54 protein-coding genes (1 of these 54 running past the window's edge) are annotated in these 57,671 nt (G+C 33.6%); 48 read left to right on the forward strand and 6 right to left on the reverse strand.

The features are described 5' to 3' along the window. The 4 genes from VFM92_RS11380 to VFM92_RS11395 all read left to right on the forward strand — a co-directional run. On the forward strand, positions 1 to 125 hold a 125-nt coding region (locus tag VFM92_RS11380; RefSeq protein ID WP_414675566.1), incomplete at its 5' end, for a transposase. Beyond that, entirely contained in the window at positions 122 to 1,171 is a 1,050-nt protein-coding gene (locus VFM92_RS11385) for an MFS transporter (protein WP_325122348.1), read from the forward strand. The genes VFM92_RS11380 and VFM92_RS11385, both read left to right, overlap by 4 nt. 156 nt (positions 1,172 to 1,327) lie before the next feature. After that, a complete protein-coding gene (locus VFM92_RS11390; protein ID WP_325122349.1) occupies positions 1,328 to 4,351 on the forward strand; it encodes an amidohydrolase family protein in 3,024 nt (1,007 codons plus the stop codon). A gap of 6 nt (positions 4,352 to 4,357) precedes the next feature. Further along, complete coding sequence (locus VFM92_RS11395) at positions 4,358 to 5,662, forward strand: amidohydrolase family protein (RefSeq protein ID WP_325122350.1); 1,305 nt, start codon at positions 4,358 to 4,360, stop codon at positions 5,660 to 5,662. A gap of 58 nt (positions 5,663 to 5,720) precedes the next feature. Here VFM92_RS11395 and VFM92_RS11400 read toward each other — a convergent pair whose 3' ends face one another. Next, positions 5,721 to 6,053: a thioredoxin family protein gene (locus VFM92_RS11400; protein ID WP_325122351.1), complete on the reverse strand. Its 333-nt coding sequence runs from the start codon at positions 6,051 to 6,053 to the stop codon at positions 5,721 to 5,723. A gap of 535 nt (positions 6,054 to 6,588) precedes the next feature. On the opposite strand from VFM92_RS11400, the gene VFM92_RS11405 reads away from it, so the two are divergent. The 27 genes from VFM92_RS11405 to VFM92_RS11535 all read left to right on the forward strand — a co-directional run bounded on the left by VFM92_RS11405 (position 6,589) and on the right by VFM92_RS11535 (position 34,217). Continuing rightward, positions 6,589 to 7,512 (forward strand): polysaccharide biosynthesis/export family protein, encoded by a 924-nt coding sequence (locus VFM92_RS11405; protein ID WP_325122352.1) that lies wholly within the window; start codon positions 6,589 to 6,591, stop codon positions 7,510 to 7,512. A gap of 4 nt (positions 7,513 to 7,516) precedes the next feature. Further along, on the forward strand, positions 7,517 to 9,916 hold the full coding sequence (locus VFM92_RS11410; RefSeq protein ID WP_325122353.1) for an exopolysaccharide transport family protein: 2,400 nt from the start codon (positions 7,517 to 7,519) through the stop codon (positions 9,914 to 9,916). 613 nt (positions 9,917 to 10,529) lie between these two features. Next, on the forward strand, positions 10,530 to 11,057 hold the full coding sequence (locus VFM92_RS11415) for an ArsR family transcriptional regulator (protein ID WP_325122354.1): 528 nt from the start codon (positions 10,530 to 10,532) through the stop codon (positions 11,055 to 11,057). 474 nt (positions 11,058 to 11,531) lie between these two features. After that, a complete protein-coding gene (locus tag VFM92_RS11420) occupies positions 11,532 to 11,777 on the forward strand; it encodes an AbrB/MazE/SpoVT family DNA-binding domain-containing protein (protein ID WP_325122355.1) in 246 nt (81 codons plus the stop codon). Further along, positions 11,768 to 12,091 carry a type II toxin-antitoxin system PemK/MazF family toxin gene (locus tag VFM92_RS11425; RefSeq protein ID WP_325122356.1) on the forward strand — a complete coding sequence of 108 codons (324 nt, stop codon included), beginning with the start codon at positions 11,768 to 11,770 and terminating at the stop codon, positions 12,089 to 12,091. Before VFM92_RS11420 ends, VFM92_RS11425 begins: the two co-directional genes overlap by 10 nt. A gap of 566 nt (positions 12,092 to 12,657) precedes the next feature. Then, complete coding sequence (locus VFM92_RS11430) at positions 12,658 to 12,858, forward strand: hypothetical protein (RefSeq protein ID WP_325122357.1); 201 nt, start codon at positions 12,658 to 12,660, stop codon at positions 12,856 to 12,858. Between the two features lie 32 nt (positions 12,859 to 12,890). Then, complete coding sequence (gene vap15 / locus VFM92_RS11435; RefSeq protein ID WP_325122358.1) at positions 12,891 to 13,109, forward strand: type II toxin-antitoxin system VapB15 family antitoxin; 219 nt, start codon at positions 12,891 to 12,893, stop codon at positions 13,107 to 13,109. A 1,073-nt stretch (positions 13,110 to 14,182) separates the two neighbouring features. Further along, the gene (locus VFM92_RS11440) at positions 14,183 to 15,046 is read left to right on the forward strand and encodes a virulence RhuM family protein (RefSeq protein WP_325122359.1); all 864 of its coding nucleotides are present in this window, start codon (positions 14,183 to 14,185) and stop codon (positions 15,044 to 15,046) included. A 361-nt stretch (positions 15,047 to 15,407) separates the two neighbouring features. Next, positions 15,408 to 16,463 carry an NAD-dependent epimerase gene (locus VFM92_RS11445; RefSeq protein WP_325122360.1) on the forward strand — a complete coding sequence of 352 codons (1,056 nt, stop codon included), beginning with the start codon at positions 15,408 to 15,410 and terminating at the stop codon, positions 16,461 to 16,463. Between the two features lie 130 nt (positions 16,464 to 16,593). Further along, positions 16,594 to 18,036, forward strand: coding sequence for an MBOAT family O-acyltransferase (locus VFM92_RS11450; protein ID WP_325122361.1), 1,443 nt, complete (start codon positions 16,594 to 16,596; stop codon positions 18,034 to 18,036). Continuing rightward, the gene (locus tag VFM92_RS11455) at positions 18,036 to 18,890 is read left to right on the forward strand and encodes a hypothetical protein (RefSeq protein WP_325122362.1); all 855 of its coding nucleotides are present in this window, start codon (positions 18,036 to 18,038) and stop codon (positions 18,888 to 18,890) included. The genes VFM92_RS11450 and VFM92_RS11455 overlap by 1 nt, the downstream gene beginning before the upstream one ends. Before the next feature lie 41 nt (positions 18,891 to 18,931). After that, the gene (locus tag VFM92_RS11460; RefSeq protein ID WP_325122363.1) at positions 18,932 to 20,371 is read left to right on the forward strand and encodes an MBOAT family O-acyltransferase; all 1,440 of its coding nucleotides are present in this window, start codon (positions 18,932 to 18,934) and stop codon (positions 20,369 to 20,371) included. Then, the gene (locus tag VFM92_RS11465; protein WP_325122364.1) at positions 20,371 to 21,312 is read left to right on the forward strand and encodes a hypothetical protein; all 942 of its coding nucleotides are present in this window, start codon (positions 20,371 to 20,373) and stop codon (positions 21,310 to 21,312) included. The genes VFM92_RS11460 and VFM92_RS11465 overlap by 1 nt, the downstream gene beginning before the upstream one ends. After that, the gene (locus tag VFM92_RS11470) at positions 21,309 to 22,748 is read left to right on the forward strand and encodes a lipopolysaccharide biosynthesis protein (RefSeq protein WP_325122365.1); all 1,440 of its coding nucleotides are present in this window, start codon (positions 21,309 to 21,311) and stop codon (positions 22,746 to 22,748) included. The genes VFM92_RS11465 and VFM92_RS11470 overlap by 4 nt, the downstream gene beginning before the upstream one ends. Beyond that, positions 22,745 to 23,443, forward strand: coding sequence for a sulfotransferase (locus VFM92_RS11475; RefSeq protein WP_325122366.1), 699 nt, complete (start codon positions 22,745 to 22,747; stop codon positions 23,441 to 23,443). Before VFM92_RS11470 ends, VFM92_RS11475 begins: the two co-directional genes overlap by 4 nt. After that, on the forward strand, positions 23,440 to 24,522 hold the full coding sequence (locus VFM92_RS11480; RefSeq protein ID WP_325122367.1) for a DegT/DnrJ/EryC1/StrS family aminotransferase: 1,083 nt from the start codon (positions 23,440 to 23,442) through the stop codon (positions 24,520 to 24,522). The genes VFM92_RS11475 and VFM92_RS11480 overlap by 4 nt, the downstream gene beginning before the upstream one ends. 1 nt (position 24,523) lies before the next feature. Continuing rightward, positions 24,524 to 25,090, forward strand: coding sequence for an acyltransferase (locus tag VFM92_RS11485; protein ID WP_325122368.1), 567 nt, complete (start codon positions 24,524 to 24,526; stop codon positions 25,088 to 25,090). Continuing rightward, entirely contained in the window at positions 25,080 to 25,865 is a 786-nt protein-coding gene (locus tag VFM92_RS11490) for a glycosyltransferase (protein WP_325122369.1), read from the forward strand. Before VFM92_RS11485 ends, VFM92_RS11490 begins: the two co-directional genes overlap by 11 nt. Then, positions 25,862 to 26,956 (forward strand): glycosyltransferase family 4 protein, encoded by a 1,095-nt coding sequence (locus tag VFM92_RS11495; protein ID WP_325122370.1) that lies wholly within the window; start codon positions 25,862 to 25,864, stop codon positions 26,954 to 26,956. Before VFM92_RS11490 ends, VFM92_RS11495 begins: the two co-directional genes overlap by 4 nt. Further along, on the forward strand, positions 26,949 to 27,860 hold the full coding sequence (locus VFM92_RS11500; protein WP_325122371.1) for a glycosyltransferase family 2 protein: 912 nt from the start codon (positions 26,949 to 26,951) through the stop codon (positions 27,858 to 27,860). The genes VFM92_RS11495 and VFM92_RS11500 overlap by 8 nt, the downstream gene beginning before the upstream one ends. A gap of 1 nt (position 27,861) precedes the next feature. Then, on the forward strand, positions 27,862 to 28,701 hold the full coding sequence (locus VFM92_RS11505) for a glycosyltransferase (RefSeq protein ID WP_325122372.1): 840 nt from the start codon (positions 27,862 to 27,864) through the stop codon (positions 28,699 to 28,701). A gap of 145 nt (positions 28,702 to 28,846) precedes the next feature. After that, positions 28,847 to 29,644 carry a sulfotransferase domain-containing protein gene (locus VFM92_RS11510; protein WP_325122373.1) on the forward strand — a complete coding sequence of 266 codons (798 nt, stop codon included), beginning with the start codon at positions 28,847 to 28,849 and terminating at the stop codon, positions 29,642 to 29,644. Next, complete coding sequence (locus VFM92_RS11515) at positions 29,634 to 30,788, forward strand: glycosyltransferase family 4 protein (RefSeq protein WP_325122374.1); 1,155 nt, start codon at positions 29,634 to 29,636, stop codon at positions 30,786 to 30,788. Before VFM92_RS11510 ends, VFM92_RS11515 begins: the two co-directional genes overlap by 11 nt. Before the next feature lie 261 nt (positions 30,789 to 31,049). After that, the gene (locus tag VFM92_RS11520) at positions 31,050 to 31,403 is read left to right on the forward strand and encodes a type II toxin-antitoxin system RelE/ParE family toxin (RefSeq protein ID WP_325122375.1); all 354 of its coding nucleotides are present in this window, start codon (positions 31,050 to 31,052) and stop codon (positions 31,401 to 31,403) included. After that, positions 31,400 to 31,699 carry a helix-turn-helix transcriptional regulator gene (locus VFM92_RS11525; protein WP_325122376.1) on the forward strand — a complete coding sequence of 100 codons (300 nt, stop codon included), beginning with the start codon at positions 31,400 to 31,402 and terminating at the stop codon, positions 31,697 to 31,699. Before VFM92_RS11520 ends, VFM92_RS11525 begins: the two co-directional genes overlap by 4 nt. Before the next feature lie 153 nt (positions 31,700 to 31,852). Next, positions 31,853 to 32,974, forward strand: a complete 1,122-nt coding sequence (locus VFM92_RS11530; RefSeq protein WP_325122377.1) for a glycosyltransferase — start codon at positions 31,853 to 31,855, stop codon at positions 32,972 to 32,974. A gap of 295 nt (positions 32,975 to 33,269) precedes the next feature. Further along, on the forward strand, positions 33,270 to 34,217 hold the full coding sequence (locus VFM92_RS11535; RefSeq protein ID WP_325122378.1) for an NAD-dependent epimerase/dehydratase family protein: 948 nt from the start codon (positions 33,270 to 33,272) through the stop codon (positions 34,215 to 34,217). A gap of 272 nt (positions 34,218 to 34,489) precedes the next feature. Here VFM92_RS11535 and VFM92_RS11540 read toward each other — a convergent pair whose 3' ends face one another. Further along, complete coding sequence (locus tag VFM92_RS11540; RefSeq protein WP_325122379.1) at positions 34,490 to 35,593, reverse strand: hypothetical protein; 1,104 nt, start codon at positions 35,591 to 35,593, stop codon at positions 34,490 to 34,492. On the opposite strand from VFM92_RS11540, the gene VFM92_RS11545 reads away from it, so the two are divergent. The 6 genes from VFM92_RS11545 (at position 35,570) to VFM92_RS11570 (ending at position 39,387) form a co-directional block, all read left to right on the forward strand. Continuing rightward, complete coding sequence (locus VFM92_RS11545; protein WP_325122380.1) at positions 35,570 to 35,764, forward strand: hypothetical protein; 195 nt, start codon at positions 35,570 to 35,572, stop codon at positions 35,762 to 35,764. The genes VFM92_RS11540 and VFM92_RS11545 overlap by 24 nt on opposite strands. A 467-nt stretch (positions 35,765 to 36,231) precedes the next feature. Beyond that, positions 36,232 to 36,441, forward strand: a complete 210-nt coding sequence (locus tag VFM92_RS11550; RefSeq protein ID WP_325122381.1) for a hypothetical protein — start codon at positions 36,232 to 36,234, stop codon at positions 36,439 to 36,441. After that, entirely contained in the window at positions 36,438 to 36,581 is a 144-nt protein-coding gene (locus VFM92_RS11555) for a hypothetical protein (RefSeq protein ID WP_325122382.1), read from the forward strand. Before VFM92_RS11550 ends, VFM92_RS11555 begins: the two co-directional genes overlap by 4 nt. A gap of 139 nt (positions 36,582 to 36,720) precedes the next feature. After that, entirely contained in the window at positions 36,721 to 36,990 is a 270-nt protein-coding gene (locus tag VFM92_RS11560; RefSeq protein ID WP_325122383.1) for a type II toxin-antitoxin system Phd/YefM family antitoxin, read from the forward strand. After that, on the forward strand, positions 36,990 to 37,268 hold the full coding sequence (locus VFM92_RS11565) for a Txe/YoeB family addiction module toxin (RefSeq protein WP_325122384.1): 279 nt from the start codon (positions 36,990 to 36,992) through the stop codon (positions 37,266 to 37,268). The genes VFM92_RS11560 and VFM92_RS11565 overlap by 1 nt, the downstream gene beginning before the upstream one ends. Before the next feature lie 883 nt (positions 37,269 to 38,151). Next, complete coding sequence (locus VFM92_RS11570; RefSeq protein WP_325122385.1) at positions 38,152 to 39,387, forward strand: glycosyltransferase family 4 protein; 1,236 nt, start codon at positions 38,152 to 38,154, stop codon at positions 39,385 to 39,387. A 50-nt stretch (positions 39,388 to 39,437) separates the two neighbouring features. Here VFM92_RS11570 and VFM92_RS11575 read toward each other — a convergent pair whose 3' ends face one another. Continuing rightward, positions 39,438 to 39,815 carry a GxxExxY protein gene (locus VFM92_RS11575; protein ID WP_325122386.1) on the reverse strand — a complete coding sequence of 126 codons (378 nt, stop codon included), beginning with the start codon at positions 39,813 to 39,815 and terminating at the stop codon, positions 39,438 to 39,440. A gap of 158 nt (positions 39,816 to 39,973) precedes the next feature. Between VFM92_RS11575 and VFM92_RS11580 the strand changes: the two genes are divergently transcribed. Both VFM92_RS11580 and VFM92_RS11585 read left to right on the forward strand, forming a co-directional pair. Then, a complete protein-coding gene (locus tag VFM92_RS11580; protein ID WP_325122387.1) occupies positions 39,974 to 40,921 on the forward strand; it encodes a GNAT family N-acetyltransferase in 948 nt (315 codons plus the stop codon). A gap of 236 nt (positions 40,922 to 41,157) precedes the next feature. After that, the gene (locus tag VFM92_RS11585; protein ID WP_325122388.1) at positions 41,158 to 42,150 is read left to right on the forward strand and encodes a polysaccharide deacetylase family protein; all 993 of its coding nucleotides are present in this window, start codon (positions 41,158 to 41,160) and stop codon (positions 42,148 to 42,150) included. A gap of 101 nt (positions 42,151 to 42,251) precedes the next feature. Here the strand turns inward: VFM92_RS11585 and VFM92_RS11590 are convergent, their stop codons facing one another. Further along, the gene (locus VFM92_RS11590; RefSeq protein WP_325122389.1) at positions 42,252 to 43,178 is read right to left on the reverse strand and encodes a hypothetical protein; all 927 of its coding nucleotides are present in this window, start codon (positions 43,176 to 43,178) and stop codon (positions 42,252 to 42,254) included. 420 nt (positions 43,179 to 43,598) lie between these two features. Between VFM92_RS11590 and VFM92_RS11595 the strand changes: the two genes are divergently transcribed. The 3 genes from VFM92_RS11595 (at position 43,599) to VFM92_RS11605 (ending at position 45,495) form a co-directional block, all read left to right on the forward strand. Then, on the forward strand, positions 43,599 to 43,883 hold the full coding sequence (locus VFM92_RS11595; protein WP_325122390.1) for a hypothetical protein: 285 nt from the start codon (positions 43,599 to 43,601) through the stop codon (positions 43,881 to 43,883). After that, positions 43,883 to 44,284 carry a PIN domain-containing protein gene (locus tag VFM92_RS11600; protein ID WP_325122391.1) on the forward strand — a complete coding sequence of 134 codons (402 nt, stop codon included), beginning with the start codon at positions 43,883 to 43,885 and terminating at the stop codon, positions 44,282 to 44,284. Before VFM92_RS11595 ends, VFM92_RS11600 begins: the two co-directional genes overlap by 1 nt. Positions 44,285 to 44,355: 71 nt before the next feature. Continuing rightward, the gene (locus VFM92_RS11605) at positions 44,356 to 45,495 is read left to right on the forward strand and encodes a glycosyltransferase family 4 protein (protein ID WP_325122392.1); all 1,140 of its coding nucleotides are present in this window, start codon (positions 44,356 to 44,358) and stop codon (positions 45,493 to 45,495) included. A gap of 123 nt (positions 45,496 to 45,618) precedes the next feature. Here the strand turns inward: VFM92_RS11605 and VFM92_RS11610 are convergent, their stop codons facing one another. Both VFM92_RS11610 and VFM92_RS11615 read right to left on the reverse strand, forming a co-directional pair. Further along, positions 45,619 to 48,501: a response regulator gene (locus VFM92_RS11610; RefSeq protein WP_325122393.1), complete on the reverse strand. Its 2,883-nt coding sequence runs from the start codon at positions 48,499 to 48,501 to the stop codon at positions 45,619 to 45,621. Continuing rightward, positions 48,464 to 49,519, reverse strand: a complete 1,056-nt coding sequence (locus tag VFM92_RS11615; protein WP_325122394.1) for a PAS domain-containing protein — start codon at positions 49,517 to 49,519, stop codon at positions 48,464 to 48,466. Before VFM92_RS11615 ends, VFM92_RS11610 begins: the two co-directional genes overlap by 38 nt. Before the next feature lie 181 nt (positions 49,520 to 49,700). On the opposite strand from VFM92_RS11615, the gene VFM92_RS11620 reads away from it, so the two are divergent. The 6 genes from VFM92_RS11620 to VFM92_RS11645 form a co-directional block, all read left to right on the forward strand. Further along, positions 49,701 to 50,384 (forward strand): response regulator transcription factor, encoded by a 684-nt coding sequence (locus VFM92_RS11620; protein WP_325122395.1) that lies wholly within the window; start codon positions 49,701 to 49,703, stop codon positions 50,382 to 50,384. Next, entirely contained in the window at positions 50,381 to 51,634 is a 1,254-nt protein-coding gene (locus VFM92_RS11625; protein ID WP_325122396.1) for a HAMP domain-containing sensor histidine kinase, read from the forward strand. Before VFM92_RS11620 ends, VFM92_RS11625 begins: the two co-directional genes overlap by 4 nt. A 171-nt stretch (positions 51,635 to 51,805) precedes the next feature. Next, positions 51,806 to 54,268 carry a TonB-dependent receptor domain-containing protein gene (locus VFM92_RS11630; protein ID WP_325122397.1) on the forward strand — a complete coding sequence of 821 codons (2,463 nt, stop codon included), beginning with the start codon at positions 51,806 to 51,808 and terminating at the stop codon, positions 54,266 to 54,268. A 197-nt stretch (positions 54,269 to 54,465) separates the two neighbouring features. Continuing rightward, complete coding sequence (rpe, locus tag VFM92_RS11635; RefSeq protein WP_325122398.1) at positions 54,466 to 55,125, forward strand: ribulose-phosphate 3-epimerase; 660 nt, start codon at positions 54,466 to 54,468, stop codon at positions 55,123 to 55,125. A 14-nt stretch (positions 55,126 to 55,139) separates the two neighbouring features. Further along, entirely contained in the window at positions 55,140 to 57,488 is a 2,349-nt protein-coding gene (locus VFM92_RS11640; RefSeq protein WP_325122399.1) for a TonB-dependent receptor, read from the forward strand. A 5-nt stretch (positions 57,489 to 57,493) separates the two neighbouring features. Next, positions 57,494 to 57,671, forward strand: partial view of a hypothetical protein gene (locus tag VFM92_RS11645; RefSeq protein WP_325122400.1) — the start only. 311 nt of this gene lie beyond the right edge of the window; only the first 178 of its 489 coding nucleotides appear in the window; its start codon is at positions 57,494 to 57,496; its stop codon lies beyond the right edge, outside the window.

Raw genomic sequence — 57,671 nt, forward strand, 5'->3', positions numbered from 1 at the left:
AAAGAAGAAGCACCAATGCAGCAGCTGAATCATTCAATGCCAAGATAAAAGCTTTTCGCTCCCAATTCAGAGGTGTGAAAAACGTATCCTTTTTCCTTTACAGACTCTCTAAAATATATGCTTGAAAAATACTTCTCCCCAAATTTTCAGATTGATCCCCTATTTAGGAGCATTCTCATGTATTGGATTATTCTTTTTTACTGGTGAGAATGTGGAGTGGGCTATAATTTGTTCTGTTTTAGCAAGTATCGGCTATACGGGTAGTTTAGTATTTTATAATGCTTTCTTACCTATTATTGCCACACCCGATAAGCACGATATGATTAGTGCCAAAGGGTTTTCTTTAGGTTATGTAGGAAGTATTATTTTATTGATTATCAATTTAATTTGTATTTCAAACCCGCAGTGGTTTGGCTTGGAAAGCACTGCATTAATTGCCCGATTTTCATTTCTAACTGTCGGAGTATGGTGGATAGGCTTTGCTCAAATTACTTTTCGGACTTTAAAAGAAGTTCAAATTCCTATCAAGTATTCTAATTCTATAATAATTAATGGTTATAGGGAGATTTTGAAAGTTTTTAAAGAGGTGAAAAGCCAACCTATTTTAAAATATTTCCTTGCTTCATTTTTTTTCTACAGTATGGGTGTTCAAACCGTGATGTACATGGCTGCCTCCTTTGGAAGTAAGGAATTGAATCTCCCGGGAGATAAATTGATTATTACTATTATTATCATTAATGCAGTTGCCATAATTGGTTCCTATGCATTTGCATTCATTTCAAAAAAACGAAGCAATAAATCGTCATTGTTGTACATGCTTGCCATTTGGGTAGGTATCTGTATTTATGCTTATTTTGTTTATACCGATTATCAATTTTACATTTTAGCATTTGTGGTAGGATTAGTAATGGGTGGAATTCAAGCCATGTCAAGAAGTACTTATTCTAAATTAATGCCTCAAGAAACTAAAGACCAAGCCTCGTATTTTAGTTTTTTTGATGTAACGGAGAAATTAGCGGTTGTAATCGGTACTTTTTCCTATGGTTTTATTGAACAATGGACAGGAAGTATGCGCAACAGTACTATCGCTTTAGGCCTGTTTTTCGCTGTAGGAATTGGATTTTTATTAATGGTAAGAATCCCTTCGGGATTAAATACTAGTAATTATTAAATCATGAATGCATTTTATTTATTAAAAATAGTGTTCTATCATAATTTCCATTCCACTGATATCATTTAAAAACCAATAAAATAATAGATTCATTAATTTTTATTTAATCATATAAAAAGCACTATTTTCATTTTTTAAACAAAATCATAAATGATAATGAGAAAATTACTACTAGCGTGTTTTTGCTTGCTGGTATTTTCAGCTAATGCACAAGAAACCTTTACGGTAAATGGTGTTAAAGATGAAAGACCAGGTCTGCATGCCTTCACAAATGCAACATTGCATATTGATTATCAAACTACTATTGAAAATGCCACATTGGTAATTCGAAAAGGAGAGGTAATCGCATCAGGAAAGGATGTTACCATACCTGATGGTGCAATAATCCATGATTTGAATGGAAAACATATATACCCTTCCTTTATTGAATTATCCACAAATATTGGAATGCCCAAAGCTGAAGTTGGCAGAAATCCAGGACCACAATTAGGCCCAACTAAAGATGGTGCTTATAATAAAAATGATGCTATCAGAGCTTATTTTCAAGCACACGAAGCTTATGAAAATAATAATTCAGAAGCGGATAAAATGCGTAAAGCTGGGTTTGGTGTAGTGTTAACTCATAATCAAGATGGATTGGTGAGAGGAACAGGAACTGTAGTAGCTTTACACAATGGACCTGAAAATGAGATCATGTTAAAAGAATCTGCATCGCAGCACTTTTCATTTGATAAAGGTTCGTCTACCCAAGATAACCCTTCTTCTTTAATGGGTGCAATTGCCTTAATCAAACAAACTTATTTAGATGCCGACTGGTATGCTAATCAGTCGGAAATGGTAGATATTTCGTTAGGGGCATTTAATAATAACAAAAGCTATCCTCAGTTTTTTGAAGCAGGTGGTGATAAATTGTATGTATTAAGGGCAGATGCATTGGGTGATCAATATGGAGTTCAATACATCATCAAAGGAAATGGAGATGAATATCAGAGATTGGATGAAATCAAAGCGACAAATGCACAATTAATCCTTCCGGTAAATTATCCAAAAGCTTATGACGTAGAAGATCCTTTCGATGCTATGAATGTTAGCCTTGAGGATATGAAACATTGGGAAATGGCACCTTATAATTTGAAAATGGTAGGTGATAAAGGAATTATGTACGCGATCACTTCTGATGGATTGAAAGATATATCCAAGCTTTCTGACATGATTTCTCAGTCAATTGATGCAGGACTTTCAGAAGAGCAGGCTTTAAAAGCATTAACATACACTCCAGCGCAATACATTAAAATGGGCGATAAGCTGGGAAGTTTAAATAATGGTAAAATAGCTAATTTTATCATTACTGATGGCAGTCCGGTGAAAAAGCATACTAAAATTTATGAAAACTGGGTTCAAGGAAATCCATATAAATATGCAGATTATACGCTTCCAGTATTGGTAGGAAACTATAACTTAACAGTTGGGGAGGATGAATATACGCTGGAAGTAAAGGGAGAGCAAGGAAAAGAAAAATTCAAAATTGTTGTGAATGATTCTACTTCTTATGATGTGAAATCTGAAATATCAAAAAAACTTATCAACCTATCATTTAATGATGAGAGTAAAGATAAAGTTGGAAAAATTAGATTGTCAGGTTGGTTGAAAGATGAAGGGTTAAGTGGAAATGCTAAAATGCCAGATGGAAGTTGGGTAAAATGGAATGCAACGCTTAATGATAAAAAGTTAACTGAAGACGCAAAAGAAGAGAAAAAAGAGGAAGAGAAAGAGGATGAAAAGGAAGATATTGGGTCTTTAATTTATCCTTTTGTGGCTCATGGAAATAAAGAAAAGCCAAAAGCCGAAACAATTTTGATTAAAAATGCCACTGTTTGGACCAATGAGGCTGATGGCATTTTAGAAAACACAGATGTTTTATTGGAAGATGGGAAAATTGCGAAAATAGGTAAGAATCTTTCAGCTTCTGGTGCCAGAGAGATTGACGGAACCGGAAAGCACTTAACGCCTGGAATTATAGACGAACATTCCCATATTGCCATTAGTAGAGGTGTGAACGAAGGTTCTGAATCAGTTACAGCGGAAGTTAATATTGAAGATGTGGTGGATTCAGAGGATATAAATATCTATCGTCAGCTTTCTGGTGGTGTAGTGGCTTCTCAGTTATTGCACGGTTCTGCTAATCCAATTGGTGGACGTTCTGCTATTATCAAATTGAAATGGGGATACAGTCCTGAAGAAATGAAAATTTCTTGGGCAGATAAATTCATAAAATTTGCACTAGGTGAAAATGTAAAACAATCAAACTGGGGAGATAGAAATACAGTTCGTTTTCCGCAAACCAGAATGGGAGTGGAGCAAGTATTTGAGGATGCTTTCACTAGAGCAAGAGCATATGAAGCAGAATGGAAAAAATATAATGGTTTATCCAAAAGAGATAAAGCAAATACTGCAGCTCCAAGAAAAGATTTAGAATTAGAAACATTGGTGGAAATATTGAATAGCGAAAGGTTTATTTCCTGCCATTCTTATGTTCAATCAGAAATCAATATGCTGATGAAAGTAGCCGAGCGTTATGGATTTAGAATCAATACATTCACACACATTTTGGAAGGTTATAAATTAGCTGACAAAATGAAAGAGCATGGTGTAGGTGGTTCTACTTTCTCTGATTGGTGGGCCTATAAATTTGAAGTAAATGATGCTATTCCTTATAATGCTGCTTTGATGCATGGAGAGGGCGTAGTGACTGCTATTAATTCAGATGATGCTGAAATGGGAAGAAGATTAAATCAAGAAGCAGGGAAAACCATTAAATATGGTGGGGTTCCTGTGGAAGAAGCGTTAAAAATGGTAACGCTTAATCCGGCTAAACTTCTCCACTTAGACGATAGAATGGGTAGCATTAAAGTCGGTAAAGATGCAGATGTAGTGCTTTGGAGTGATGAGCCATTATCTATTTATGCAAAAGCGGAAAAAACTATTATCGAAGGAGCTGTATTTTTCGATAGAGATAAGCAAGAAGAAAAGTTAGAGGCAATTCAAGCAGAAAGAGCTCGACTAGTTGCCAAATTGCAAGGAGAAAAATCAAAAGGTAAATCTACTCAAGAAGCAATGCCAAAGTCACAGATTATCTACCACTGTGAAACAGAAATTCAAAATTATTCAACTTTAAAATAAGCTGAAATGAAAATATATAAATATTTAGGAATAATAGCACTGAGTTTATTCAGCTTGGCAGCCATAGCTCAGGTGCCTGCACCAGGGGAAGCACAAACAAAACCCATTGCTATCATGAATGCTTATGCGCATTTGGGAAATGGAGAAGTGATAGAAAATTCAGTCATTACTTTTGAAGATGGAATCATCACAAATGTAGGGGATGCCACTACGGTTCGGCTGGATTTAACAAACTATAAAGTTATCCAAGCGGAAGGAATGCATGTTTACCCAGGTTTGGTGGCAAGTAATACCATAATTGGTTTGGAAGAAATTGCTGCGGTAAGAGCTACTCGAGATCAAGATGAAACAGGGGAGTTCAATCCTAATGTTAGAGCTTTGATTGCTTACAATTCAGACTCGGAAATCATTCCAACAACTCGTTTTAATGGCGTGCTTTATGCGCAAACTACTCCTAGAGGTGGTAGAATTTCAGGAAGTAGCTCCGTAATGGATTTAGATGCCTGGAACTGGGAAGATGCCGTTTTGAGAAATGATGAAGGTATACACCTGAACTGGCCTTCAAAATTGAGCTATCCTAGATGGTGGTTAGGAGAAACGGAATGGAGAGAGAATGATGATTATGACGAGGAATATGAGGAAGTGAAGTACTTCTTCAGAGATGCATCCTCTTATAATGAGATAGCTGATCCTGAAACGCCTAATTTGAAATTGGAGGCTATGAAAGGATTGTTCGATGGTTCAAAAAGCCTTTACATTCATACCGATAGAGCAAAAGAAATAGTAGAATCTATTCAGTTTGCTCAGGATATGGGGGTTAAGAAAATCGTTTTAGTAGGTGGTGACGAAGCATATTATGTAAAAGACTTCCTAAAAGAAAACGAAATCCCTGTTGTGGTGGAAGAAACCTTAAGATTGCCAAGTAGAACTTCAGACCCAGTGGATTTACCTTACCAACTGCCTAATTTATTACACAAAGCAGGCATTAAAGTGGCTATCGGTCAATGGGGAGAAGTAATGCAAGTTAGAAACCTGCCGTTTAGTGCAGGAACTGCTGCTGCTTATGGTTTAGGGAAAGAAGAAGCATTGAGAATGGTGACCTTGAATCCTGCTGAAATAATGGGAGTAGGTGATAAAATTGGAAGTTTAGAAAAAGGTAAAATTGCTTCCATCGTTGTTTCACAGGGAGATATTTTGGATATGAAGGGAAATCAACCAAAGTATGTTTTTATTGAAGGCAGACAGGTGACTTTAGAAGCGCACCAACAAAGATTATATGAAAAGTTTAAAGAGAAATTTGAACAAGATTAACGATAAATAAATTTTGAGAATACTAAAAAAACCGGCTTTAAGCCGGTTTTTTTTTTCATTAATTTAATGCTGTTGTAGTAGCTTGAATATTATCAATTAGTTCTTGCACTTCCTTTCGATCAGCAGAGGAAATTTTTTCTTTTAATTGACCATTTTCATAACTGGCGAAAAAAGGTAAGCTATAAACCCCAGCCGACATCCTTGCTTTTGGATTATCAGGTGCATTAATTTCTAAAAACTTAACATTTTCGGCAGCTTCTTCAGCCATTTTTTGAAATTCAGGATCGAAAGCTTTGCAAACGCCACACCAGTCAGCATAAAATTTTACCACCACTCTTTCATTACTTTTTAATTTGTCTTCTAGACTTATGTCTGTTACTTTTTCAATCATGTTTAAAAAATGTTTTGTGTTTAAAGAGGTAGTTACAATTGCCAGCCAGATTTGTTTTACATTTATTTGAAGGAAGAATAAGGGTGATGTAAGAAAATGAGTAGATAGTTGGTTTCATTTAATAGGTATCGTTTCATCTTTTCTTCATAATCAAAAATCAGTCTACGGATTTGAAGTATTCATCGGGAAAAATATGAGATGTTGATATTTTTACTTTTACTAACATCAGCAATTATTAATTTTCAAATAATCTTTTGGGTGTATGATATTAAAGCTCTTTGTACATTCGAAGTATTGAATAAAATTAATTCCGTGCTTATATCGATCATAAATTAGTTAGCTTTTTTCAATATGCTTAATCGAACTTTGTTTATTTTTCAATATACTTTTTACGCTATACATGGTACTGTATACTATAACCTAAGACTTAAAAATTATCACTCTTCATAAATCCTTAATTAACCATTTCTTAATTCGCGATTAAAATTGTATTTCGTAATTAAAAATCATTAGTTTTGTTATTTGAATAAATAAAATGTTGATTAGAAATTTACTATATATCATAATAATCGGACTATTTTTTGTGAGTTGTGTTTCCAACAAAGACATAGTCTATTTACAACATCCGAATGATCCAGAAAAAGGTGAAGTAATGGATTCTGATAGTATTATCCGTACTTACGAGACTTATAATAAAGCCTACAAACTACAACCGCAAGATATCATTTCCCTTAGAATAGCTAGTCTTACGCCAACTGAATTCGATTTTGTAAAAAAATATGAAGAACAATTAGGTCTAATTCGTAAATTGAATCAATATAATCAAGGGAATGTAAGTGGCGGTGGTCAAAATATGCGTTTGCAAGGCGGTGGTGGTATAGGTGGTGAAGAAGATGCTGGTCTGGCCCCTATAATGCTAGACCGTCAACAAACAGGATTTGTGTTAGACAGACAAGGCTATTTGGAATTACCAGAAATTGGGAGAGTAAAGCTGGCTGGCTTAAGTTTGCCAGAAGCTGAGGATCTGATTCGAGAAAAATTAATTAATTATTTTGAAACTCCAGTTATTAGAATTCAACTACTAAGTTTTCATTTCACCATTTTAGGTGAAGTAAATAATGAAGGAAGATATACTTCTTTTGACCCTGAAACCAATATTATAGATGCTATCAGTTTAGCTCAAAATTTAACTGATTTTGCCGACCGTTCACGATTGAAAGTGGTTCGATTTGAAGAAGGTCAAGCAAAAGTATATTATATCAATACGCTGCGTGAAGATATGTTGGCTCAAAAGGGGTTTTACTTACAGCCTAATGACCTCATAGTGGTTCCACCGCTCAGAGCAAGGCAATCAAGACGATACATTTTACCTGCTACAAGTACTATTTTTGGAGTGACGGCTTCTGCTGTATCCCTTGTTTTAATTATCTTAAATTTTACCAGCAATAATCAGCAATAATTAAATGAATGGATTTGACTTTCAGGAAGAGGCGATAAAAGAAGAAAAGCCTATAGATTTTCTTAAATACCTCGGAAAAATTCTTAGAAGATGGCCTTACATTATTCTGTTTTTTGCTATTTCAACTACGCTGGGAATTCTTTATAATCGATATGCCAATCCAGTTTATTCCATTCAAGGGCAGTTTATTACTAAAAAATTCACCGAAAATAAATCAATTATCCCTGGTTTAGTGGATGCAGGCTACTTTTTGGGTGGGACACAAGAGGTATATGAAGAAATTCCTCTTTTGAAATCAAATGATAAGATTGAAGAAACCATAAATCGCCTAAATTTCAGAGTGAGCTATTTTGCAGAAGGCTATATAAAAACTACAGAGCAAAAAAGTGGTAATGGCTTTCAATTAGAAATGGATTCCTTATCTGGTTCTCATATCCCATACGGGTTAAAAATATTTGTTAATAAACAAAAAGACGAAGGTTTTGAATTTAATGTAGAAGGCCCTACACAATGGGAAGATTTATTAGAAGATAAAGATTTTAATTATAATCAGCCATATAAAATAAAGGACTGGCAATTCGAAATTACTGGAGGTAACGGTTCGGCTTCCATGGATCAAAACAAATACTTTTTTATCATCAATAGAAAGGAAAGCTTGGTAAGTGAATACAAAAGAAGATTAAATATATCGTGGAAGCAGCAAGGATCAGCTATTCTAAATATGTCCATGGAAAGTGTTATTCCAGAAAAAGACATTGAATTTATGAAGACTTACTACGAGGTAGTGGAAGAGCTTGGTTTAAAAGAGAAAAATCAGAATTTAGAAAATACCATCAATTTTATTGATGAACAGATGGCTATGATTTCAGATTCGCTTATTCGTTTTCAAGAAAAAATTGATCGACTGCAATTAGAAAACAGAGAATTAACATTAGGAAGTCAAACCATATTTGTTAGGTTGAATGAGTTAGACGAACAAAAAGCAGAGGTACTATTACAGGAACGCTATTACAATTATTTAAAATCATATATCAATAAGGAGCACGCCACAGGTGTATTTGCACCTAGTTTGATAGGATTAGATGCACCATTATTAGATGATTTAGTAAATGAATACATCCAACAGAAGCAAGAGGATAAAGTCCACAGAAATTCTCATAACTTTAAAAACCCGCTCGTTAATCGTGAAGATAGCATGAGAAAAAGGTTGGAGAAAAACATTTTTGAAGCCTTAAGAAGTTATAAGCAAGTTAATGAAGAAAGATTATCTAAAATTAATCAAAAGAGTAACTTTCTTTTAAGTTCAATGAATGAATTGCAAGGTGAAATGAGAGAACTTAATCAGTTTCAACGATTATACGAGTTAAATCAAAGTTTATTTGATCTGTTTTTAAGGAGAAAAACGGAAGCAGCAATTTCCAAAGCCTCGGCCACATCCGATTACCAATTAATTGAGGCACCTAGTTATTCCAATAATCCGGTAAGACCAAATTCGGAGCAGAATTTATTAATAGCCATGGCTATAGGTTTTTTATTGCCGGTTGCCTTTTTCTTTATTAAAGATTTTACGAATCCACGTATTATGGATAGAGATGATTTGGACCGAAATTCGGATATGCCTCTTCTGGGAAATATTGCCCATAAGATAGTAGATACCAATACCATTGTAAAAGATAAGCCCAAATCCTTAGTTGCCGAATCATTTAGGGCGGTTAGAGCTAATTTGAAATACTTGCAGGGTAAAGATAAAAAGCAAGCCAAAACGTTCATGGTAACCTCCTCTGTAAGTGGTGAAGGAAAAACCTTTTGTTCTTTGAATTTAGCTTATACCTTAGCTGCTTCTGGAAGAAAAACGCTGTTAATTGGTGCTGATATGCGTAAACCTAACCTTACAGACTTTATTGAAGCTTATCCTGATAGAGGGTTAAGTGAATTTTTAGCAGGATATGCAGAAAAAGATGAGGTAGTTATTAAAGGGGAAACCAAAAATCTATGGTTTGTAGGTGCTGGGGCTGTGCCTCCTAATCCTTCTGAGCTCATGGCAGGTGATAAAATGAGTGACTTTATGAAGGCATTGAGGGATGAATATGATGCCATTGTAATAGATACTTCCCCTATTGGGTTAGTAGCCGATGCTATGGAACTATTACCTTATGTTGATCATACGCTTTTGATAGTGAGACAAGGCATTAGTATGAAGCAAGCGTTGGCCATGGTCAATAACCTCTATAATGAAGGGAAAATAAAACCAATGTCGGTTATTTTCAATGATATCCAATTACGTAAAAAAGGCTATGGTTATTATGGTGGCTATATCTACGGTATGGGATATGGTGGCTACGGTTATGGCTATTATGATGAAGATAGAATGAAGAAAAAGAAGTTTTTTGGGAAAAAGAGTTAATTACGGATAACGAATTTTGAAATTACGAATTAGTTAGCTAGAACCGTCATTGCGAGGCACGAAGCAATCTAAAGTTTGTTAATTCCAACCGAAGATTGCTTCAGTCGTGCCTCCCTCGCAATCACGTTTTGAGCTAGCTCCATGCTGCGTGAATTTGTGTAAGTCTTAGCGCAACTTCGTGGTTAACCCTTTTCAGCTTTAGTTGTATTATCTTTTGTATTCTTTTGTCTCTATTATGGTTGGTATTAATAATCAGCTTTTGTTGATATCCTCAGTGTAATCTTAGAGTAATTAAGTCCTTAAATCATTTAAGCTTTAGCTGATCATTCCACTTTGCAATTATATTTTTTATTTCTTTATTGCAAATCAAATATTAATCTCATAATTTTATAATTGAGTAGTAATTCTACTCATTTTGCTAGCTCTAAATAAAGGCATTTGCTAGGTTCCTTAATGGGACTGAGAGGGCGAAGCTGTTTGCAGAACCTAGATAATAGACCCAAGAATCTAGACCAAATAAATCTAGATTCTAGACTCTAGGTTCTTGAATCTTATTTCCAGACTATATTAAAGAATACTTTAAGACAACCATTTTAAAAGTAGATACCTAGTAGTGCTCGACACCCTCATCACCTCAAAAACAAGAATAAAACTTCTACTGAAATTCTTCTTGAATTCGCAGACGAAAAGCTATTTGCGATCTTTGGAGGGGGAGTTTGGAGAAAGTACGAATGCTATTCGCCTGGAGCTTAATAAATTTGAGCAGGCTGGAATGCTGAAAGCAGATGTTGAAGGCAATAAAAAGGTTTACCAAGCCAATACCAAGCATCCTTTATTCGATGATATCCATAATATTATCCGAAAATATATAGGCATTGATCGGATAATCGAACAGATTATAGGTAAAGTAGGAGCACTGGAAAAAGTCTATTTGATAGGGGAGTACGCCAAAGGAGTGGACAGTGGCATCATTGATTTTTTATTGGTAGGCAATCATTTTAATTATGATTATATAGCCAATATGACAGCTATAGCCGAAAAGAAAATTGATCGGAAAATCAGGTTTTTATATATGAACCCGGAGGAGTTTATGGGGCAGGTGCCAACTGCTGAGGCAGGACTTTTACTTTGGGAAAATTAAAGCCCCCTAACCCTCAAAGGGGGAATGGGTGAGTGCGAAATTCATGCTGTAATGCAAAATAAAAGACTAGGAAATTAGTTAATAATTAGAGAATTAGTAATTTCCGTTAGACTGAACAAAATTAATTAAAATCGTTCGTTACAGTGAACGATTTTGCAACAGCTATCCATATTAAAAATTGATTAAGGAATTTAATCATTTCCTTAGCGTAAAACTTAGCGTCTTCTGACTTGCAGTGCGGGATAAGGTCGCGAGAGTTTTAAAGCCTTCGGCTATCTTTTGTGTTCTTTTGTTTCTGTTGTGGTAAAGAAATAATGAGCTTTAGCTGATATAATCTTAGTGAACTTAGTGAATGCCTTCCTGCATCTTTGTGGTTAAACTAAATCAGCTTTAGCTTTAAAAACCTTTTTCAGATTAGACTTCTTTTTGTATAATAAAGTAGTAACTTTGTAATTACAATAAAACAAAAGAATTATGGAAGTTTCAGTTGTAAAGATTGGCAATTCTAAAGGAATCAGGTTTAGTAAGACTATTTTAGAAAAATATAATATTAGAGATAAGGTTGATCTGATTTTAGAAAAAGGACAGATTATTATAAAACCGCTCTCAAAACCTCGGAAAGGATGGGAAGAAGCATTTAAGGAAATGTCCGAGAATAAAGATGACAGTTTGCTGTTTACTGATGTTTTTGAAGATGAAGATCTGAACGAATGGAAATAAATCAGTATGAAATCGTTTTGGTCAACTTGAATCCTACAATCGGAAGCGAAATCCAGAATACCAGACCTTGCGTTGTGATTTCTCCGAATGAGATGAATAAATACCTGAGAACCATAGTGATTGCTCCCATGACTACAAGTTCAAAAAATTATCCCACACGAGTGGAAATAAAACATGACAACAAAATGGGTTGGATTGTGCTCGATCAGATCAGAACTATTGATAAACAAAGAATCCTTAAATCTTTAGGAAGACTATCAAAACCCGAGATAAAAGAAGTTAAAAGTATTATAAAAGAAACATTTGTTGATTAACTATATTGAACCGCAAAGAAAAATAATTACGAATTACGAATTTTGGAATTACGAATAGAGTATAATTAGTAATTAATAATGAGAGAATTAGTAATTGTGTAGCCTAAGGCTGTATTGAACCACGAAGACACAAACAAAAATAATTTCGAATTAGGAATTTTATAATTACGAATAGAGTTTAATTAGTAATTAATAATTAGAGAATTAGTAATTGTGCAGCCAAAGTCTGTATTGAAGCACGAAGACACCAAGACACAACTTGTCACCATTCATCGGGAAAGAAAAGCCCCCTAACCCCCAAAGGGGGGATCTGGGCATTTAAGTTTTTCTGCATGTCGGGAGGCTGGAATCTAGCTTATGCTGTTTACTTATAACTTAAGACCTATAACTTACTGCTTAAAACTTCTACCAATTCAGAACTTTTCCAAGCTAATCCAGCTTCTAACTATAGAAATTAAGTATATTCAATTATGGAAAAGTGATTAAATAACACTCAATTAGAAATGAGTATAAATTTTAGAATTCTCAATTTACAAAAAGAGAATTAATAAAATTTATTGAATTCCATGTGGCAATTTAAAGTAAAATATACATATGAAATACTTAAGATGTTTCGCTATGATTTACCACAAGAGCAATGGGATGAAATTAGGGAAATGATTGCTAAATATTTCGCAGATAAAGTCACTAAAGAAGTAGACGCATTTTGGGACGAAAAGGGATGGAGTGAGGAAACAATGAAGGAGGGGGCTAATGGGAATTTATAATTAGTAATTTTGTAATTAATAATTTAAGCAATATGAAAAGTCCACTGCAAATAGATCTTACTTTCGATCAAATATTGTCTTTAGTGAAGCAATTGCCAAAGAAACAAAAAATTAAGCTATCTAAGGAATTAGAAAAAGAAGCAATTGATTCCAAACTGACTCGCTTACTTGAAACATTCAAGACCGATGAACTCGATTTAAAAACAATTGATGAGGAAGTTGAGATTGTAAGAAAATTAATTAGTAATTAATAATTAGCAAATTAATAATTAGTCGGCTTCATCCGTCATTCCTGCGGAGGCAGGAATCTAGCTTGCGAATAGCCAACCAGAGATTGTTTAACACTTAAGGCATCAGCCTGAGTCGGATAAATTCGCAATATCTTCCCCCAACATATCGGGGACGTTTTTTGCCAACTAAAGATAACTTTCTCTTAGACTTGATTGATTTTTCTAAAGCAGATTATTTGGTTACTGGCGATAAAGATTTATTAGAACATAATCCCTTTAAATCAGCTAGAATTCTATCACCAAGTGATTTTGAAAAAATACTTAAAGTCTAAATCATAAATTTTACTTTGCGTCAACTTTGCGCCTCCGCGGCTCTGCGAGAAAATTAAACAGCTTTAGCTGTCTTTTGTGTCTTTATGACTTTTTGGTTAAATAAACAGCCTTCCCGATGAATACGGGACAGGTTGGGTGTAAATCAAAATAAATACTCATTACTGAAACATGCTTTTTAATTCCTTCGAATTTGCTTTGAAAGCCTAAGGCTTTTTGAACCGCTAAGACGCCAAGTCGCAAAGGAATTTTTATATCTAAACCAAGTAGTATTAAAACCCGATAACCTGTCAACCTAAAAACTTGACAACATTATTAACCTAAAACTTATTACTTAAAACTTACAACCTAAAACCCAAAGCTTAAAATCAAGTCTACAATTTTCTAGATACTTGATACTAGTTACCAGCTACTAAGTACTAGCTACTCGTTACTGAAACATGCTTTTCAACTCCTTTTCCTGCCACTCAGCTTTCCCGCTCAATACGGGATAAATCGGCTGTACTGGTTTGAAAGCCTAACTTTGGGGGAACCACAAAGACACGAAGGCACAAAGTGAATATTATTAAAGCCAAAGGCTTTTGGGCGACTCTCGCTGAGACGCAGAACCTGTCCCGTATCGATAGCATCGGGAGGCCTCGCAAAGGAAAAAATAAAAATTTAACGTTGCGTAAAATACTGACGATAAATGTCAGCATCAATGACTTTGCGCCTTCAGATAGTGCGAAACATATAGTGACAACTAAAAAAGCCTGTAAATTCACATGACAGATTATCTTAATTCAATGGTACAAGAAGAAAAAGCCACTTATTATGTGAATAATGAGATGGCAACAACTATCAAAGTACGTATTGATGAAGATACCGTGTGGCTTACTCAAGCTCAGATGGTGGATTTATTTGAGACAACTAAACAAAATATTAGCCTTCATATAAGTAATATATTTAAAGAGGGTGAATTGGATAAATCTTCAGTTGTCAAGGAATCCTTGACAACTGCTAAGGATGGAAAAAGATATAAATCAGCCTTATATAATCTCGATGTAATTATATCTGTTGGATACAGAGTGAAATCAAAAAGGGGAACGCAGTTTAGAATTTGGGCTAATCAGGTCATCAAAGACTACTTACTAAAAGGATATGCTCTTCATCAAAGAGTTGAGAGCATTGAAAAGCAAGTATGGCAACAAGGCCAGCAGTTAGAACAATTAATAAATTCTGCATTACCCCCCAAAGAAGGAATATTTTATGACGGTCAAATTTTTGATGCCCATCAATTTGTTTCCTCATTAATCCGTAGTGCTAAGAAATCTATTGTTATTATTGATAATTATATTGATGAAAGTGTATTATTGCTTCTTTCTAAAAGGCAAAAAGGGGTAACTGCAAAAATTTACACACAGAAAATCTCTAGAAAATTACAGTTGGATATTGATATATTTAATGCTCAATATGATGAGGTGGAAATTTTTCAATTTACAAAATCACATGATCGATTTTTAATTATCGATAATAGTCAAATATACTTTATAGGAGCTTCACTAAAAGATTTGGGCAAAAAGTGGTTTGCATTTGCAAAATTATCGATAGATATCAAGTATCTCCTAAATCAATTGAATAAATCCTAAGACTTAAGGGTGACTCACGCGAAGACGCTAAGTCACAAAGGAAATATATTAAGATTATGAACCTGCAAACTTGACAACATAATTAACCTAAAACCTAATACCTACAGCTTAGAATCAAGTCTACAATTTTCTAGATACTTGATACTAGTTACCAGCTACTTAGTACTAGCTACTCGATACTGACTAATGTTATTCAATTCCTTCGAATTTGCCCTTTTCTTGCCTCTCAGCTTTTTGCTGTATTGGTTTGTTTTTAAAAAGCACCTAAAGGTAGCCATTAGCTTTCTTTTATGGTTAGTAGGGCCAGCGTTTTCTATTGTGATTAAATTTAGACAGCTTTAGTTGAAAAAAATATAATAATTTGAAAAAGATACTAGTTACTGGAGCAGCGGGCTTCATTGGATTTCATTTAACTAAAGCCCTCCTTGAGCGAGGTGATACCGTTATCGGCTACGACAACATCAACGATTATTATGATGTAAACCTCAAGTACGGGCGCTTAAACCAACTCGATATTAAAAGAGAACTCGTTAAAGACCACCAATTAGTACTCAGCGAGCAATACCCCAATTTCCGATTTGTTAAGGCCGACCTATGTGACCGAGAATACCTCTACCAACTATTTGAAGAAGAACAATTTGATCATGTCATTAACCTCGCAGCACAAGCAGGCGTGCGCTATTCAGTAGAAAACCCACAAGCTTATTTGGACGCCAACGTACAAGGCTTTTTGAATATTTTGGAAGCTTGCAGGCATTACCCAGTTAAGCATTTAGTTTACGCCTCTTCCAGCTCCGTTTATGGTAGCAATACCCAAATGCCCTTTTCAGTGCACCACCATACTGACCACCCTTTATCACTCTATGCCGCCACCAAAAAGAGCAATGAAATGATGGCGCATACCTACAGCCATTTATTTAATATCAGTACTACGGGAATACGCTTTTTTACCGTTTACGGCAGTTGGGGCAGACCCGATATGGCACTTTTCCTTTTTGCGGAAGCCATTCGAAAAGGAGAAAAAATTAAGGTCTTCAACCATGGAGAAATGGAAAGGGATTTTACTTATGTGGGTGATATTGTAAATGGAGTAATGGCAGCATTAGACCAACCCGCTACAGCTAACAAAGACTTTGACACCAATATACCTGATGCCGGCAGTTCCAATTCGCCTTACCGACTATACAATATTGGCAACAATCAACCAGTTAAACTTTTAGACTATATAGAAGCACTGGAAAAAGCCATGGGTAAAACGGCAGAAAAAGAATTTCTACCCATGCAACCCGGTGATGTTCATAAAACTTATGCAGACGTGCAGGATTTGATCAATGATTTTAATTATCAACCGACTACGCCACTGGAAAAAGGGATAGGAGAGTTTGTTACTTGGTTTAAGAACTATTATAGCAAGTAGCTTTACAGCCTAAGGCTGTGACTAACCGCAAAGACACTAAGACGCAAAGAAAAATTTAGAGATAAACAAAATATTATGACAAGCTATAAACCCAATAACTTATCCACCTAAAAACTTATATACCTGAGTAATGCTATTTAACTCCTTCGAATTTGCTCTCTTCCTACCCCTCAGCTTTTTGCTGTATTGGTTTGTATTTAAGGAGCACCTAAAGGCGCAGAATTTCTTTTTATTAGCCATTAGCTACGTTTTTTATGGCTGGTGGGACTGGCGTTTTCTATCACTGATTGCTTTTAGCTCATTAGTAGATTTTATAGCCGGGCAACAAATAGAAAAAAGCAGTACTAAAGCTAGAAAGAAGCTGTTCTTATGGATTAGTATCTGTACTAACCTTGGGTTTCTAGGCTTTTTCAAATACTTCAACTTTTTTGCCGAGTCATTTGCGGATATGGTGAGCATGATTGGCATGCAAGCCAACCCTTGGTCATTAAATGTGATATTGCCCGTTGGGATTAGCTTTTACACTTTTCAAACCATGAGCTATACCATTGACCTCTACCGAGGACAAATGAAAGCCGAAAAAGACCCTATTGCCTTTTTTGCTTATGTTAGCTTTTTCCCGCAATTGGTGGCGGGACCTATTGAAAGGGCTGTAAATTTATTGCCACAGTTTAAAATTAAACGTGAGTTTTCTTACGAGCAAGGCGCAGACGGCATGCGCCTTATTTTGTGGGGCTTATTTAAAAAAGTAGTAATAGCCGATAATTGCGCACTTTTCGTTAATGAAGTTTTTGCTAATTACGAAAGTGCAAGTGGACTGGAACTCATTTTAGGAGCAGTATTTTTTGCCTTTCAAATTTATGGGGATTTCTCTGGTTATTCTGATATAGCTATAGGTACTGCTAAACTCTTTGGCTTTAATTTGATGACTAATTTCAGAACGCCTTATTTCTCAAGAGACATGGCAGAATTTTGGCGCAGATGGCATATTTCTCTTTCTACTTGGTTTAGGGATTATGTTTATATCCCACTAGGCGGAAGCAGAGTAGGAAAGGGTAGAGCAGTATTTAATACTTTTGTGATTTTTGTGGTTTCGGGCTTTTGGCATGGTGCTAACTGGACTTTTATAGTTTGGGGTGCTTTAAATGCGGTTTATTTTCTTCCACTTTTATTGATGGGTAAAAATAGAAAAAATACTGATACGGTAGCCGAAAATAGATTTTTACCGAATCTCAAAGAACTATGGCAAATGGGGACTACATTTGCTTTAACATGCTTGGCATGGGTGTTCTTTAGGGCAGAGAGTGTTGGAGATGCTTGGCAGTATATTGTTGGAATTTTTGATGTGGAATTTATAAAAACATCAAACCTGCATTTGAAATATATTACAAAGTCTCTCTTTTTAATGGTGCCATTTTGGTTGACAATGGAATGGTTAGTAAGATCTAAGTCCATACCTAATAGAGAATTTAAATGGATTAAAGCGCATTGGTTTGATTACGCTTTAATTATTTTGATCTTATTATTTAGAAGTTTTAATAAGGAATTAGAGTTTATTTATTTTCAATTTTAATGAAGAGATTTCTAATCTATATTTTAAGTATTTTACTACTCTTAATTTTTCTTAATTGGTTAGTATTAAAATTAAACCATCCTAGAAAAAACTATAAACAAAAAGTAGAAAAAAATTCGCTTTATATTTTGGGGGATTCTCACGCATTAGGTTTTAATCCAAAGTATAAAGAAGATGATAAAACGTACAATTTATCTTATGGATCGGACAATTTGATTGATTTTAAAAGAAAGTTTGATTATTTGATCGAAAAAGAATATTTACAGAGAGGGGACACACTTGTTTTAGAAGTAGACTTACAAGTTTTTTCAAAGTATCGTTTAACCAGTAACAATAATGATATTAGTGGGATTTATACGAATGATTTTGCTTCTATTAAAAACTATTATTTTCCCATTTTGGGAGAAGTAAAAGTCTTAAATAGAAAATTTTTAAAGACATTAATAAGTAAAAAAAGCGAAAAGAAGCATAATGATCTTATTAAATTGAATTCTAAAACAGATTCAATTAGGATTAAAAATAGGTATAAATTACAGTTCGGAAAAGATTTTAAGCTTGAATCAGAGTTTTTAAGTATTTTAGAAGAAATAGTAAACCAATCACAAAATAAGGGCATTCATATTGTAGCTATACATTACCCTTTGCATCCTTATTATCTTGAATTATTGAAAGAAGATCATGATATAAATGAAATGAAAGGTAAAATTGAGAAAATTACTTCACCTTTCAAGTTCCATGACTATTCATATAGAATTCAAAAAGATAAATATTTTAAAAATCAAGATCATTTAAATAGTGAAGGCAAAATTGTTCTTCGGGAAATTTTTATACAGGAAATCACTCTTGATGATTGATCATCCATTTTATATCAAATTTAAAGTTACAAAATAATTAAATGCTTTTTAATTCCTTCGAATTTGCTCTTTTCTTGCCCTTCAGCTTTCTGCTGTATTGGTTTGTGTTTCAAAAGCACTTAAAGGCTCAGAATTTCTTTTTACTAGCCATTAGCTATCTTTTTTATGGCTGGTGGGACTGGCGTTTTTTATCTCTAATTGCTTTTAGCTCCTTAGTGGATTTTATAGCTGGGCAGCAAATAGAAAAAGCAAATACCAAAGCACGGAAAAAACTTTTCCTGTGGATTAGCATTTGCACCAATTTAGGTTTTCTCGGCTTTTTCAAGTACTTCAACTTCTTTGCCGAGTCTTTTGCTGATATGATGAACATGATAGGTATGCAAGCCAATCCCTGGTCATTAAATGTGATATTGCCTGTAGGGATTAGCTTTTACACCTTTCAAACTATGAGCTATACCATTGACCTTTACCGAGGACAAATGAAAGCCGAAAAAGACCCTATTGCCTTTTTTGCTTATGTTAGCTTTTTCCCGCAATTGGTGGCGGGCCCTATTGAAAGGGCAGTAAACTTATTGCCACAGTTTAAGATAAAGCGGGAGTTTAGCTACGAACAAGGTGCAGACGGCATGCGCCTTATTTTATGGGGTTTATTTAAAAAAGTTGTAATAGCTGATAATTGTGCACTTTTTGTAAATGAAATATTTGCTAATTATCAAACTGCAAGCGGATTGGAACTCATTTTAGGGGCTGTGTTCTTTGCCTTTCAAATATATGGAGACTTCTCCGGTTATTCTGATATAGCTATTGGAACAGCAAAACTCTTTGGCTTTAATTTAATGACCAATTTCAGTACCCCTTATTTCTCCAGAGATATGGCAGAGTTCTGGCGCAGATGGCATATTTCCCTCTCCACTTGGTTTAGAGATTATGTTTATATTCCTTTAGGAGGCAGCAGAGTGGGCAAGGGCAGGGCTGTTTTTAATACTTTTGTGATTTTTGTGGTTTCGGGCTTTTGGCATGGTGCCAACTGGACTTTTATAGTTTGGGGAGCTTTAAATGCTGTTTATTTTCTTCCGCTTCTATTGATGGGTAAAAACAGAAAGAATACTGATACAGTAGCCGAGAATAGAATTTTACCTAACCTTAGAGAACTTTGGCAAATGGGAACAACTTTTGCATTGACTTGTTTAGCTTGGGTATTTTTCAGGTCTGAAAGTGTTGGAGATGCCTGGAAGTATTTAGCAGGAATATTTTCTTCAAATTATTCTTTAAATATGGAAATGAGACCCCCTGTTTTTGTGTTTTTATGTTTAGGAATATTTGCCCTTGTGGAATGGTGGGTTAGAAATACGGATTTTGCAACTCATTTAAAAACTATGCCATACAAAGGCTTAAGATATCCTCTTTACTTTGCAATAATAATTATGATTGGTCTCTTTGGAGCATTTAATGAATCTGAATTTATCTACTTTCAATTCTAATGTCAAAATTTCTTAAAAGGCTGACTTTTTTTGTATTTATACTTTTGCCAGGGTATGTTTTTATAATTGCCTTAACACATTTGTATGCTCCTGCCAACTTTAAGTTAAACATAAAATTTAAGAAGGGAGGGAACGGCCATCTCTATACGCGGTTAAGAGAAGCCAATACGACTAAAAATATCGATATTTTAGTTTTGGGTTCCTCTCATGCTTATAGAGGGGTTGATCCAAGAATCTTTTATAAAGCAGGCTACCGATTATTTAATTTAGGTTCTAGTAGTCAAACGCATATTCAAACAGAATATTTAGTAAAACAATATTTGGATAAATTAAATCCTAAAATTGTACTGTATGAGGTTTACCCTAATACCCTTCAAAATGATGGTTTTGAATCTTTTATCGATTTAGCCTCCAACTGCCAAAATCCATTTGAACTATGGAAGATGGCGATTAAAATTAATAAAATACCTGCCTACAATACATGGATTGCTTCTTTAATTGATTTTAACTTAAATGAATATGAGAGTTTTTCAGAACTATCCAAAAACAAGTTAGATACTTATATTGCGGGAGGTTATGTAGAGAAGCAAATAGATACTTTTAGTCATAAAAAGCAAGTATTTCAAAACCGATTAATTACACCTAAAAAATATCAGGTTGATGCTTTTGAAAATGTGTTAGATTATTTGAATCAACAAAATATTAAAATTGTTCTTTTTCAAGCACCTATAACTAAAGATTACTATCAAACCATAGAAAATAGAAAAGAGTTGGATAAATTCTATCAACAATATGTGGATAATGAATATGTAAATTTATACATTAATTTCAATAACAAGGATCATACTTTAAATGATAATTTTCATTATTATGATAAACATCACTTAAATCAGGAAGGAGTTGAAATATTTAATAAAATGCTAATTGAAGAAATAGAGTGAGTTCCCTGAAAAAACGTTCTGTAATAGCTTATGCATGGAATATGGGAGGGATGCTTATCCGTCAAGGTAGTAGTTTTATTATTTCCATTTTTCTAGCGAGATTACTAGAACCAGCTGAATTTGGTTTGGTGGGCATGGCTATGGTCTTTATTAGCATAAGCCAAGTATTTATTGATGTCGGTTTTGGTTCTGCACTTATACAAAATCAAAAGAATACCAATTTAACTTATAGCTCCGTTTTTTATGTTAATTTAGTAGCTGGGCTTATACTTACTGGTTTATTCTATTTTATAGCACCTTATTTAGGTCAATTTTATGAAAATGAACAAATTACTGATATTGTAAGGTGGCTTTCCTTGGTTTTTATTTTTTCTTCATTAAATCAAGTGCAAACCAATATTTTGAAGAAGAAATTAAATTTTAAAGTATTAACGGTAAGAGGCTTAGTTGCAGGAATAAGTAGTGGTGTGTTAGGAGTAATTTTAGCTTTTCAGGGATTTGGAGTATATGCTTTAGTTATTCAAAGTCTTACTGGTGCAGCATTAGGAACTATTTTACTTTGGAGTACTTCAGGATGGAGACCAGATTTGAAGTTTTCCTTTTCGGAGGTTAAAAAATTAACAGGTTTTAGCGCTTATGTTTTTTTCGATAGATTTGTGTCAACTATTTTTCAGAAATTAGATATTTTATTAATTGGTAAATTATTTTCTCCTGCCTCTTTAGGCTTTTATACTAGGGCAGTTTCTTTAAAGGATCAGGTAACAAAATATTCTTCAAATAGCTTGAGAAGTGTTTTCTTCCCAGTATTATCTGAGTTGCAAGAAGACCATAAAGAATATAGTAGGATATATTTTAAAGTTGTGTCAGTTATCACTTTCCTAAGCTATGGCCTAACAGGAATACTGTATATACTAGGTGGAAATATTATTCTAATTTTATTTGGAGATAAATGGGAACCCTCCATATCAATATTTCAAGTCCTCATATTGGGAGTAGCAAATTACCCATTGAGTTCAATGATGGTTAATGCATTCATGAGTAAAGGAAAATCAAAATTAAATTTTTGGATTGGTGTTTTACGTAAGTCAATAAGAATAATACCTTTAATTATAGCTTATGTATATGGAATTTATGAATTTACAGTTGCCGTTGTTATTGTTAGTTATTTATTAACATTAATTAATATGCTATTTCTTAAAAAGTTTGTCAAGCTCCCATTAGGATTTCATTTGAGAAAAGTTTTTGAAGGGTTAACTCCTTTAATTCCTTTTGTTGTTTTATTCCATTTTTTTGAATTTGATAGCCTCTTAAAAAATATTTTATTAGCTCTAAGTTTTAGTTTTTGTTATTTAGGATATAATTATCTAATTAAAACCGAAGGTTTACGCTTTATTCTAGCAAATAGCATTAAAATTAGATCTAAGTATTTAAAATGAAAAAAAAAATATCAAAAATATATAAAAATGTCAAATTTAGGTGGTTAAATCCATTTTTGGTGAAAAAAAAACCTAAAATTTTTTGTATTGGACTTAATAAATCAGGGACTACTTCACTTAGAAGAGCTTTTATTGACTTAGGCTTTATTGTAGGTGATCAAAGAATCGCAGAAAGGTTGATGCCGCAAATCAAAAATAATGAATTCAATTGTTTGTTTAATTATTGCAAATCTGCACAGGTTTTTCAAGATATTCCCTTTAGTTTTTTTGGAATTTATAGAGAGTTACATAAGAAATTTCCTGACGCAAAATTTATTCTTACAATTCGTGATTCACCTGATCAATGGGTCAATTCAATTACTAAATTCCATGCTAAAAAGTTTTCAGAAGGCAAAATTGCGACTGCTAATGAGTTGAAAAATTCTACATATGTATATAAAGGTTGGATATGGGAAGCTATGAAATTTAATTTCAATGTTTCAGAAGATGATCCTTACAATAAAGCACATCTAATTGAAAAATATAATAGTTATAATACGCAAGTAATGGACTACTTTAAAGATTCTTCAAATTTTCTTAAAATTAACCTCTCAGATAAAAATTCTTATGAATTATTCACTAATTTCTTGAATATAGATTCTCCATACTTTGATTTTCCTTGGGAAAATAAAACTGAAAATATTAAACTAAAATGATCCCCGTTACTAAACCCTACTTACCCCTAATAGAAAAATACCAAAAGTATGTTGAAGGGATTTACCAAAGACATTGGTTGACCAATAATGGTCCATTGGTTAATGAATTAGAATTAAGACTAAAAGAGTATTTAGGGCTTAAGCATTTGTTGTATGTAGGGAATGGTACAATCGCGCTCCAAATAGCCATTAAAGTTTTGGAATTGAAGGGTGAAATTATTACTACGCCATTTTCTTATGTAGCTACCACCAGCAGCATTGTTTGGGAGGGTTCTCAACCCGTATTTGTAGATATAGATAAAGAAACGCTTAATATTGATCCTAACAAGATTGAAGAAGCGATAACGAAAAAAACCTCAGCCATTTTGGCAACACACTGTTTCGGCAATGCTTGTGATATTGACGCTATAGATACTATTGCTAAAAAGCATAATCTAAAAGTGATTTATGATGCTGCTCATTGCTTTGGTACAAAATATAAAGGGAAGAGCATTTTTGAATATGGTGACATCAGTACTACAAGCCTACACGCTACCAAATTAATGCACTCTGTGGAAGGGGGGTTGGTCATAACTAAAGACCCAGAATTATTAAAATCGATGGCATATATGCGTAATTTCGGACATGATGGGCCTGATAAATTTAATGGGGTAGGGATAAATGGAAAAAATTCTGAGTTTCATGCAGCTATGGGTTTAGCTGTTTTGGATGATGTTCATGAAATTTTATTGAAAAGGAAAGAACTATCACATTATTATGATCAAAAATTAAGTGTGTTAAATGTTTCAAAGCAGAAAATAATTAGAGAATGTACATTTAATTTTGCTTATTATCCTATTTTATTTGAAACGGAAGAGAAATGCTTAGCTTCAAAGAAAGCATTAGAAATAAATGAGATTTTTCCTAGAAGATATTTTTACCCTTCCTTAAGTTCTTTAGAGTATGTAAGTAAACAAAATTCAGAAATTTCGGATGATATTTCCAAAAGAATACTTTGCTTGCCTTTATATCATAGTTTAAGTAAAGAAGAACAAGATATGATTAGCAGGATATTAATTAGAAATTCAAACTATAATTAGAATGGCTTTTTTAACACAAAATGAATTAAAAGAAATTGGTTTTAAAACTATTGGGGATAATGTTCTTATTTCTGATAAAGTTTCAATTTATAACTCAAAGAATATATCCATAGGCTCAAATGTGAGAATAGATGACTTCTGTATTTTATCAGCGGGTGATAAGGGTATTTCCATAGGTAATTATGTGCATATTGCATGCTATGTCTCTTTGATTGGGAAAGAACTAATTGAAGTTCAGGATTATGTAGGAATAAGTTCGAAATCTTCAGTTTATTCGAGCAGTGATGACTATAGCGGAGACTATTTGGTGGGACCTACCATTCCTGATATATACAAAAATGTTGATCATCGTCCTGTAATTTTTGAGAAATACTCACTCATTGGAGCCTCTTCTGTTATTTTACCAGGAGTGCGAATAGGGGAAGGTACTGCAGTTGGTGCTCTATCATTAGTTACAAAGGATTTGGAGGAGTGGGGTGTTTACATAGGGTCACCTGTTAAGTATATAAAGCAAAGAAAGAAAGGTATCATAGAAAATGCTCGGAAACTAGAGAAAGATGCGAATTAAAAGTGAAATGGTTTCAGTATGCATGGTTACATACAATCATGGAAACTATATTAAAGAGGCTATTGAAAGTGTGTTATTGCAAAAAGCAAATTTTGATATTCGACTAATTATAGGGGATGATTGTTCATCCGATAACACACCCCAAATAGTTGAAAAAGTAAAAAAAAATCATCCGAAAGGAAAATGGATAACTTATGTCAGGAGAGAATGCAATATTGGGATGATGGCTAATTTCATAGATCTATTAAGTAGATGTAGTGGTAATTATATTGCTTTATGTGATGGTGATGATTTCTGGACTGATCCAGTTAAACTACAGAGACAAATTGATTTTTTAGAAGCTAATGAAGATTTTGTACTAAGCTACCATAGTGTCGAAACTGAACCTAGAGGAAAAAATTTTAAAATGTTGAAAAATTATGACCACCAGTTTGATTTTCGGGATACCCTAAAACTTAAGCAAGGGCCGACTGCAAGTATGGTATTTAGAAATATTTTAAAAACTAAAACATTACCTAGTCAATTCTTTAAGGCAAAAAGTGCCGATTGGGCTTTGGAATTGTGGCTATTAAACTTTGGCAAAGGATTTTATTTCAAAGAAAAGATGGGAGTTTATAGGGTACATGACCAAGGGGTTTCGAAAGTTAAAAAATTCCGAGTCAATTCAGAAAAAGCAAAATTCTGGTATGTCATGAGTTTATTAAAAAAATTCCCTACAAATATTGCTTATTACATTCCATTTTTATTTTCAAGATTAAAATATTTAAGACATTGAGAATTCTATTTATCATTCCTAATTTGACATTAGGGGGAATACAGAAGCAGGTTTTGAGATTAGCTGTTGAGCTGAAGAAGAAAGGGTATCATCCGATTATTGCAGGAGTAAATAAAAAAAGCAATGATTTTGTTGAAGAACTAATAAAAGAAGGGGTTGAATATTATGACTTTAGTGGTTGGTGGAAAAGATGGCCATGGGGGCACAGATATTTGAAAGTTTTTAATAGTACTAGAATTAATTTAAATATCAGACAAAAAATTAAACCTGAAGTTATTTTCTCTTATACGCATGGAATTGCATTCAATATAAATATTGCATGGCAGTTTAGTGGTGCGAAGGAATCTTATTTCATGGAAAGAAGTGGAGTGGAAAGGTATAATACCAAGCCAAATAAATTAGAACGATGGTCAGTAAAGAATTCAACCCAACTAATTGCAAATTCACAGCACGCATCAAAAGATTTGGCTAAATATTTTAATTTAAAGAGAAATGAAACGGGAACTATAGTGAATTTCATAGATTATCCCGCCAAAAAGCTTTCACTTGAAAGTTTACCGAATTTTAACATGAATTCTAAGGTTTATTTAATGATAGCGAATTTTTGGTCAGAAAAAAACCATGAATTACTAATAAATTCTTGGCAAGAATTCCAAAAAGATAGAGATGTATCTTTAATATTAATAGGACAAAGTATAAATAATGAAGTTCAAGTCAGATTTGATAATCAAAATAAAATATACTATGCGGGTTCCTTGAAAAATGCAAGTGCTTATATCCATTTAGCAGATGTTTGTATATTATCTTCATTTGTTGAAGGCTGCCCTAATGTAGTATTAGAATATCTTTATGAAAGTAAATTATTCATTGGTTCAGACATTCCAGCAATTCGTGAAATAATTCCAGCGAAATATCATAATGATTTATTATATGATAATTACTCTGAAGCTGACTGTATTTCTAAATTAGAATTTGCTTTAGAAAATACTAACAATACTGAAATTATCAAAGATTGTAAAAGAGTCGTAAAAGAAAGATATACATTAGATGTTATGGTTAATGAATATGAAAACATTTTAAAACATGTCTGATTTCAAAGTTTCTGTCATTACCCCTGTATATAACGCTGCAAAATATGTGCGTAAAGCAGTTGAATCAGCTACTTCTCTAGATGAAGTTGGGGAGGTGATTTTAGTTGAAGATGGTTCTCCTGATAATGCTTTGGAAATATGTAAGGAATTAGAACGGGAATTTGATAAAGTTAAATTATATCAGCACCCAAATGGAGAAAATAGAGGGGCTGGAGCCAGTAGAAATTTAGGCATAGAAAAAGCTCAATTTGATTATATTGCTTTTTTGGATGCGGATGACTGGTATTTACCCAATAGGTTTTATGCCGATAGAACTGTTTATAATGAAAAATCTGATTTAATATACTCCAGTAGTATTTTAGAGGAAAGCTGTCACGATCTCACAAAGATTTACGGAGGTAAAGTTGACGTCAGAAAAATTTGTGGAATAAATGCTACTCCAATGGAAATTTATAAGTATATAATTTATAAGAAGATTGTTTTATTCAATACAAATGGAATAACAGTAAAACGTGATTTTCTTATTCAGGACAAACTATTTGATGAAAGACTGAAGTTACATCAGGATTCAGAACTTTGGAAAAGACTTTTAAGAAGAGGGAATTTATATGCAGGAGAAATACATAAGCCAACTTCAGTTGTAAGAAGACATGATAACAATCGTATTACAGCAAGAAATTCTTATTCTACTTTTAAAATGCTAGCTGCTTTCATTGAAAATGTTGGAATTTCTAATCTGTATTATTTTGAAAAAAATTATCTATTGAAATCCTATTTAAGAGTAGAATCAAAAAACGCTTCTAATAGTTTTCTAAGAAGATTACTATATTACACTAAGCTAATTTACTATAAATTTAACTCAAAAAAATTCTTTTTACTAAAGTTATCAGAACATCTGAATTAAAATGATATCAATAATTATACCCACCTTTAATCGAGCAAAGGTAATTTCAAAATCCATTGAAAGTGTTATAAATCAAACTTATTCAGATTGGGAATTAATAATAGTGGACGATGGAAGCACTGACAATACTTCTGATGTGATTTTACCTTATCTGAAAAACGATAGGATAATATACATTAAGCAAGAAAATAAGGGAGTTTGTGCAGCAAGAAATTATGGTGCTGAACATGCTTCGCTTGATTATTTACTTTTTTTAGATAGTGATGATGAAATACTAACAGAATGTCTAGAAGAACATGTAATGAAATTGGAAAAATCAAAACAGAAAATTGATATTCAAATTTCAGGTATTACTAAAGTAGATCAAAAAGGTAATACAATTTTATTACCTGAGGAAAAACATGAATTATTTCCAGATTATAAATCTTTACTTTTATGTGGGGCATTTATAATAAATCTAAAAACTTTTCAAAAATTAGGAGGATATAATACAAATTTAAAATATAGTGAAAATACTGAACTTGGTATTAGGTTATATCTTAATAAACCTATTCATTCAGTGATTGATAGAACACTAGCTGTTTATTACAAAAACGATAAAAATCCTAATCGTGACATTAAGGAAAGAACACGTAGTTTGCTTTTTTTGTTAAATACTTATAAAATACTTTATAAGCAGAGAAAATTAATTTACTGTAAATATCTTGTTCTTTTGGGGAGGTTTTTAATTGATTTAAATAAAATAAGTGCTGCTAAAAAGATTTTAATAAAAGCATTGAGGATTAATCCTATTAACCCAAAAATTTATTATGCTTTTTTTAAGACTGTATTTAGTATTTAACTTAATCTGACTAAACACTTCAAATGAAATGAACATTTCGCAGTTTTTTAAATTATAAAATTTCAATTTATTTTCAACTTGCTGAAAATGAATACAATTGAGTATGTTTAGAATTATACGTTTTTTTACAATTACCTTTTAAATAATGAAAGAACACATTCCTGATGTTTTTATTATCGGTGCTATGAAATCTGGCACAACTTCTTTCTATAATATTTATTTTAATCATCCTGAAATAAGTCTTACCAAAAGAAAGGAACATAATGGTTTTATTAAATTTAACAAAAGTGAAAATATTGTTAATTCATATATAGATCAATTTGAAAATATAAATAAGCTTAAAATTGATATCTCTCCAAAATATTCTCAATTGCATAAATACCCAGGTGTCCCTCAAAAAATTTTTTCACTCAATTCTGAAGCAAAAATAATCTACATAATAAGAAATCCAATTGAACGAATTATTTCTCATTACTATCATGATATGTTAAGAGATCGAGTTGAACTTGAAGATTTTGAAGAATTAATAACTTCGCCAAATAATGAGTATATCGCTACATCTCTATATTTTAAACAAATACAAGAGTATTTAAAATTTTTCAAAAGAGAAAAAATATTGATTTTGCAATTGGAAGATATCAAAACTAATAAAACAAAAATCGAAAATAAGATAAAGGACTTTTTAAATTTAGACAGTTTTGAAATATCAAATGTATCTGCATATAATTCTGATGCTCGCTATAAAATTTTATTTTACGATAGAATACATGCCCTCCTCGGGCATTCAAAGCTAACAAAACTGTATCATCTTTTCTTCTATTTAGTTAATATCAAACCTAAAAAACCTGAATTATCTAAGCATTTGAATGAAAAATTGAAATCCATGCTCCTTTCTGATTTAGATCATTTAAAGAAATTTTTCAACATTTATTATGATTTATAGTAAGCGTATAGTTTTCTTAATTGACACCCTCGAAACAGGAGGAGCTGAAAAAAGTCTACTAGCCATTACTTCTCGTTTCAAGAAATACGAACCTATTTTTATTCAATTATTTGAGGGGGATACTTTAAAGTCTCAATTCGAAGAAAATGGCATTAGAGTAATTTCTTTAAACCTAAAGCCAGATTATAACTTTAAGCTTACGGCTCAAAAGGTTCAAGTAGCAATTCAAAGCTATGATATTGATTTAATACACTCTACACTTTTTAGGTCCGATCAAGTAGCCCGTTATTTGGTAAAGCATTTAAATGTTCCATTAGTTAATAGTTTAGTAAATAATTCTTACGCTAAAGTGCGTTACAATAAAATGTCTTTTATTCAGCGATTAAAGTTGAAGTGTATTGAATTTTTTGATAGACAATCTTTAAGCAAAGTAGATTTATTTATTTCTAATTCCCATGCCATAAAGCGATCAAATGCCAAAGCTTTAAAAATTCCTGAAAATAATATTAAGGTGATTTTTAGAGGCAGAGAACTTGATGCATTTAATCAAAACGATGATACAGATACTATTAAAAAGGAACTAGTTATTTCTAATGAAAAGGTCTTCCTAAATGTTAGTCGCCTTCTAGATAGAAAAGGTCAATTAGATTTAATTGATGCCTTTCATCAATATAGTAAATTAGACGAAAACTCAATACTGTTAATTGCAGGTGAAGGGCAGTATCGAACTATCTTGGAGCAAAGAATTGATGAATTAGGACTAAATTCAAAAGTTAAATTATTAGGTAGCCGAAACGATATTCCTGAATTACTTCAATTAGCCGATTATTTTGTATTTCCTTCCCATTATGAAGGTCTCCCAGGCGCTTTAATTGAAGCAATGATGTCAAAAACTCCCATCATAGCTTCTGATATTCCAGAAAATTTAGAATGTGTAAACAATGAAAATAGTTTAATATTCCCTGTTGGTAATGTTGATGCATTAACAAATAAAATGATTGAAGCTCAAGAAATAGATTGGAGTAAAAAAATTGAGAAGGCTTATCAATTTGCTTCTGAAAATTTTGATATTAATAAAATTGCTGAGGAGTATGAAAGAACTTATAATGAGCTTTTGGAAAATAGAAACAGCCCAAGGCTGTAACTAACCGCAAAGGCACGAAGACGCAAAGGTTTTTTTAATTGGTAAGTATCTAAAAATTAGTAAATTAAATTGCACATATTCTGAATAATAGATTAAAAATGATTAATCTTTTTTATATTTCTTTGTGCCTTCGCGGTTCAAATCAGCTTAGCTGATCAAAAATGAAAGAATTTAGATATCTTACTCATTTAGAAAAAAAATATCTCATCATTTTTTATTATAGACAAACTCTTTTGTTCCATTATTCGTTAACTTTGTAAAATGGAGAAAAAAAGGAAACTTATTTTCTACAAAAATCATTTTAATGACTTTTTTGAGAAGCTTCCCGAAAAAGTTAAAGGCAAGATTGATGAAGTACTTTACATGATAATGGTTTTGGAAAGAATTCCAGCGAAATTCTTTTCCCATATGTCTGGCAATGATGGCTTGTATGAAGTACGAATAGAATACAGTAGCAATATCTATAGGATATTTTGCTGTTTTGACGAAGGTAATTTGATAGTGCTTTTTAATGGCTTTCAAAAGAAGTCTCAAAAGACTCCTAAAAAAGAAATTGATAAAGCATTGAAGATAAAAGCCGAATATTTTGAAGAAAAAAATAATCAAGAGAGATGAAAAAAGATAGCTCATTTACCGCATTTGAACAACATCTTGAAAAAAGGTATGGTGATGTTGGAGATGAAAAAAGAATGGCTTTTGAAGCAAAAGCTAAGTCTTTTGCCATTGGTGAGCTCATCAAAGAAGAGCGAAGACTTTCAAAAATGACCCAAGAACAACTTGCAAACAAAACAGGGACTAAGAAAAGCTTTATCTCAAGAATTGAAAATGGGAAAAGTGATATTCAACTTTCAACACTTTATCGAATTTTGGAAGTAGGACTAGGTAAAAAAATCTCGCTAACGATCGAATAGGAATATACACAAAACTATAAATGCAAAAAAGGTTTATAATAATTTTGCAATAAATTTTGATGCTAAAATTCCAAATTATATAATTCAATTTTTTTTTCTTTGTGTCTTCGTGCCCTTGTGGTTCATCCAGAGCTTTAGCTCTCAAGTATTAGCATGAAAATTATTCAAATTATACAGAAACCCCAACTACGCGGAGCAGAAATGTTTGCCAGTCAATTAAGCACTCATTTACAATCTCAAGGTAATGAAGTAGTTTTAGTTTCCTTATTCAAAGGAGAAGGCCAGTTAAGTTTTAAAGGGAAACAAATTCATTTAGGGTTAAACGCTTCAGTCCGTTGGTTGGATTATGCAGGATTTAAAAACCTTGCTCAAATCATTAAAGATGAAAAGCCAGATATAGTCCAAGCCAATGCAGGCGACACGCTAAAATATGCCGTTTTATCTCGGCTTTTATTCAAATGGAAGCAACCAATCATTTTTCGTAATGCTTCCATGGTCAGTTTGTACATTAAAAATCCTGTCATCAAACAATTAAATGGTTTTTTATACAATCAGGTAGATGCTGTAGCTTCAGTAAGCCATCAGTCTAAATTAGATTTGAATCAATTATTTCCAATTACTATAGATAAATCAAAAGTAATTCCGATTGGGATTGAGAATGGAGAATGGAGATTAGTGAATAGAGAAGAGGGCTTGGGGAATAGTGAACAGAGAATAGGGAAAGGTGAAATAAAATTGGTGCATGTTGGGGGTTTTAGTTTTGAGAAGAATCATAAAGGCTTATTGAATATTTTTATGCGGTTTTTGGCTGATTATCCTAATTCAAAAATGACATTGGTAGGGGATGGTCCTTTACGAAAAGAGACTGAGGAACAAGCGAAATCATTAGGAATCACAGATTCTATAGAGTTTTTAGGTTTTCAGTCTGATCCTATGCAATTTGTGCGTGAAGCAAATGTATTTATTTTACCTAGCATTATTGAAGGCTTGCCAGGCGTAGTTTTAGAAGCTTTCGAGTGCCAAACGCCTGTTGTAGCTTATGATGTAGGCGGAGTAGGGGAAGTAGTGAAAAATGATGAAACGGGTATTCTGGTGAAGCAAAATGATGAAGAGGGATTTGTGCGAGCCATAAAAGAAACAATTCAAAAACCTGAAGAAACTAAAGCAAGGGTTATAAATGCATTTGATTTAGTGCTGAAGGAGTTCAGGAATGAGGTGATAGCGGAAAAATTCTCTTCTTACTACAAAGAAGTGCTGGACAGCCAATGGCTGTAATGGAACCACAAAGACACGAAGGCACTAAGTTTTACAAAAAATTCAGCTAAAGCTGAAAATAATACTCACGCCAAGACGCTAAGGCGCTAAGTTTACGCAAAGAAAAATTTGTAAAGAAAGATGAAATAGTGCTTTCTATTAATTTTTGAAATTTATACTTAATTTTTATTCCTTTGCGAGGTCGTTGCGCCTTAGCGTCTTTGCGAGAATAACCTTATAGCCTTAGGCTATTTTCTTTGTGTCTTTGTGCCTTTGTGGTTCAAACCAGAGCTTTAGCTCTAAATAAATAACAGAAATGAATTATAGTTTTTTAGAAGGAAAACATGTTTTAGTGACAGGTGGGGCAGGATTTATCGGTCACCATTTGGTGAAAGCCATCATCAGGCAAAAACCAGCTAAGCTTTACATTATCGATAATTTATCTACTGGCTTGCAAAGTAATATTGAAGACATTATTGGGTTTCCGGAAGTAGAATTTATCAATGAAGATATTGCCAAACCCTCTACAGTTGAATCCATCCAGAAATTAGACTATATTTTCCATTTGGCTGCTGTGGTAAGCGTTCCTAAGTCATTTGAAATGCCATTTTTAACGCATAGAACCAACGAAAGTGGTTTTATTAATATGTTGGAACTGGCACGAAAGCTTAAAGTAAAAAAACTATGTTATGCCTCATCTTCTGCTGTCTATGGCGAGCAAACAAAAATGCCTATTGAAGAAACTGCTACTTTAAACCCTCAATCGCCTTATGGCCTAAGCAAATTATTAAATGAGCAATATGCCAAAGCATTTCAAGAATGGGAGGCTATTGAAAGCATAGGCTTTCGATTTTTCAATGTTTATGGTCCCGGACAAAGAGCAGATTCACCTTACTCTGGTGTAATTTCCATTTTTATGGACAGAATGCAAAAAGACGCTCCTATTCAGATCTTTGGTGATGGAGAACAAATCCGTGATTTCGTATATGTGGAAGATGTAATGCAAGCTTTATTGTTGGGCGCTAAATCTGAGCTAAAATTCGGTCTATTTAATGTGGGAAGCGGACAAACTACCTCACTAAATGAGCTCTACGATGTACTTAAAAAATTAATCAACTACTCTCAAGAACCATCTTATCAAGTAGCCAGAAAAGGAGATATCAAAAAAAGCTCAGCTAATATTGGATTAATTAGTGAGAGCTTGGGTTTTAAGCCTAATTTTGTACTGAAGGAAGGCCTAGCAAAGCTCATAAGTAAAGCCTAAGGCTTAAATGAACCACAAAGACACAAAGAGTAATAATTAGTAATTAATGATATTGATAGTAATTACCGTCATTGCGAGGGACGAAGCAATCTCAAGTGTGCTTTAACTTACCATAGATTGCTTCACCCTAAAGGGATTCGCAATGACGCTCTAATCTGACGCCAAGCAGCTAGCGAATTGTTTTACCTCGGCTAAAAAGAATCAATGATTGCTCGATTCCCCCTTTGGGGGCTAGGGGGCTTTTTCTTTGTGTCTTCGTGCCTTTGTGGTTTTCAACCAGCTTTAGCTGGTTCACCAGCCTTTCTTTTCGCTGCCCTCACTCTCGCCCTGAACGCCCCCTTCTTCTTATCATCATACATCTGAATGATCACGAAGAGAAACAATATCATCACCTGGCTTTTCTGCCTAATCGCAATCCCTAAATTTCCTGAGATCTGTGCTAGCGCTATAGAAACCGTAATAAAACTAAAAAAAGCGGTCTTTACCGCAAAATCTCCTTTAATGATATAGCCTATCCCACCTTTAAATATAAAGGCCAATGCAATTCCCAACAAAAACACATTCTCAAATGAAACGATAATCCCTAACCAACCGGGTGCATCAAAAAAGAGCGGGCGGAAAAGGAAAGAAAATACTTGTTCTGGTAAGCTCATTGTACTAATTGCTATACCAGAAGTAGCCTTTGTTAATTCAGATGCTCTGTGCTCCATGTTTAGACCTTCTTCTAATAGGGTTTCAGCTTCCAGCCCTACCATATTTAATACATCCTGGTAAATAAAACCGAGTGCCACCGCAGCTACTACTATCATAGCAATTTTTACCCCCCAGCTTAGACCTTTGGAACTAAAAGTAAATCCGATCAAAGAAGAAGCTAAAATAACTAATAAAATATGGGGCCGAATGTGATAGGTAATTAATGCACCAATGAGCAGTACCCAATACCTTTTGGGGATATTATTCAATCCATAAAATAACAAGCCAATCCCTAAAAAAATAAAAGAACCCTTTCCAAAAGACCCTGACCAGAAATGAAGGTTAGGCAAAAGGAAAAATAAATGCAAAAGGTCAAATCCAAGTAGGTCGTTTTTAAAGACTATACGTTCTCTAAAGAACTTATAAAAATAGATAAATCCTAAAAATCCTAAAAACGAAAACAAAGCCATTATGGCTTCATACGAAAAGCCAAACCACTTAATAAAGGGATAACCGGTCCATTCAATAAATGTTGTGGAAGTGCCATAAAAATCAAACCAATCAGGACCTCTGAAATTAACTACCACTTTTTCATAATAGAATTGCGAATCAGAGGGATTAAATACGGCATAGATATAATACACCAATGACAAAAAGAGGTGATACCAAAAAAGCTTTTTCAAGAATTTATTGTCATAGGCGCTGTGATTGGGGAGGCCGAGGCGGTTTTTACCTCGTCTGATTGGCATCAAGCGGTCTATTACCCGCATGGAGATAAAGTAGGAGAGAATAATGATGATGATGCCGTAGAACATTGGACAAAAATAGAATTAAGATGCAAAGATAACAAATAATGGACAGCCAAAGGCTGTGATTGAACCACAAAGACACGAAGTCACGAAGGGAAATAATAAGGAGAGCCGTGGGCTCTGAAACTAACCGCAAAGACGCGAAGGCTCTAAGAAAATGAATGAAGAGCTAAAGCTCTATAACTAACCGCCAAGGCGCCAAGTAGATTAATTAAGAATTAATAATTGAAGAATTAGGAATTAAGGAATCTTGCGAAGATTGACTGACTACAAGTGTTAATAAGTACGTTCCCGATTAAAATACGGGATAAGAAGGTAAGTTTGTAGCTGAATTTTCTTTGTGTCTTTATGACTTTGTGGTTCCCATACAGCCTTAGGCTGTCAAAGTCTTAAATATTTTCTTAGCGTCTTAGCGTCTTCGCGGTTAAAAAAGCTTTAGTTTTGTGATAATCCAGATTGAAAAACTATATTTGAAATATAATTGTTAGTACATCAAGTAAGAACACATTATTATGAAGAAATTAACAACAGAAGCACTTAAACGCAATATTAGTAAGGCTTATAAGGCTATTAATAAAGAAGATATGGAGCTTCATAAATTAGCCAGAATTACTGTAAGAGATGGGTACGTTGTAAAAATTTATCCAGATGGTAGAATAGAGCGGTTAAAAAAAGCAGAGTTTGGTTATAAAAAACTAAATATTGAAGATTTTAGTATTTGAGTATCAGAGATAAGCAACCAAAATTCAGATTATTTGCTGGACCAAATGGTTCTGGTAAATCTACTCTAATAGAAGAGATAAATTCACAATTTAGCATAGGAAATTTTATTAATGCTGATGTAATAGAGGTTGTAGGGTGAACCACAAAGACACGAAGGCACTAAGGAAAGTAATTAATAATTTGGTAATTAAGAAATGAAATGATCAATTCACCTAGATTAATAATATTTGAACTTTTTTAATTAATTTAAACTTTTGCTAGTAAAAATAGATAATTGAATGAAGGCTTTAACTATTTCCAATTTCCGTAAAAATTTCACAAAGTATATAGATGAGGTTTCTAAGTCCTTTGAAACTATAATTTTGGCTGGTAAAAATGAAGACGAAGGTGTTGTGATGATTTCAATTAGTGAATACAACTCTTTGAAAGAAACTGAGCATCTACTTTCCACAAAAGCCAATAGAGATCGATTGAGTGAATCAATGGAACAAATGGAAAAATCTGAATTAATTGAATTTAATGAGAAAGATATAGAAATACCTCATTAATGAATATAGTTTTTACCAAAAATGCATGGGAAGATTTAAGTTATTGGATTGAGAACGATATTTCAAATGTCCAAAAAATTAAAGATCTTCTAGATGCAATAAGACAAAACCCTTTTACAGGTATAGGAAAACCAGAGCCTTTAAAACATAGTCTAAAAGGTTTTTGGTCTAGAAGGATAAGCGGAGAGCATAGGCTTGTTTACAAAGTAAGTGGCAAAAAAGGAATAGATCAGAAATGCCTAATTATTCAATGCAGATTCCATTACGATGATAAATAGAAATAGTCAAGTAGTTTCGTATTCATCATCAATGCTATTACTAACCATTAAGACACAAAGTGGATTAATTAAAGAATTAGGAATTAATGGTGGTTCTAGGTTTGATTTACTATAAAAGGTAATTGGAACGTTCCCGATTGAAATACAGCACTTGCTATTTTCAGTGCGTTCCCGATTAAAATACGGGACAGGCTATTCCTTTGAAGAAAGGAATCTTGTCGTATTAAAACAAAGTTTTAATACTCCGTTACTAAACAGGCTATATGAAATAAGAACTATACTGCTAGAATGATTTATCAGCCCCATGATATTTTAACCAAAGGTTAAAATCAATAGATTCCTGCCTCCCGATTAAAGTACGGGACAGGTTTCGCAGGAATGACGCCCGGATTATATTTGGTAGGTTAATTATCAGCTTTAGCTGATAGACTTTCCCGAATGGTCGGGGCAGGTTGTTTTCTTCCATTTCTTTTGTGGTAAAATAATAAAAGAGCTAAAGCTCTATGACTAACCACAAAGGCACAAAGTCACTAAGAAAAATAATAAAAAAAGAGATAAAGCTCTGGAACTAACCGCATAATTTATTAAGGCATCTTAATGTAAAAATTAAATGTGTTTCAGCTTTGCTGAAATCCCTTAGTGTCTTTGTGCCTTCGTGGTTCAAAAAAAAACCAGCTTTAGCTGGTCTACCAGTCTTCGAGGTTCAAAAAAAGCTTTAGCTTTGTAGTTAAGATAATTTATAGAGAATAGAGCATTAGAGAATAGGGATTAGAGGATAGAGAATTAGAGAGGATACGACCAAATTACTATGTTAGCAATCACCCTGTAACTATTCACTAATCAACCTATAACTAATAAACCAATAACTTGCACACTTGCCAACATGAAAACCCGTCAACATAAAACAAAAATTCTTCACATTATAAAATCCCTCGGTCGGGGTGGGGCAGAGATGCTTTTACCGGAAACCCTTAAACTTCACGACCAAGAACGATTTGAATTTCATTATATCTATTTTTTGCCTTGGAAAGACCAAATGGTTGAAGCTTTAAAAAGCGCTGGCGGAAAAGTCACTTGTTTACCATCTAAGAATAACATCCAACTGATGCGGCAAATTGGTAAAGTCGATCAATACGTACAAGAACATAAAATTGACCTCATCCATGCGCATTTGCCCTGGGCAGGTTTCTTGTCTCGTTTTCTTCATAAAAATACCCAAATTCCGGTAATTTACACGGAACACAATAAACAAGAACGCTATCATAAGATTACTTTCTGGATGAATAAATTGACCTTCAACTGGCAGTCTAAAGCCATATCGGTTAGTAGTGATGTGGAGACTTCTATTAGGAAACATATTAAACCTAAAGTGAAAGTTCAAACGGTTTTGAATGGAGTCAACACTGATTTTTTTGAAAGAAAATCGTTTTCTCAGTTAGCCCAGGAAATCCCAAATTTAAAAGAGAATAAAGAAAAGAACACTTTCCAGATGAATCAAGGAGGTGATAAAATTTTGCCTTTTGACAATGGAAATGAAGTACTACAAAATCTTTTAAAGCAAAAACAAGATAATCCTAACATTCAAGTGGTAGGTACCATTGTTGTGTTCAGATTTCAAAAGCGTTTGGTGGAATGGGTAAAAGTATTTCATCAAGCTGTTCAATCAAATCCAAATCTCAGAGGTGTGATAGTAGGAAATGGTCCCTTTGCTGAGCAATTGCTAAAGCTAAGGACTGAATTAAATTTAGAAGATCATTTGTTCCTGCCAGGTTTACAAACGAATACTAAAGACTGGTTCTCCATGATGGATATTTTTATGATGAGCTCTGAGTTTGAGGGCTTGCCTATAGCACTTTTAGAAGCTATGAGCATGGAATGCGCGATAGTTTCTACAGATGCTGGCGGAGTAAAAGAAGTGATTGTAGAGGGCGAAAGCGGTTTGATGGTGGGTGTAGATGAGTGGCTTAAGTTGGCGGATAATTTAGGGATGTTGAGAGATGCTGAATTACGGTCGAAACTGGCCAAAGGAGGAAGGAAGAGGGTAGTGGAAGCCTTTAGTTTGAAAAGGATGGTGGGTGAGTTGGAAAGCGTCTATCTTGAATACAGCCAAAGGCTGTGACTAACCGCAAAGGCGCGAAGACGCAAAGAAAAAAAAGGAAGCTCTGAAAACTACAAATTATTCACTACTCTTTTTATTCCATCTTTGATTAGAGGGACATTAAAGTTTATAAGTAGTCCTAATCTATTATTTGTAAGTTTCAAATAAGTTAAAAGCTGTGCTTTATGAATAGGAATAAAGGAATCAACACATTTTAGTTCAATTATCAATTTTCTTTCGACCCAAATATCTAATCGATAGCCCAAATCCATCTTTTTGTTTTTATATTTTACAGGTAAAACCACTTCTTTTTCAACATGAATGCCAGCATCTTGTAGTTCTGAAAATAAGCATTCTTCATAGATGTTTTCTAATAAACCAGGTCCAAGTTCATTATGTACTTGAAAAGAAGCATTAACAACAATTCGTGATAAATCATTTTCAGTCATTGTATTCAGGTTTGTGGGTTGAAATATTATTTATCTACATTAGGATTTGAAACTAACCAAAAAAAATTGTTTACAAAAAGCCAATTTTAATTTTATTTTCTTATTTCCTTTGCGTCTTCGCGTCTTTGCGGTTAATTAGAGGCTTAGCCTCAAAAAGAATGAACATACGACCTTCAAATACTTCAGACATATCCAAAATAATCAAGCTACTTAAATCCAGCTTAGGAGAATCTCTTATGCCTAAGTCTGAAGCTTATTGGCAATGGAAGCATATTAATAATCCTTTTGGAGCTTCACCAGTTTGGGTGGCAGAAGAAGATGATCAGATCATAGGGGTTCGGGCTTTTATGCAATGGCAATGGAAGAAAAATGAGCAAGTTTATCGTGCCATTCGTGCCGTTGATACCGCTACCGATCCTGAGCATCAAGGCAAAGGAATCTTTAAAAAGCTGACTTTAGGACTGTTGGAGCAATGTGAATCAGAAGGAATTGATTTAGTGTTCAATACGCCCAATAGTCAAAGTAAGCCCGGCTATTTGAAAATGGGCTGGGAAGAAGCAGGCAAATTGCCCATTCAGATCAGCATTAAAAAACCCATTAAAATAGCTATTGCCAAATTAAAAGGGAAGCAAGAAACTCAATTTTTAGAGTTGAAAAATGCAACTGAATATGATTTGCCGAAAGCTTTGTCTGAATTCAAATTTAATTTTACAAAAAGTAGTACTTGGAGAAGCTTCTATAGTATAGATTATCTACAATGGCGATATGCAGAAATTCCTATTATTCCTTATTATGCACATTTCAATAAAAAGGCTTGTGTGTTGTTTAGGATAAAATCAGGTGGATTAGGCGTAGAAATGAGAATTTGTGAGGTATTTGGAGAGCAAAAAGCAATTGAACAGTTGCTCGATGAGCTTTATGATCAAAATGATTTCGATTACATGAGTATAAGTGGTTTTGAGAAGGTTAAGCTACCAGGTATTTTAAAGCAAAATAAAAATTTAGGTCCTGATGTGACGATAAGAACACTAGCTGAGAAGGAATTGATTGATTTTCAGGGGTTTAACAATTGGCATCCTGCTCTGGGGGATCTGGAGGTCTTTTGATGAACAACCAAAGGTTGTGGATTAACCACAAAGGCACAAAGGCACAAAGAATAATAATTAATGATTGGTTAATTAATAATTCAATTAGGATTACATGTATTCTCAATACCTTCCTGTTAAATTTATTTATTTAAATATAGTTTTTTTTGTGAATCCCTTAGTGTCTTTGTGCCTTTGTGGTTCAGTTTTCAGCTTTAGCTGATAAAAAATTATAGCTTTGCGTTTAAAAAAATAATTTGAATTCGATTTTCACCATATCAGTAGACTTTGAGCTTCACTGGGGAGGTTTTGAAAAATGGCCTTTAGATGAAGCTAAAAAGCAGTATTTTCTGAATACCCGGAAGCTAATTCCTCAACTGTTGGATTTATTTGAACAACATGAAGTACATGTCAGCTGGGCAACGGTGGGTTTATTGATGCATGAAAATAAAGCTGAAGTAGAACAAAATAGTCCAAAAACTCAACCAACTTATTATCAACAAGAACTATCAGCTTATCAATTTATTGAAAAGACTGGTATAGGTGAAAATGAAAAAGAAGATCCTTTTCACTTTGCACATTCGTTAATTGCCGAAATTGTAAAACGAAAAGGGCAGGAGCTGGCTTCCCATAGCTTTGCGCATTATTACTGTAATGAAGTTGGCCAAAATACGGAACAGTTTGATGCAGATTCAAAAGCCATTCAAAAAGCAGCTAGTAAATATGGGAAACAATTAAAATCATTAGTATTTCCAAGAAATCAATTCAATGCCGATTACTTAAAAGTCTGCAAGCAAAATGGAATTGAAATAGTTCGTTCCAATCCAGTAGATTGGTGGTGGGATACCAATGATGGTGCGTTGAATGAGTCTAAATGGAAGCGTTTAAATCGTGGTTTGGATGCTTATTTTAATGTAGGAGGAAAGACTTCATACGCGCAATATGCTATCAAAAAGCAGGAAGGCGTTTATTTATTGCCTGCAAGTCGATTGCTACGTCCTTACAATCCAAAAGAATCAATCTTAAACCAAAGGAAAATCAATCGAATCCAAAAAGAAATGACGATTGCAGCTCAAAATAAGGAATATTATCATTTGTGGTGGCATCCTCATAATTTTGGTAATTACTCTCAGGAGAATTTGGCTGGACTAAAAGAGATTTTAAATCATTATAGTATGCTGAAAGAGAAATTTGAAATGCAGAGTTTGAATATGGGAGAGATATTACAAAAATTTGAAGCTGGGAGTTAGAAGTAGGAAGTTTAGTAGCTTTTGGCTTTTGACTGATTCCATAACTTGCCCCTTAACATCGGATTCGCATTTAAAATTGAATAGAAGATTTTAAAATGAATTTATCTTAATAATCTTCCTCTTCTTGGAGTGAGGTCAAAATTATTTTCGTCCATTCCAAATAACCTATTGAAAAAATCACCTTGAATGTAAATATCGGCTTTAATATTTACAATCAAATAATGGTCATTACTTGCAGGATTTCCTCGCGTGTCGCTGTCTGTCCCACTTGGATTTGATAGAGCCCATGCCGTAATATCTTCCTCTTTGCTGAAATCAAATTTGTCTATATCCGCATAATCACTTCCGCTTACATCATCTAAATAATCCGTGAATGTTATCCGATTAGAGGCTTCTAAGGTGATATCCATAAAATTGGTCGCCTTTATTTTGATTCCAAATCCAACTGGAATTACTAAAGCAAATCTGCTGTAGTTATTTGGTCTCTCCGTTTGATATCGATGTAATGAAACCACGTCTCCAGCTCTGGGCGCAGGAATGCTTTCTCCATCAATAATAGCATATTCAGGTACTTCTGCTCTTGGATCAAAATAGAGCAATCCGATTCCTCCGAAAATATAGGGATTAATTTTGCGTCTGTCTATAAATCTTGCGCTATTCGAAAATAAGCTAATACTCATCGTACTTCCTAATTCAATATTGTTGGATACAAAGGAAAGTCCTCTACTTCTAGTATTCAATTCAGGGTCAATTTCCATGTCATCTCCGGATAATTGAAATAAAAGGAGATGCGTTCTAATATTAATTCTATCGCTTGCTATGTATTGGATTCCGCCCTCAATATTAAATTTATTGTCAAAATAGGTTCCTGGGTTTGTCAGATCAGATAGAGAACGAGCGTAACCAATCCCTCCTGAGGCTACCCATCTACGATTAACTTTAGAATCGTAAAAGCTTTGGGAAAAAGCGTATTCTTGCACTAAAAATAGTGCGAAAAAGAGAAAAGCCGGTTTAGTAAAATTATTCATGTAATATTTATGTAATATATGTATGAAAAATAACAGTTAGGGGATAACTATTATTGCAAACCAAACAACATTAATTTGATATTATATGAAGATGTATTTACATACTGGTATCTAAAAGAGATTTAGTAGTATTTTTAGATTAAATTATCGTAAAGTCTACTAATTATTGATAGTAAATGGAGTTTTTATAAATTGTAAGGTTTATCCACTTTAAAGAATTTAATATGGAATAATGTACCACTTGTATTTTGTGATAGCATAGCTCAAGTTTCCTTTTACAATATTTTTGGGAGCAGCTGTGAGAATCTTTTTGTAAATTTGCAGTTTAATAAACAGATGTTGTTTTACCAGTAAATTCAGGTCAGCTTAAAATATCAAACATTCACCAAATCGATTCATCAGATCCTCTAGACTTGGCTCATGATATTTGGTCAAGAATTATATAAAAGTTATATTTATACCAGTATGACCATAGTAGAAAAACATATCGTGAATTCTTATTCAAAAATCTTTGATATGCTAAACAAGCGTATAAAATTGAAATTGATTGAAAAATTAGAGAAATCAATAAGTAAAAGTAGAGATAGCGATGATAAAATTTTTTATAGTTCATTCGGTAAGTTCTCATCTGAAAAATCTGCCAAAGAAATCTTTTCTGAGATAAAAGCTAATAGAGGATTCAAATCAAGAGACCTAAATTTTTGATGCAATATCTGCTTGATACAAGTATTTGCGTATTCTTTTTACGAGGAGAACTGGATTTAAATAAAAGAATTTATATAATAGGCAGGGAAAACTGTTTTGTATCTGAAATTACTGTTTTTGAACTTACCTATGGTGCCGAAAATAGGTTAAATCCTAAAAAATCTCATAAGGCTGTTAAAGATTTCCTTAATGACTTGTCCGTGATACCAATTTATGAATGTGTAGATACTTATGCAAAAGAAAAAATACGTCTAAGAAAACAAGGTACACCGATGCATGATGAATTTGATCTACTAATTGGTATTTCAGCTTTAAAAAACAACTTAACTCTTGTTCCAGATAATGAAAAAGATTTCAGGTTTTTGGATGGCTTGAATATCGAAAATTGGAACAGAATTTAATTCTAAATTCAGCAACTACATTGTTCAGCTTGTTAACATCATAAGACTTCTAAACCTCGTCACCTAACTCCATGAAAAAAATCCTTCGTATCACCACAGTCCCCATATCCTTGAATATTTTACTGAAAGGACAGCTGAAATTTATGGGTGAAAATGGATATGATGTAATTACAGCAAGTGCAGATGGCCCTGAGGTAAAAGAAATTTGTCAGCGAGAAAGTGTTCAACATTTTGCTATAGATTTTACACGGACTTTAAGCCCTTTTAAAGATTTAAGAGCATTGTGGCAACTGATTCGATTAATTCAAAAAGAAAAACCTAATATCGTGCATACCCACACTCCTAAGGCAGGGCTTTTAGGCATGATGGCTGCAAAATTTGCTGGCGTAAAACTTAGAATGCACACTGTGGCAGGGATGCCCCTAATGGAAGCTACAGGCAACACAAAAAGAATTTTAAGATTAACTGAAAAGCTCACATATTTTTGTGCCCATAAAGTTTACCCCAATTCTGATCGACTTCAAGACTATATGCAGAAGGAGTTCTCTGCTTTCCAAGATAAGTTTAAAATAATAGGCGAGGGGAGCTCAAATGGTATTGATACGAAACATTTTTCTAAGCAAAGTGTGGATGAATCTGCAATTCAAAATCTTAGAAGTGAGCATAAAATATCTTCACATGCAGCGGTTTTTGTTTTTGTTGGTAGAATTGTAGAAGACAAAGGAATTCATGAGTTGGTAGAAGCTTTTTTAGGGCTAGAAGAAAAAGCATATTTACTATTGGTAGGAGCATTCGAAGATGAAAGAGAGCCTGTTAAAGCTCAAATTAAGCAATCTATTGCCAATCATACTCGAATTATCCATGTTGGTTTTCAGAAAGATATACGCCCCTTTTTAGCTGCATCAGATATTTTTGTCTTTCCATCATATCGGGAAGGCTTTCCAAATGTGGTGCTTCAAGCTGCGGCTATGGAATTACCTTGCATTGTGTCTGATATAAACGGCAGTAATGAAATCATTACGCATAATGAAAATGGTTTGATTGTCCCTGTAAAAAATACTGAAGAGCTTAAATTGGCAATGGAACAATTGCTAATAAATATTGAAAAAAGAAAGAATTTGGCTTCCAACTCCAGAGTCTCCATTTTAGATAAATATGACCAACATAAAGTTTGGCGGGCTATTTTGGAAGAATATCAGAAAAGAGCCTAATTACTAGAGTCTGGAGTATCTAATCATTTTGGTAAATCAGCAAATCAAAAAATCATCACATTTTCGAGTTTTCAAAGCGACAATATCCGACCTTTAATTCTTACATAGCTTTTTGCACAGTTCTCATCTATCACCCAACATCCCCTCCTCAGAACTCTCTTTATCCAAAATTTTAATAATGGTTTTAATTTCAGGAATAACTTTTGATTTCATGTAATGGCTAACCTTTGAATTAAATTTTTTAGGTTTTTCGAAATCGGCTATTAACTCAACAAGTTTATCAAATTGACCTGCCAAAGCAGTGCCTTTTAGTTTATGTAAAACACCTCTCACGGCTTTCAAGTTTTCTATTTCTATAGTTTCTAAAATCTGCCGCTCAAAAGTATGCATATTGTCGTTAGCTAGCTTAATAAAATTTCTGTAATGAGAAATATCATTATTTAATCGACCTAATAGAAGCTCTTTATTAAAATGTTGCTTTTTTACTTTGGGCTCTGGTTTGGGTTTTCTTATAATCTTTTTATCCTTTCGAAGTTTATTTAAAATATTGATAAAGTCCTCCTGAATCAATGGCTTTTCTAAAAAATTATCAATGCCTGCATGAAAGGCAATTTCCTTTTCTTCTTTCATCACTCCAGCTGAGAGTGCTAAAATGGGTACTTTTTTGTGGTCCTTTTCTAATGCTCTAATAATTTCAGTGGCTTCAATTCCACTCATTATAGGCATTTGGATATCCATCAGAATTAGGTCTGGTTTCTCTTTTTTGAATTTCTCAACAGCAATCTCACCATTTTCTGTAAATATGATTTCACTCTCCGGTAATACGTTTTCCAAAATTCTTTCGACTAAATACTTATTAACTTCATTATCTTCTGCTACTAATATTTTATTGATGTCTAGATTTTCAGCTGGGTTGTTAATCAATTTTTTATGAATTGTATCCTCATGTTGATTTAACTCACCAGTTTCAATTCTTCGCATAATATCCAATATTTTGCTAGGAAGAATGGGTTTGGCGATTTTAAAAATGCTTACATCTTTTTCGAATTCAGAATAAAAAAATTGACTCTCGACATGTTTGTGCATGAAAATGATGGGAGAATTAGATTGTAGTTTATTGTTCTTAATAATCTCTATCAATTCTAAACCACCTAAATGAGGTATTTCTTCATCTATTACAATGATATCATAATCTCCTGCAGCTCTAATTTTTTTCTGTGCGCTTATTACAGAAGACTCGCTATCGACCTCTATTTTAAAATGCTGCATGAATTCCCTCATGTTTTGCGAAAACACGGGATTGTCATCCACCACTAAAATGGATTTGAATTGAAATTGATATTCTCCCAGTAAAGTATTTTCGATTAAGTCTTCTTTGGAAATTTCAATATCAAAATAGAAAGTGCTGCCCTTATCTGGTTCACTTATCAATTTTAAGTGACTATCCATTAATTTCAAGAATTTATTAGAAATGGTTAGACCTAAACCTGTTCCGCCAAATCTTCTGCTTGTAGATACATCCGCTTGTTCAAATGCACTAAAGATATTTTTTTGTTGCTCCTTGGAAATTCCAATTCCCGAATCTATCACTTCAAAGCGGATTTTATCATGGTGTAATTTGGCTCTCAAGATAATATTGCCAGAATCAGTAAACTTCACCGCATTACCCAGTAGATTAATTATAATCTGTCGTAATCTCAATTCATCTGTCCTGAAATGCAAGGGTACATTATGCTGATAATCAATTATTAACTCTATATTTTTCTGGTAACATTGATAGGTAATAAAATCTGCTGCAGATTCTATTAATTTCATACCATTGGTTCGCTCGATTTGTAATTTAATCTTCCCAGCCTCTATTTTTGAAAAATCTAGGATATCATTGATAATAGCTAATAAGGAGTGAGCAGAGTTATTGATATGATTTGTATAGTCAGTTTGCAGTATGCTCAGGTCGGTTTTCTTTAATAAATCAGAAAATCCAATAACCCCATTTAGCGGTGTCCTGATTTCATGGCTCATATTGGCCAGAAAAGACGATTTTGCTTGATTTGCAGCTTCAGCTGCTTGTTTGGCTATTATTAATTGCTCTTCAGCCAATACCCTACTTGTAATATCGCTAATAGTGGCTAAAACCCATTTGACGCCCTCTTCTTCTATTGGCTTTATATTAGCGGCTATCCAGGTCGTTTTTCCATTGTGGTCATTAACTAATTTCAACCTCATGTCACTAAAGCATATAACTTCTTTTAAACAAAGTGCAACAGGATGCTCATCTTCTTTAATTTTCTTTCCTTTTTTGTTGAATAATTTAATGTGAGAACGAGAATAATGGCTTCCTACAAGTTTTTGAGCTGATTTATCTAACATTTCTTCCGCACTTTTATTCATAGAGCGAATAATTCCATCTTCATCGTAAAATAATAAGCCTTCTTGCATAGAGCTAATAATGTTCTGCAATTGCTTTTCATTTTTATGGATTCTTAGCTCTGCATTTTTCCGAGTAGTAACATCTGAGAGAGTACCAAACCAATACCAGTTTCCATTGATATCCTGATTTGGTTTTGAAGTGGCTTTTATCCACTTTACCTTTCCATTGACCAAACATCTAAATTCCAGGTTGAAATATTTATAATTTTCTAACGCATCATTATTATGTTTAAGGAAATATTCTAAATCATCGGGATGGATGAATTCATTGGCAAATTCATCTGTATCAATTTCTCTCTCTCCCAGGTTAAGCATCTGCTTAAACGGAGGGCTCGTATAGATTAATTTACCATCTCTGCTCAACTTGAATACCGCTACCGGGATATTATCAACAAGCTCATCATATTGTTTCGTTTTTTCTTTCAGCTGAAATTCGCTTTCTTTTTGGTCATCTATATTTTGAATGGTACCAAAAAGGCGAGGGGTTCCATCGACCATTTCTGGAATACCGATTAATCGTGCCCAAAACAAATTTCCCTTAGCAGAGCTCAAAATCAAATTTACGTTGTGCTTCAATAGCATATCGGATTTGTTCTTTTGAAGGTTCAATTAAATTTTTATCATAGATAAATTCGAAAATACTATCAAATGTAGGAATGTAATCCTCACCAACTTCACAGATATTTCTGGTATTTTCAGTCCATTGGATTTCACCAGTGGCTGTATTCCAGCTCCATCCCCCAGTTTTAGTAATGTTATTGGTTTGCATCAACAAAGCTTTTACTCTGTAGAGCTCCACATCTGCTTTTTTTCGCTCACTTATTTCCAGATGAAAGCCAAATACCGTTTCTGGAAGCCCTTCTGAAGACCAATGTCCCACTCTGCCTGAATCGAGAATCCATGCCCAATGACCATTTTTATGCTTTGCTCTCAATTCAAATTCATAATGCTGAATCTGATGTTCATAATTGTAACGAAATTTTTTTCGAACATAATCCAGGTCATCTTCATGAAGCATTTGAAGCCATTTATCCAAAGTCATAGGTGTCAATTCTTCGGTTTCATAGCCCAGCATTCTGGCCCAATTTTCATTAATGTGAATTAGCCCATCCGCTGAATTCCATTCATATGTACCCAGATTTGTACCTGAGATAACTAAATCAGTCCTTTCTTTTTCTTGGGCTAAGGCATTTTCTGTTTCTTTCAGTTGAGAAATATCCTGAATAGTTCCACGATAAACCATACCTTCTGTCCCTTCAACATGAGAAGCAATTTCATGAACGAACTTTACTTTCCCTTTTTGGGTGATAATCCTATGGACAAAATTGACATATCCTGATTTGGCAGACTCTTTTTCAACTTTTACTAATAATTTGTGGTCATCAGGATGCACCATTGATTTAAAGGAATCAATAGTCGGTTGGTAAGTTTTAGGGTCACAATCGAAAATTTCAAAAACTACTGGAGACCATTTGATCGCTCCCGTATTAAAATCTGATTCCCAATTGCCTATTTTTGCTAGTTTTTGAGCTTCTAATAATTTTTCGTGGCTATCCTGTAACTCTTCTGCTAATGAGGGGTATTTCTCTTTCATTCTATGCTATTCTACTCGTAAATTCTAACATAAATTTGAATAATTCAATTTTTTATAAGATTAATTAAGAGACACGTGTATATCAATAAAAAATTTACAGGTGTATCTTCAAAATTACTTCAGAATTTAATTATATTTTTACGCTTATAATCAATAGCATGTATTGCTTTATATTCGTAAAATGAAAATTTTAATTGTAGAAGACCAAATTGAACTGGCCAAAAATATTAATGACTATTTGAAGAAGGAAGGCTTTCAAACTACTATCGCTTATGATTATTTTTCGGCTACCGACAAACTAGCTGCCTATGAATATGATATTGTCATAATCGATTTGATGCTGCCTGATGGAAACGGTATGGACTTACTTTATTCACTCAGAGCTAACCGTAAAAATATTGGTACTTTAATTTTATCGGCTAAAAATTCTATTGATGATAAGGTTAGAGGCTTGGATGCTGGTGCTGATGATTACCTGGGAAAGCCTTTTCATTTAATTGAATTAGTTTCTCGACTTAAAGCAATTTATAGAACCCGAAAGCAAGAAAGCAGTAATTTCATCGAGCTGGATAAAATGAAAATTGATACTTCCAAAAAGGAGGTATTAGTAAATACTCAAGTGATTGATTTAACCAAAAAGGAATATGAGATGCTACTTTTCTTTGCCAATAATTCCAAAAGAGTATTAACCAAACAAAATATTGCAGAGCATTTGTGGGGAGATTTTATTGACCAAAGTGATTCCTTCGATTTCGTTTATCAACACATTAAAAACTTAAGAAAAAAAATTCAAAAAGCTACAGGAATGGATGTATTAGAAACGGTTTACGGAGTGGGCTATAAATTAAAAAGCAAATTAGCATGAAGCTGATAACCAAAATAGTACTGATATTCCTAGGTCTTTCTTTGCTTGTTTTTATAATTGGTGGCGTAGTCACTGTTCAAATTATCACCTCAGAGGTAAAAAAGGAGGAGAGATGGTTTTTACAAGAAAGGTTACGCTCCACAGAACGTTATATTGAAAAAAGAGAGCCCACGAAGGATATCATCCGAGATAAGGTTATCATTTTACCACAAAAAGATTCTATTCAGATTGATGAATTAGTTTTCTCTGATACAGTAGTGCATCATAGCACGCTTGAAAGACCCGAGCTCCACAATAAACTAGATGTAGGGAAGAAAATTAATGGCAGATTCTATAAAATTACACTTTACGACATCATTATCGAACAAGATGATATTATTGATGGTGTAATAGAATCCTTATTTAAAACCTATATTCTCTTATTTGTGGTGGTGATTTTAGGAAGCTGGTTGTTATCCAAAAAGCTATTAACTCCTTTTGAAAGAACACTTTCTGCGATTAAAACATTTGATATTAAAGAAAATGAAGGCTTTCATTTGCCCAAAACCTCTACTTATGAATTCAAAAGATTGAATGAGTTTATTGATTTGATGTCCAGAAAGGTGATGGATGATTATCAATCTTTGAAGGAGTTTACAGAAAATGCAAGTCATGAAATTCAAACACCTATCAGTATTGCTAGAGGAAAATTAGAGTTACTTTCTGATACTAAGCTAGATGAGGAACAAAACCATCTCGTATCTGAAGCTTCTAAAAGCTTAAATAACCTATCTAAATTAGGGAAGACACTTACACTTTTAGCGAAAATTGATAATCAGGAATTTGACCAAAAAGAAGGAGAGGATGTAGGTCTGCATTTAGAGAATTTATTGGCTGAATATGAAGAGTTAGTCTATTTGAAAGGAATTTCCTTAACCTACAATTTAAATGAAACGGTAGAATGGAATATTCATCCAGTTCTGTTGGATATCTTAATCACTAATCTTCTCAATAATGCTATCAAACACAATCTGAAGGAGAACGGATTTATTAAAATTCAGCTAAGCGATAATAAATTAATTATTGAAAATTCGGGAAAGCAATTAGATCATGATCCAAAATTACTTTTTGCCAGATTTAAAAAAGGAAATCAAAGCAGCAATTCTTTAGGACTTGGACTGGCTATTATTCAAAAGATATGTAAAGTGACGGGTTTATCCATTGAATATATCAATAAAGAAGAAGTACATCAAATCACCATCAATAGCTGATTTTTACCTTTTCAGGAATTTATACAAATCATTTACATCTATTCGGAAACAATTATTATCAATAAGTACTTGTAGCTACATTAAATTTTTTCGCTGATCAGTGAAATCTCAAAATTCCTTCAGAATTGGATTGTAACTTTGTAACAAATTAATGATTGAAAATCTAAAAAAATGCTTAAAATCAATACCAACATTTTTAAAGTATTAACGATAGTAATACTTTCTGCATTTGCAACTAACGCATGGGCACAAACTACAACCATCACTGGACAGCTAGTGGATGGAAAAAACCAGCAGCCATTAGCTTACGCAAACGTTAGTGTTTTTAATCAAAATGATGAATTGGTAACCGGAACGGTAACCCCAGAAAATGGTCAATTTCAATTGCAAGTTAAGCAAGGGGAATATACTTTAAGACTTCAATTCATTTCTTACAAAACCATCAATAAACCAATCAATGCTAATAAATCCACCATTAATTTGGGAGTGATTGAGTTAAACGAAGATATTGACCAGTTATCAGAGGTGCAGGTTGTCGCTAAGCGTCCGCAAATGGAAATGAAATTGGACAAAAGGGTTTTTAATGTTGGAGAAGATTTAAGTAATATCGGAAGTAATGCTGAAGCATTATTAGATAACCTACCAAGTGTTACGGTTGATATTGATGGAAATGTTTCTTTAAGAGGAAGTGGTAATGTAAGAATTTTAATTGATGGTAGACCATCGGGTTTGGTAGGAATTAGCGGAGCTTCTGCATTGAGACAAATTCAAGCTGATATGATTGAAAGAGTAGAGGTGATTACAAACCCCTCTGCACGTTATGAAGCGGAAGGTAATGCTGGTATTATCAACATTATTATGAAGAAAGATAGAAGAGGAGGATTTAATGGAAGTATCAGTACAAATCTTGGATACCCTGCAATTGCCGGAATAAATTCTAATGTTAATTATAGAAAAGGAAATTTAAATCTCTTTGCTAATTATGGCATTACCTACAGAGAAAATTTTGGTGGTGGTTTTATAGACCAAAAGTTTACTCCAGAAGATACCACTGCTTATTCGACTTATGTTGATAGACAAAGAGAACGAAGTGGTATTTCTCAAAATGCTAGATTTGGTTTAGATTATAGTTTTAATGAAAGCACTACTTTAACAGGATCCTTTTTATACAGAATTTCTGATGAGGATAATTTGAGCTATAATTATTACGATGATTACGATGGTATTAATGAAAGCACACGCGAATTAGTGAGAAGATCTGTTCGTATTCAAAATGAATTGGAAAATGAAGAAGTTTTAGAGTATGATTTAAATTTCACTAAAACATTCGGAGGAGATGAAAATCATAAGCTAACTGCCGATTTTCAATTCAGAAACAATACCGAATCGGAAGACTCTGATTTAAGAAATGAGAGATTTGTCATGTCAACGGAGGAATATGTAGATAGCATTCAGCAGCGATCTATAATTAATGAGTTTTCCGAAAACATTTTAATGCAGGCAAATTATGTCCAGCCACTAGGGGAGAGTCGTTCTTTTGAAACGGGATGGAGAAGTACATTGAGAACTATTTCAAATGATTATGAAGTCACGCAGGATGTTGAAGGACAAGAACAAGATAGCGTTTTAACTGACTTCACAAATGAATTCATTTACAATGAAAATATTCATGCTTTATACGCCATCTATAATAGCGAATTTAATAAATTCACTTATCAACTAGGTTTAAGAGCTGAGTTGACAGATATTACTACTCGTCTTAAAACGCCTGTAGATACTACTAATGCCAGAGATTATTTGAATTTATTTCCAAGTTTATTTATGACGTATGAATTCAATAAGTTGCATACCATACAGGCAAGTTATAGTCGAAGATTTGACAGACCACGATTCCGTTCTTTAAATCCATTTTCAAACTTTAATGATGATAGAAATATTAGAATTGGTAATCCTAATTTAAACCCAGAGTTTACTGATTCTTATGAAGTGGGTTTGGTGAACAACTTTAGTGATGCTACACTTTATAGCGGTTTATATTACAGAAAAACAACAGGTGTTACGGAAAGCATTAATACAGTAATTGATGGAATCACCTATACTCAACCTCAAAATTTAGCCGCAAGAAATTCCATTGGGATTGAAAACAACTATTCCCACGATTTAAATGATTGGTGGAGATTAAACGGAAATTTGAATGTTTATTACTCGGAGACCTATGGTTCGGTAGAAGATAGAGACTTTTCAGCTGAAACCTTTACTGCTTCTGGTAGAGCTACATCCCAAATGTCGTTTAGTAATGATTTTAATGTGCAGTTGAGCGCATTCTATCGCGCTCCACAACAAACCACACAAGGAACTAGAAAGTCATTTTATATGGTCGATTTAGGATTTAGTAAAGAAGTATTGAAAAAGAAAGGTACACTAGCATTGAATGTAAGAGATTTACTTAACTCTAGAAAATGGAGAACAACTACTTCAGGGGATGGATTTTTCTACGATTCTGAATTCCAATGGAGAACAACTACAGTTACGCTTTCTTTTGACTATAGAATTAACTCCAATAAACGAGAAAGTGAAAGAGAAAATAGTAGAGAAGGAGGAGATTATGAAGGCGGAGGATCAGATGAGTATTAGTTGATTTAGTTTATAGTTTAATTGTAATTAAGGTACGGTCTTTCAAGTTCGTACCTTTTTTATTTTTAATTAATTTCAACCTTAATTATTGTATTTCATTTTTGAAGCATGAATCCTTTAATTTTATTTAATTTTAAAGATACTGCATTTTTGAACTCAGAAGTGTTTGATACTATCAATTTTTATATCTTTGCCCAATGAGTCACTTAATAGCCCCTTCTGTACTAGCCGCTGACTTTGCGAATTTGCAAAGAGATGTGGAAATGTTAAATGAAAGCCATGCAGACTATATCCATGTTGATATTATGGATGGAGTTTTTGTTCCGAATATTTCATTTGGATTGCCGGTTTGCGAAGCCATTTATAAGCATGCAAAAAAGCCTTTAGACGTCCATCTGATGATTGAAAAACCAGAAAATTATATTCAAGCTTTTCATGATGCAGGTGCGGCTACTATTTCTGTGCATTACGAAGCAAGCACTCATTTGCATCGAACACTTCAGCTAATTCGTAATTTGGGCTTAAGAGCTGGTGTGGCTATCAATCCACATACAAATGTTTCTTTACTAGAGAATGTCATTCAAAATACAGATTTAGTATGTTTAATGTCTGTAAATCCTGGATTTGGCGGGCAGAAATTTATTGAGCAAACTTATGCTAAAGTACGGCAACTGAAAGAGTTAATTGCAGATCAAAATGCATCAACATTAATTGAAATTGATGGTGGAGTAAACATTGATAATGCACCTGCTTTGTTGGAAGCTGGCGCAGATGTACTGGTTGCAGGAAGTTTTGTTTTTAAATCTGAAAATCCAATTCATACTATACAGGAACTAAAAGACGTTTCTTTCCGATAAACAGTTTGCAGTTCATGCGTCCGATTCTGACTTTAGTAGTTATATTTCTTTTTCCTATTGTGGTGTTTGGACAAAGCCAAATCCTTAAGGGAAAGGTTGTAGATGCTCAAAATAATGATGGAATTGCTTCTGTAGGAATCCAATTGGTCAATACTGAAATTAGTACCCAAACCGACAGTTTGGGTTTTTTTAGTTTTAAAGTACCCCAACAAAATGAGTATCAATTAAAAATCACCCATGTCAGTTATATTGACCAGTTAATCAATGTAAGCGATAATGAAATCCTAATTCAGCTCCAAGTTGATAATTTACTTTTAAAGCAAGTAAATGTCAGCGGACAAACTAATGAATTACCTAAAAACAGTTTGCAAAAATTAAAACCCTTATCGGTAAACGAGACTGCCACTCCATTTAATGAATTTAATCAATTAATCACCACACTTCCAGGCGTGGTTTCTAATAATGAGCTCAGCAGTGCCTACGCAGTTAGGGGCGGTAATTTTGATGAGAATTTGGTTTATGTCAATGGAATGGAAATTTACAGACCATTTTTAGTACGTGCAGGACAGCAGGAGGGACTTAGTTTTATTAATCCTGATTTGGTTGGAAATATTGAATTCTCTGCCGGTGGATGGGAAGCTAAATACGGGGATAAACTATCGAGTAATCTTTTAATTGACTATAAAAAAACAGAAGAAACGGAGGGGAATGTCAATGTGGGTCTTTTAGGTGCTTCGGCTTATTTATCTACTCAATTTAACAAAAAAGACAATTTATTACTTGGGTTAAGATATAAAAACGCAAAATATCTGTTTAATACCTTTGAAACTTCAGGTGAATACCTTCCTCGTTTTCTAGATTTTCAAGCGTTTTACAATTACCGTTTTTCTGATAAAACTTCACTTGATTTGTTGGCTGTTTTTGCTCAAAATGATTACCGAATTGAACCCGCTTCTCGGGAAACTGATTTAGGTACTTTACAGCAGAAATTAAGATTTTTTGTAGCCTATGAAGGTGCTGAATCCCTTCGATACCAGAGTTTTCAAGGAGGTGCTAGATTACGACATCTGTTCAGCGATAATTTCAGAACCTCCGTGATTTTATCTGCTTTTTCTACATCTGAATATGAGTATAATAACACAGAGGGATTTTATAGATTGTGTGATGTTGATCAAGACTTTTCATCTGATACTTTCGACCAATGCATAAGCTTAAGAGGAATAGGGGCGAATTATAATTATGCCCGCAATTTTCTGTATGCCCAAGTTGCTCAGGCAATCATTAGAAATGACTGGCAAATTCAAAATAATCATTTGTTAGCTTTCGGATTCGAATATAAAAAGCAATTTGTGAATGACTTCCTTGATGAATTTGAATTTAGAGATTCAGCAGATTATGCTCAGGTAAACAGAGTGATAAAACAGGAAAATAATCTGGAAGCCACTTTTGCAAATGTGTATGTGCAGCATGAATGGCAGCTCAACAATCGACATTCTTTGAATTATGGATTAAGAGTTAACTATGGTTCTAATACAGGTGAGTGGTTGCTAAGTCCAAGGCTTCAATATCAAGTACTTTTACATCCAGATAAAAGTGGAAAATTTAGTTTTTCAACTGGATTTTACCGTCAATTCCCCTTTTACAGAGAGTTGCGTGATTTTTCCGGTAATATTACGCCTAATGTAAGAGCGCAATCTGCACTTCATTTTGTAGGTAATTATTCGAAAAACCTAGAATTATGGAATCGTCCTTTTCAAATTAATTCCGCACTTTATTATAAATACCTATACGATATAATTCCTTTTGATGTAGACAATATCCGATTACGTTACAGACCAGATTTAACGGCCAATGGTTATGCTTATGGCGCTGATTTCCGGTTTAGTGGTGAATTTATTCCTGATATGGAATCATGGTTTAGCTTGGGTTTACTATCTACTCGTGAAAATGTGGAAGAAGATAGCAGGGGCTATATTAGAAGACCAACCGACCAAAGAGTAACTGCAGCTATTTTCTTTCAAGATAATTTCATTAATGATCCAAGCTTAAAAGTGAACTTAAAACTACAAGTTGGTTCTGGCCTACCTTTTGGTCCTCCCAATAGTCTGGAAAATCGAAATATATTTAATGGTGAGTGGTATAGAAGAATGGATATTGGCTTCTCTAAGCAATTTATGGGTGATAGAATCCAAAATCTTGAGTATATTGAATCGTTTTGGATTGGATTGGATGTTTTGAATGTATTAGGTGTGAGTAACACCATTTCTTATTCATGGATTGAAGATGTAAATGGACAAACTTTTGCAATCCCCAATTCCTTATCGGCAAGATTTTTGAACCTAAAAGGAATCGTTAAATTTTGAAAAATATGAAAAATATCACCCTGTTTCTTATTAGTGTATTTATAGTATCCTGCAGTACTCAAAAGGTGTTGAAAACCGATACTCAACAAGATATTGATTTAAGTGGCAGATGGAACCAGACGGATGCTGAGATTGCCTCCAGCGATTTGTTTAATAGTTTATTAGCATCTTCATGGCTAAAAG

The sequence above is a fragment of the Marivirga sp. genome (genome assembly GCF_035704835.1).
In the GTDB taxonomy this organism is placed as follows: domain Bacteria; phylum Bacteroidota; class Bacteroidia; order Cytophagales; family Cyclobacteriaceae; genus Marivirga.

What these genes read in the sequence shown, in the direction of transcription:
- VFM92_RS11440 (WP_325122359.1), top strand. Translation starts at nt 14,183, where the DNA reads ATGACAGATTATCTTAATTCAATGGTACAAGAAGAAAAAGCCACTTAT.
- VFM92_RS11640 (WP_325122399.1), top strand. Translation starts at nt 55,140, where the DNA reads ATGCGTCCGATTCTGACTTTAGTAGTTATATTTCTTTTTCCTATTGTG.
- VFM92_RS11605 (WP_325122392.1), top strand. Translation starts at nt 44,356, where the DNA reads ATGAAAAAAATCCTTCGTATCACCACAGTCCCCATATCCTTGAATATT.
- VFM92_RS11620 (WP_325122395.1), top strand. Translation starts at nt 49,701, where the DNA reads ATGAAAATTTTAATTGTAGAAGACCAAATTGAACTGGCCAAAAATATT.
- VFM92_RS11500 (WP_325122371.1), top strand. Translation starts at nt 26,949, where the DNA reads ATGTCTGATTTCAAAGTTTCTGTCATTACCCCTGTATATAACGCTGCA.
- VFM92_RS11400 (WP_325122351.1), bottom strand. Translation starts at nt 6,053, where the DNA reads ATGATTGAAAAAGTAACAGACATAAGTCTAGAAGACAAATTAAAAAGT.
- VFM92_RS11395 (WP_325122350.1), top strand. Translation starts at nt 4,358, where the DNA reads ATGAAAATATATAAATATTTAGGAATAATAGCACTGAGTTTATTCAGC.
- VFM92_RS11490 (WP_325122369.1), top strand. Translation starts at nt 25,080, where the DNA reads ATGCGAATTAAAAGTGAAATGGTTTCAGTATGCATGGTTACATACAAT.
- VFM92_RS11630 (WP_325122397.1), top strand. Translation starts at nt 51,806, where the DNA reads ATGCTTAAAATCAATACCAACATTTTTAAAGTATTAACGATAGTAATA.
- VFM92_RS11560 (WP_325122383.1), top strand. Translation starts at nt 36,721, where the DNA reads ATGAAGGCTTTAACTATTTCCAATTTCCGTAAAAATTTCACAAAGTAT.
- VFM92_RS11580 (WP_325122387.1), top strand. Translation starts at nt 39,974, where the DNA reads ATGAACATACGACCTTCAAATACTTCAGACATATCCAAAATAATCAAG.
- VFM92_RS11510 (WP_325122373.1), top strand. Translation starts at nt 28,847, where the DNA reads ATGAAAGAACACATTCCTGATGTTTTTATTATCGGTGCTATGAAATCT.
- vap15 (WP_325122358.1), top strand. Translation starts at nt 12,891, where the DNA reads ATGAAAAGTCCACTGCAAATAGATCTTACTTTCGATCAAATATTGTCT.
- VFM92_RS11455 (WP_325122362.1), top strand. Translation starts at nt 18,036, where the DNA reads ATGAAGAGATTTCTAATCTATATTTTAAGTATTTTACTACTCTTAATT.
- VFM92_RS11565 (WP_325122384.1), top strand. Translation starts at nt 36,990, where the DNA reads ATGAATATAGTTTTTACCAAAAATGCATGGGAAGATTTAAGTTATTGG.
- VFM92_RS11575 (WP_325122386.1), bottom strand. Translation starts at nt 39,815, where the DNA reads ATGACTGAAAATGATTTATCACGAATTGTTGTTAATGCTTCTTTTCAA.
- VFM92_RS11600 (WP_325122391.1), top strand. Translation starts at nt 43,883, where the DNA reads ATGCAATATCTGCTTGATACAAGTATTTGCGTATTCTTTTTACGAGGA.
- VFM92_RS11475 (WP_325122366.1), top strand. Translation starts at nt 22,745, where the DNA reads ATGAAAAAAAAAATATCAAAAATATATAAAAATGTCAAATTTAGGTGG.
- VFM92_RS11525 (WP_325122376.1), top strand. Translation starts at nt 31,400, where the DNA reads ATGAAAAAAGATAGCTCATTTACCGCATTTGAACAACATCTTGAAAAA.
- VFM92_RS11430 (WP_325122357.1), top strand. Translation starts at nt 12,658, where the DNA reads ATGTGGCAATTTAAAGTAAAATATACATATGAAATACTTAAGATGTTT.
- VFM92_RS11570 (WP_325122385.1), top strand. Translation starts at nt 38,152, where the DNA reads ATGAAAACCCGTCAACATAAAACAAAAATTCTTCACATTATAAAATCC.
- VFM92_RS11460 (WP_325122363.1), top strand. Translation starts at nt 18,932, where the DNA reads ATGCTTTTTAATTCCTTCGAATTTGCTCTTTTCTTGCCCTTCAGCTTT.
- VFM92_RS11590 (WP_325122389.1), bottom strand. Translation starts at nt 43,178, where the DNA reads ATGAATAATTTTACTAAACCGGCTTTTCTCTTTTTCGCACTATTTTTA.
- VFM92_RS11515 (WP_325122374.1), top strand. Translation starts at nt 29,634, where the DNA reads ATGATTTATAGTAAGCGTATAGTTTTCTTAATTGACACCCTCGAAACA.
- VFM92_RS11505 (WP_325122372.1), top strand. Translation starts at nt 27,862, where the DNA reads ATGATATCAATAATTATACCCACCTTTAATCGAGCAAAGGTAATTTCA.
- VFM92_RS11625 (WP_325122396.1), top strand. Translation starts at nt 50,381, where the DNA reads ATGAAGCTGATAACCAAAATAGTACTGATATTCCTAGGTCTTTCTTTG.
- VFM92_RS11550 (WP_325122381.1), top strand. Translation starts at nt 36,232, where the DNA reads ATGAAGAAATTAACAACAGAAGCACTTAAACGCAATATTAGTAAGGCT.
- VFM92_RS11410 (WP_325122353.1), top strand. Translation starts at nt 7,517, where the DNA reads ATGAATGGATTTGACTTTCAGGAAGAGGCGATAAAAGAAGAAAAGCCT.
- VFM92_RS11425 (WP_325122356.1), top strand. Translation starts at nt 11,768, where the DNA reads ATGGAAATAAATCAGTATGAAATCGTTTTGGTCAACTTGAATCCTACA.
- VFM92_RS11530 (WP_325122377.1), top strand. Translation starts at nt 31,853, where the DNA reads ATGAAAATTATTCAAATTATACAGAAACCCCAACTACGCGGAGCAGAA.
- VFM92_RS11405 (WP_325122352.1), top strand. Translation starts at nt 6,589, where the DNA reads ATGTTGATTAGAAATTTACTATATATCATAATAATCGGACTATTTTTT.
- VFM92_RS11390 (WP_325122349.1), top strand. Translation starts at nt 1,328, where the DNA reads ATGAGAAAATTACTACTAGCGTGTTTTTGCTTGCTGGTATTTTCAGCT.
- VFM92_RS11485 (WP_325122368.1), top strand. Translation starts at nt 24,524, where the DNA reads ATGGCTTTTTTAACACAAAATGAATTAAAAGAAATTGGTTTTAAAACT.
- VFM92_RS11615 (WP_325122394.1), bottom strand. Translation starts at nt 49,519, where the DNA reads ATGAAAGAGAAATACCCCTCATTAGCAGAAGAGTTACAGGATAGCCAC.
- VFM92_RS11480 (WP_325122367.1), top strand. Translation starts at nt 23,440, where the DNA reads ATGATCCCCGTTACTAAACCCTACTTACCCCTAATAGAAAAATACCAA.
- VFM92_RS11450 (WP_325122361.1), top strand. Translation starts at nt 16,594, where the DNA reads ATGCTATTTAACTCCTTCGAATTTGCTCTCTTCCTACCCCTCAGCTTT.
- VFM92_RS11520 (WP_325122375.1), top strand. Translation starts at nt 31,050, where the DNA reads ATGGAGAAAAAAAGGAAACTTATTTTCTACAAAAATCATTTTAATGAC.
- rpe (WP_325122398.1), top strand. Translation starts at nt 54,466, where the DNA reads ATGAGTCACTTAATAGCCCCTTCTGTACTAGCCGCTGACTTTGCGAAT.
- VFM92_RS11465 (WP_325122364.1), top strand. Translation starts at nt 20,371, where the DNA reads ATGTCAAAATTTCTTAAAAGGCTGACTTTTTTTGTATTTATACTTTTG.
- VFM92_RS11420 (WP_325122355.1), top strand. Translation starts at nt 11,532, where the DNA reads ATGGAAGTTTCAGTTGTAAAGATTGGCAATTCTAAAGGAATCAGGTTT.
- VFM92_RS11595 (WP_325122390.1), top strand. Translation starts at nt 43,599, where the DNA reads ATGATATTTGGTCAAGAATTATATAAAAGTTATATTTATACCAGTATG.
- VFM92_RS11535 (WP_325122378.1), top strand. Translation starts at nt 33,270, where the DNA reads ATGAATTATAGTTTTTTAGAAGGAAAACATGTTTTAGTGACAGGTGGG.